Origin of the sequence: Pseudomonas sp. KK18 (assembly GCF_037094675.1) — a bacterium.
Lineage (GTDB): Bacteria > Pseudomonadota > Gammaproteobacteria > Pseudomonadales > Pseudomonadaceae > Aquipseudomonas.
Genome location: NZ_CP146605.1, coordinates 516852 through 574522 on the forward strand (window position 1 = coordinate 516852; position 57671 = coordinate 574522).

The following is a 57671-nucleotide window of genomic DNA, read 5'->3' on the forward strand; positions in this document are numbered from 1 at the left end:
TGTCGCGGTAGGTGATGGCGTAGCTGGTGGCGGTGTAGCGAATGTCGATTTCAGCGTGGAACTGGTTGCGCACATTGATCTCGGCCTGCACCAGTTGCGGGCTCAGGCGCTGCACCACCCATTGGCGTTTGTTCAAGGCCGCGATAATGGTCTGCTTCATTTTTTCTTCGTTGACCTGCGGGTTCGCCGGCAAGTCATGCTGGGTGTTGAGCACCGGTTTGTTGGTGCAGCCAGCGGTGGTGAGCAGGGCCAAAGCGACCAGTGTTGCGCGTAGCAGGGAAGACATTCCATTTCTCCAGTCAGTAAAAAAACTTACACCCAGCGGCGGAAAATCAGCGAAGTGTTGACGCCGCCAAAGGCAAAATTGTTGTTCATCACGTAGTCGCTGTGCAGCTCGCGGAACTCACCTTGCAGGTAGTCCAGCTCGCCGCAGCGCGGGTCGACTTCGTCGAGGTTGAAGGTGTGCACGTATTGGTTGCGGTTCATCATCTCGATGCTGAACCACGACTCCAGCGCGCCGCATGCGCCCAGGGTATGCCCAAGGAAACTCTTCTGAGAACTGATGGGCATGCGGCTGCCGAACAGGCTGCTGGTGGCCAGGGTTTCGGCGATGTCGCCCTGGTCGGTGGCGGTGCCATGGCCGTTCACATAGCCGATGGCGTCGGGCGCAAGCCCTGCATCTTCCAGTGCCAGTTCCATGGCGCGGCGCATGGTGGCCTGTTCCGGGCGGGTGGTGTGCTGGCCGTCGGCGTTGCTGCCGAAGCCGACGATTTCGGCGTGGATATGCGCGCCACGGGCCAGTGCATGTTCCAGCTCTTCGAGTACCAGGATGCCGCCGCCTTCGCCGATCACCAGGCCGTCGCGCCCACTGTCGTAGGGACGTGGGCTGGTTTGTGGTGCATCATTTTTCAGGCTGGTGGCGTACAGCGCATCGAACACCATGGCTTCGGTAGGGCACAGCTCTTCGGCGCCACCTGCCAACATCAGCGGCAGGCGGCCGAACTTGATGGCTTCATAGGCGTAGCCGATGCCCTGGCTGCCGCTGGTGCACGCGCTGGACGTGGGGATCAGCCGGCCGGTGAGGCCGAAGAAAATGCTGATATTCGCCGCCGTGGTGTGGGGCATCATCCGCACGTAGGAGTTGGCGTTCAGCCCCTCGGCCACCGAGTTCAGCAGCATATTGCCGAAGGCCTTGATCTCGTCGGTGCTGCCGGTGGACGAGCCACAGGCCACGCCCATGCGCCCGTCCTTGATCGAATCGTCGCCCAGCAAGCCGGCGTCTTTGAGCGCCTGCTCCGCCGCCCATACCGCCAGCCGGGAAACCCGGCCCATGCTGCGCAGTTGCTTGCGGGTCCAGTGGGCGGGCACCACGAAATCATCGATCGGCCCGGCCAGCCGGGTGTTCAGTTCGGTGAAACGGTCCCACTCGTCCATGCGCCGGATGCCGCTGCGGTTGGCGCGGAAGTTGGCGGCGATGGTTGCCCAATCGCTGCCCAGGGACGTAACGCCGGCCATGCCGGTGACCACCACGCGTTTCATCAGCACAGGCCTCCATTCACGGCCAGCACTTGGCGGGTGATGTAGCCGGCTTCTGCCGACATCAGGAAATTCACCGCCCCGGCGACTTCTTCCGGCGTTCCCATGCGCTGGGCCGGGATCATTTTCATCAGCTCTTCCACCGGTACGTTTTCATCGAGCATCGCGGTGTCGATCAGCCCGGGGGCCACGCAGTTGACGGTGATCTTGCGCTTGCCCAGCTCGATGGCCAGGGCCTTGGCGGCGCCGATCAGGCCGGCCTTGGACGCGCTGTAGTTGACCTGGCCGCGGTTGCCGATCAGCCCGGATACCGAGGTGATGCACACGATCCGCCCGGCGGCGCGACGACGAATCATCGGCATCATCACCGGGTGCAGCACGTTGTAGAAACCGTCGAGGTTGGTGCGCATCACCATGTCCCAATCGTCTTCCGACAGCGCTGGAAACGCGCCGTCGCGCGTCAGGCCCGCATTGAGCACCACGCCGTAATACGCGCCATGGGCTTCCACGTCGGCTTCAAGGATCTCCTTGCAGCTGGCGCGGTCCGCCACATCGAATTGCAACACCCGGGCCTTGCGCCCCAGCGCTTCGATTTCGACCTGCACCGCATCCGCCTCGGCACGCCCGCTGCGGCAGTGCAGCACGATGTCGTGCCCGGCCTGGGCCAGGCGCACAGCGATAGCGCGGCCGATGCCACGGCTGGAGCCGGTCACCAATACGGATTCAGTCATGGCGTGGTGTCCTTCGATTCATCTAAATAGTTGGCCGCCTGGGGCGGTCGAAATACGTTCAAGCGCGCGCTGGCCTGGATGCCGTCGCCGGTGAGGTGGCATTCGAACACACCCATGCCGTTGTCGTCTTCCAGGGAGCGCAGGCCGTGGATGGTCAGCTCGGTGCCTGCGGGAAAGTGCTCGACGTTGCACTCGAACTTGCGCGTGCCCAGCAGGAAGCCCAACTCCACGGCTTCACCTTTCTGGCGCGCACGGCAACCGGCGTAGGCGGCGACGCTTTGCGCCATCAACTCAATGCCGACCCACGCGGGCAGGCTGCCATCGGCGCGGTTGAAAAGACCGCCGGGCTTGACCGTCAGGCGGGTCTGGATCTGTTCTTCGTCAAAGCTCAAGACCTGATCGATCAGGATCATGTCACCGGCGTGGGGCAGCAGTTCGGCGAGCGGCCAATCAGTCATGGGGCGTCTCCGATAATCAGGCTGACGTTGTTGCCGCCGAAGGCAAACGAGTTGCTCATCAGGCAGCGTTTTTCCAGGGCGTCGCCGGGCGACGCCCACTTCAGTACGGGCAGGTCGGGGTCCGCCTGGCCATCCCAGACATGCGGCGGCACTACGCCTTCTGCCAGGCTCAGCCAGCAGAACGCCGCTTCCAGCGCGCCGGCGGCGCCCAGGGTGTGGCCGGTCATGGGTTTGGTCGAGGAGCAGGCTACGCCGTCCGGGAACAGGGCCGCGACCGCCAGGCTTTCCATGGCATCGTTATGTTGGGTAGCGGTGCCGTGCAGGTTCAGGTAACCGATTTGTCCGGGCGCCAGTTGTGCGCTGGCCAGGGCCTTGCGCATCGCTTGCAACGCACCCTTGCCGGTAGGCTCGGGGGCGGAAATATGGTGGGCGTCGCAACTGGCACCACTGCCCAGCAGTGCGACCGGCGCCGGGGTTTTGCTCATCAGGAACAACACGGCGGCTTCGCCGATATTGATGCCGTTGCGGTTCAGCGAAAACGGATTGCAGCGCTCTGCCGAAACCGCCTCCAGCGACGAAAAACCATTGAGGGTCAGCTTGCACAGCGTGTCGACGCCACCGCAGATCACCGCATCGCACACACCCAGGTCCAACAGGCGTTGGGCACTCATCAGCGCCCGTGCGCTGGAGGTGCAGGCGGTGGAAATCACGTAGGCCGGGCCGCTCAGTTGCAGCCAGTCGGCGAGGAAATCGGCCGGGGCGCCAAGCGCCTGTTGCTGATAGTCGTAGTCGGCGGGGAACTGGTTTTCCCGCAGATAGTGGGCGATGCCACGGCTGGCTTCATCGATGCCCGAGGTGCTGGTGCCGAGCACGATGCCAATGCGCGACGCGCCGAACGTCTGGATCGCTTGCCGGATCTCGTCGTCAATCTGCAACGCGGCTTCCAGCAGCAACTGGTTATTGCGGCTGCGATGGGATTCCAGCCCGGGCGGTATCGCCGCCAGTTCACCGTGCACAGCGGCCACCGGCAACACACGCTCCGGCACCCAGCCGCTTTCGGCGCGCATGCCGGAGCAGTCGCCGGCAAACAGGCTGCGGCTGACTTCGCGCTTGTCGCGGCCCAGGGCGCAGATCACGCCGAGGGCATTGAGGTAGGCGCTCATCGGGCAGCCCCTAGCGGCGAGATGTGGTAGGTCAGGTGTTGCCCGATCACGTCCACGCGAAACACCAGGGAGGAGTGATAGGTGATCTTCCAGTGGGACGGCAGGGTGCGGATCAGGTCCATTTCCTGGGTGCCGGGGTACAGCCTGGAAACTTCATCCGCCGAGGTCAGGGCGAACAACAGCGCGGCAAACAGTTCACGCGCCTGGGGATTGGGCGGCAGCAGACCGTCGGCCCGCCAGGCGCCATTGATCAGCATCTGCCGAGCCTGGGGAATGCCCAGCGGGTCCATCATCGACCAGCGGATCCCGCCGCCTTCGCGCTGCATCACCAGCAACCAGTCCTGGCGCTGGCCGCCCTGTTCGCGCTGTATGTGCAGTTGCAGTGGCAGGCTCAGTACCGGGTTTTTCGTCGGCAACGGCGGCTGGCTGGCGCACGCGCCCAGCAGCAACAGGCAGCCGATCAACAGCATTCGGATCATGTTTCAGCGCTCGCCAGAGGTTTGCGGGCGACCACGTTGACCAGGGTTTCTTCGCGCTGGCCGGCCGGTTTTGGCTGGCGCAGGCCCCAGCGCTCAAGCAGGCCGAAGTCGGTGGCGCGGCTCCACCACAGGTACGGGTACGAGACGTTCTGCGGGCCGAACTCAAAGCCCTGCTCGCGAATCATCTCAAGGTACTCCTCGGCGCTTTTCTGCACATGCATCGGGTGACGAAACAGCCAGCGGATTACCCAGGTGTCGATATAGGCCTCGGTGGATTCGGCAAACAGCAGGTAGCCGCCCGGCTTGAGCACCCGATAGAACTCTTTCAGGGCGCGATGCTGTTCCACCAGATGATGGAAGGTCTGGTGACAGAACAGCACGTCGACACTGGCGTCGGCCACGTCGAGGGTCGCGCAGTCGCTGCCGATCAACTCGATGGCGATGCCCTGGCGCGCGGCTTCGGCGCGGCTCAGGTCGAGGCTGTGTGGGTCGGCGTCGAGGCCGATCAGGCGCTCGGGGGCGAACACTTGCTGCAAATACTGGAACGACTTGCCCTGGCCGCAGCCGGCGTCCAGCAGCACCGGAGCAACCGGCGGCGGTTCGCTGAACAGGCTGCGCAGGTCGTTAATGGCCACGCGCAGCACATGGTGCTGCCAGGTGTGGCTGCGCAGGAACCAGAAGCCGAATTTGGTTTCTTCGACGTAGTTCTTGCTGAGGTATTGGCTGCTCATCGTTTCTTCCTTGTCCCGGACGGGGCGGCCCACGGTGCCAGCATGAAGCTGAATGCCAGCCCCAGGCTCACCGATAGCCCAAAATTACTCACCGCCGGCGTGCTGGAAATGGCCAGCAGGCCGAACGATAGCCAAGTAGTCACGGCCGCCAACAGTGTGCCCAACAGGCTCACGGCGGTGCCGCCAATTTGTTCACGCATCAGGATCGCGTAGTCGACGCTGATGGCGGTTACCAACAGCAGGCCGAACAGGCTGAACAACGTCAGCGGCTGCCCCAGCCAACCGAGGCTGGCCAGGCTGCACAGCGCCGCCAGCAGCGGCAGGGCGACGATGCGCAGGGCACCGCCGAAGCCGAACGGCAGGATCAGCAACAGTACGATCAACACGCAGGACATCAATTTCAATTCTGCCGCGCTGATTTGCGTCGCGGCAAACACCTGGTTCAAGTCGCCCAGGCGATCCACCAACTGCACGCCGGGTAAATCCAGGGCCTGTACCCGCAGCAAGGCCGGGTTGTTCAAACCTTGCAGGCTCACCATCGCTGCAACGCCACCGTCGATATTCCCCAGCCACAGCGTGCGCCACGGCTCGGCCAGCGGGCCGACCAGTGCTGCGTCGATGTCTTCGGTGGGCAAGGCCTGCAACTGGGTCAGCTCGGCTTGCAGCGCGCTGGCGGGTACGCCGAGGTCCAGCAATGGCTGCCAGTAGTGCGGCAGCTGTTTCAGGGCCTCGCGCAGTTGCTGTTGCTCCGCCGGCGCGCTGACCAACTGGTTGAGCGCCAGGTAACCCTGGAGCTTGTCCATGTTCACCAACTGATCCAGGCGCTGGCTCAGCGCGGCCTGGCGCTCCAGCAATTGCGGTTGATTGTCCGCCCGTACCAGAAAGAACTGGCTGGTGGGCTGGAACCCGGTAATCCGCGCAACGGCCTGGGCTTCCTGCAGCAACTGCGGCGGCGCACCGATCCACTGGCGGATATCGTTTTTGCTGTTCAGGTGCCACAGCCCACCGGCGCAAAACACCAACACCAGTACCAGCAACACCGGGCTTGGCAGGCGCTTGAGCAGCGACTCGCGCACGCTCAGCAGGAACTCGGCAATGCGCAGGGGCCATTGCGCCGGGCGCAGCTCGACGCCTTTGAGCAAGGCCGGCAACAGGCACACGGCCGACAGGTAAGCGCCCACCAGACCGGCAGCGGAGAACACCGCGATTTGCGTCAGCGCCGGGAACGGCGTCCACGCCAGGGCCAGGTAACCGATGCAACTGGTGGCCAGGCTCAGGCTCAGGCCCGGCAAGGTCAGGCGCAAGGCCGGCCAACTGCGCCAAGGGCTCATGCTCCAGCTCTTGGACAGGTAATGCAGCGGGTAATCCACCGCCACGCCGATCAGGCTCGAGCCCAGCACCAGCGTGATCACATGCATATGCCCGAACAGCGCCACACAGGCCACCGCACCAAACAGCATGCCCACCAGCACCGGCACGAACGCCAGCAACACCCGCCAGCGGCGGAACGCAAGCAGCAGCAATAACAGGATGCCTACCGTCGCGCCGCCGCCGACCCAAGTGATTTCCCGGGTGGCCTGCTGCTGACCATTGGCTGCATACAGCAGGCCGCTGGCGGCGAGCAATTGCGCGCCTTGCTGGTCGGCCTGCTCGCGGCTGGCCTTGAGCAGGTCAGCCACTTGCAGCGGCAGTTTCATGTCGAAGGCATTGCCGGTGGTGCGGGCCCGCAGCAGTACCCAGCTTTTGCCGTCGGCATCGGCGATCAGCGCGCCGCTGCCGATATCCAGCTGCACCGAACCGTGTTGCGGCTGGCTGTTCTGGATGCGCCCGGTGAGGCCCAGCCAATCGTCCTGGCTCGGCACCAGGCTGAAGCCGGTGAACGGGTCGAACAGCGCCTGAACCCGCTGCTGAATAAACGCCTGGGGCTCGTCGATCAGTTGCTCGCGATCCTTGGCCGAGAGCATCGCCAGCCGGCCTTGCAGCAACTGCTGACGCAGGGCCGGCAGGTCGGCTTGGAGGTTCCACTGGACCTTTTCAAACAGGCCGCTGGCTTGCCAGGCTTCGCCCAATTGCGTCGCCATGGCCACGGCTTTTTGTCGATCGGCATGCCCCACCAGCACCAGCATTTCGCGGTTCAGCGGTTCCTGCATGCGCTGTTCGGCGCGCAGCTCCAGCGCATCCGGCGCGGTGCCGGGCACCAGTTCCATCAGGTTCGCCGACAGCGGTGCGCCATGGCGCCATTGCCAGCCCGCCAGGGCCAACACGCCCACCAGCAGGATCAGGAACAGGCGCGGCAACCAGCGTTCACTCGGCAAAGTCGTGTTGCTCCGCGTCGCTCAAGGGCTGGCTGCTGGTGCTGTCCTGCATGCGCAGTACGGTGCTGTCGCCCTGGGTTTCCAGCAGCTCGATCTTCTGCACCAGTTCGCCGCCGTCGATATTGATTTGGGTGAACACCTGCTTGAGCAGCAGCGAGCGCGGGATCAGCGTGAGTTTCCACTGCTGGGCTTCGCCTTGCAGTTGCAGCTCGAAGTCACGCTGCAAGCCGCTGCTGTCGCCCTGTAACACGGCGAGGAACAAACGGTTCTGCTCGGCGCCGGCGCTCTTGTTCGGCAGCAATTGCCAGCCGTTGGCGTCACGCCGGGCGATGCCGTTGGCGCTGATGCGGTAGTCCTGTTGCAGCGGGGTTTTCAGCAGCCACAGCAGGCCGTGATCCTTGGCCAGGACAAACGTGCCCTTGCTGACCAGCGGTTGCGGTAGGGCGCGCAGGTGTTTTTCCTGGGTGAAGTTGCCGTGGATCACCGACGGTTTTGCAAGCTGATCGCTGAGTTGTTGCAGGTCGAAAGCATGGGCCAGGCCTGGAATGCCCAACAACAGAATGAAGGCGATTCCTGTGGGAGCGGCGGTGCGACGATTCGACTTGCTCGCGAAGAACCTGAGGGCGCCACGGGGTGTCAGGCGGCCTGCGTTATCGTTGACGATTTTCGCGAGCAAGCCCGCTCCCACAGGGAATCTCATTTCAAGGCTCTCTCTATGGCGTCAGTGAATATTTTTGGCGACGCCAACTGCATTTCGCGGCTGGCAATCTCCACCGCCACTTGCACGGTGCTGGCGCGGGTCAGACGCTCACCGGTGGCCTTGTCGCTGATCAGGTAATTGACCTTCAAGCGGTTCTCCCACTCCACCAGGCTGGCGCGCACGTTGATGGTCTGGCCGAAGGTCGCGCCGCGCACATAGCGCAGCTGCATGTCGATCACCGGCCAGGCGTAGCCCGCTTGCAGCATCGCTGTGTAGTTGTGGCCGAGCTTGTCCAGCAAGGCGCAGCGGGCGACTTCCAGGTACTTTACGTAGTGCCCGTGCCACACCACGTTCATGGTGTCGATGTCGAAAAACGGCACGAGGATTTCAGTGTCGCAGTGCAACACGCCGGGGCTACGCATGCAGCCTCCAGTGTTGCTCGGCGATGCGTTTCAGGCACAGGCGCAGTTCGCCTTCCAGGGCGCGGTCTTCGATGACCGGCGGGAAGTCCTTGGCCAGCTCGTCGTGCATGGCGGCCAGCGCCGGCGGCAGCGGGCGCGCATCTTCAGCCTGAGCCCGCAGCCATACGCCCTGATTAGCGGCGAGCAAGGTGGCGGCGGCGACTTGTTCGGTCAGTTCCAGCACACGAATCGCATCGCGGGCGGCGATGGTGCCCATGCTCACCTTGTCCTGGTTGTGGCACTCGGTGGAGCGCGAGAACACGCTGGCCGGCATGGTGTTTTTCAGCGCTTCGGCGGTCCAGGCGCTGGTGCCGATCTGCACAGCCTTGAAGCCGTGGTTGATCATCGCCCGCTCGGCTGGCGCACCCGACAAATTGCTCGGCAAGCCGTGGTTGTAACGCACGTCCACCAGCAGCGCGAGCTGGCGGTCCAGCAGATCGGCGACGTTGGCCACCAGGGTCTTGAGGCTGTCCATGGCGAAGGCGATGTGGCCGCCGTAGAAGTGGCCGCCGTGCAGTACGCGTTCTTCTTCGGCGTCGATGATCGGGTTGTCGTTGGCGCTGTTGAGTTCGATCTCGATGAACGAGCGCAACCAGTTCAGGCTGTCGGCCAGCACGCCCAGGACGTGGGGCGCGCAGCGCAGGGAGTAACGGTCTTGCAGGCGATGCAGCGGCGCGGTCGGCGCGTCAATCGCCAGATCCTTGCGCAGCCAGGCGGCGACTTGCATCTGCCCCGGGTGTGGCTTGGCGGCGAACAGGCGCTCGTCGAAATGCTCCGGATTGCCTTGCAGCGCCACCACGTTCAGCGCGGTGATGCGCGTGGCCAGTTGCAGCAGGTAGTCGGCGCGGGCGAAGGCCAGGCAGGCGAGGCCGGTCATCACGGCGGTGCCGTTCATCAGTGCCAGGGCCTCTTTCGGGCGCAGTACCAGCGGGTCCCAGCCCAGCTCGCGGTGCACCTCCGACGCCTGGCGGCGTTCGCCACGGAACATCACTTCGCGCTCACCAGACAAGGTTGCGGCCACGTAGGACAGCGGCGTCAAGTCACCGCTGGCGCCTACCGAGCCTTCTTCCGGAATCAGCGGCAGCACGTCGAATTCCAGGAACGCGTGCAGGCGCTCCAGCAACTCCACGCGCACGCCCGACACGCCATGGCACAGCGACTGCAACCGCGCCGCCAGCACCGCGCGGGTGGCTTGCGCATCCAGCAACTTGCCCAGGCCGCAGCCGTGGAACGTGTAGAGGTGGCGGGGCAACGCTTCGACGTGCTCCAGCGGCACCGCCACCACGCACGAGTCGCCGTAGCCGGTGGTCACGCCGTAGATCACGCCTTCCTTGTCCAGCAACGAATCCAGGAACTGCGCGCCCTTGGCGATGCGCTGGCGGTACTTGGCATCAGCTTGCAGTTGAGTCGGCGCCTGACGGTTGGCCAGGGCCAGCACGTCTTCGATGCGCAGGGGAATTTCGCCGAAGGTTACCGGCTCAAGATGCGTCGTCATCGGTCTTCCAGAAAGGGTAAAAGTTGAACCATTGTTGGGGCGCTTCCAGGCAGAACTGGCCCAGGCGCTCGGCGTAGCGGGCGGTCCATTGTGCGATCACCTGCGGGCGGTCGCTGCGTTTCCATTCGATCAACTGGGCAAACGGCTCGATGATCAGGCGATAACGGCCTTGATGCTTCAAGCACATCAGCAGGTTGACCGGGCATTTTAGCAAACCGGCCAACAGCCACGGGCCTTGGGGGAAGGCGGCGTCATGGCCGAGGAAATCCACGCGCACCGTACGCCCGCCATGCAGCGGTACGCGGTCGCCGGCAATCGCCAGCCACTCGCCGTCGTCGAGGCGCTGGCTGAGCAGCATCATCACTGCCGGATCAAGTTCGCTGACCTGGATCAGGCGCAGATTGGTCGCCCCGGCTTCGCCCAGAATCCGGTTGAAACGTTCAGCGTGCTTGGTGTGCACCAGCACGTTCATGGTGACCTTTTCGCCCAGTTCGGCGAGGGCGCGGCACACCTCAAGATTGCCCAGGTGCGCGCCCACCAGCATCTGCCCGCGTTCGCTGCGCAGCTGGCCGCGCAGTTGGGCCGGGTCGATGATTTCGATCTGCTCCAGGCGCAGCTTGCCGTTCCATACGTCGAGCTTGTCCAGCAGGGCGTCGGCGAACGCCATGAACTGGCCGAAGACGCTTCTGTGGGTAGGGCGCAGGTCGTCGCGCCGGCTCCAGTCGGCCAGGCGCTGCTGGTATTGCCAGGCGCTTTGGCGGGCCGTGCGGCCGAACAGAAAGAAGTAGAAAACGATGCCGTAGAGCAGCGGGCTCAGCAGCCGGCGCCCGAGGACCTTGGCGGCGAAGGCGGTGAATTTCATCAGCCAGAAGCTGCCGCGCTCCTCGCGGTCGGCCCAGTGCTTGGTGTCCTGGCTCATGCCTGCCACCGGCGCCAGAGGATCATCGGCGCGCGCACCAACATGCCGAAGAACAGCCGGGTGTGCATCGAGGAAATCAGCGCGTTGTCATGGAACAGGCGAAAGTGCGACAGGCCGTCGGCGGGGTAGTGCACCTTGGTCGGCAGCCAGCGCATCGGCTGGTTGCGCCAGGCCAGTCGCACCAGGATGTCGGAGTCGAAATCCATGCGTTTGCCGATGTTGGCCGAGTCCATCAAGGCCAGGGTCGGTGGCAGTGGGTACACGCGAAAGCCGCACATGGAATCGCGGATCTGCAGCGACAAGGTGTTGATCCACACCCAAACGTGGGTCAGGTAGCGCGCGTAAAGGCGGCCCTTGGGCACGCTTTCGTCGTATTCCGGGTAGCCGCAGATCACCGCATTCGGGTGGGCGCGGGAGGCGTCGAGGAAGGTACCGACTTCCCGCAGGTCGTGCTGGCCGTCGGCGTCCACTTGCAGGGCGTGGGTGAAGCCCAGGCGTGCGGCTTCGCGAAAGCCGGCCATGACGGCGGCGCCTTTGCCCTGGTTGGCGGGCAGGGTCAGCAGTGACACGTTGTCGAGGGTTGCCAGTTGCGCCAGCACGGCGGCGCAGGCGGCGCTGCTGCCGTCGTCCACCAGCAGGCATGGCAGGCCGCTGGACAGCACGGTGCGCACCACGGCGGGCACGGCGGCCTCGTGGTTGTAGACCGGGATCAAGGCGCAGGGCTTATGCATAACAGGTACCCCATTGGCACAAGCACTTCGTGTGGCGAGGGAGCTTGCTCCCGCTGGGCTGCGAAGCGGCCCCAACACAGGCGACACCGATTTGCCTGATAAACCACAGTGCCTGGGTTGGGAGCGCTGCGCACTCCAGCGGGAGCAAGCTCCCTCGCCACAAAAGCTTAATCACTGACCCTCCCCAGCACGATCCGCCCACTGGAGCAGGCGGCCGCCTCATTGCGGTAGGCGAAGTACAACTTGCCGCGCTCCTGATCGAACCGCAGGTGCAGTTCGATCCGGTCATCCGGGCGTACCAGTTGCTGGAACTTGAGCACTTCCATCCCGGCGAACTTCCCCGGCAGCTTGAGCAGTTGCTGGCCCAGGCTCAGCGCCCAATCCACTTGCACCACACCCGGCAGCACCGGGGTTTGCGGGAAGTGGCCGCTGAAATAGGCGAGGTCCGGCGGGATCGCCAGTTGCAGGGTCCATTCACCGTTGGCTTCGACTTGTTCCAGCACTTCCGGGGCTTTCGGGCGCGGTGCCAGCAGCAGGGCTTCGACGTCGGCCTGGGGCAGCTTGCCTTGGGTGTTCAGCGGCAATTGGCGCAACAGGCGCCAGCGGCGGGGCAGGGCCAGGGCTTCGCAGTGTTGGCTCAAGTGCTGGCGCAGGGTTTGGGTGACGGTGCGCCGGCCCTGGTTACGCAGGGCATGCAAGCCGTCTGCGCTGAGCACCACGAGGGCGCCGAGGGAGGCGCGGTTTTCCTGCACCACGCCCAGGCGCGTTTCAGCGACCCAGGCATGGTCCATCAGCGCCTGTTCCAGCATCGGCAGGGAGATGCGTTTTTCTTCCAGCTTGACGATGCGGTCCAGGCGGCCGAGCAATTCGAAGCGGCCGTCGGCGTGGATGGTGGCGGCGTCGGCGGTCTGTTCGACATGGCCGGCGGGCAGGTATGGCGAGGCGATGCGCAAGGCGCCGTCGGCGTCCTGGCTCAGCTGCACGTCGGCAAACGGCTGCCACGGTTGTTCGCCCTGGCGCCAGGCGATACCACCGGTTTCCGAGCTGCCGAGGATTTCCGTCGGCCATTGCTGCAAACGCTGATGCAGGCTGCCGGCGGCCTCAAGGGGCAAGGCGCCGCCGGAGGAAAACACCCGTTTGACCGGTGTAAGCGCTGGCCAGTCGAGGTTGTCACCCATGCGCTTGAGGAGCGCCGGGCTGGCGACCCAGGCAAATTGCGCATGCTCGCGGCTGGCGCGCTGCAAGTCCTCGGGAAATGCCAACTGTTGGCGCACAAAGGTGCGCCCGGCACACAACGGCCACAGCACCCGGAACAGCAAGCCATAGATATGCTGGGTGGCGACGCTGCCGATGATGCACGCCTCGCCCAGGTCGGCGCCCCACAGGGTTTCCAGCGCCTGGACTTCATTGGCCATCTGCCGCAGGGTTTTGTCGATGCGCTTGGGTTCGCCGCTGGAGCCGGAGGTGCACAGGCTCAGGCAGCAGGCATCCAGGTCCAGGGCTGCGGCGCTTGATGGCGCTTGATACAGCGCGTCCAGGTCGCCGGCCTCGGTCAGCCAGGCGTCGACGGCATCGTCCCAGCGCTGGCGCGTCTGTGGTTGCAGGTCGGCGGGCAACAACACGCTGACGCCTGCGCGCCACGCACCCAGCAGGGCGATCGCCAGCAAGCCGGCATCTTCCAGGTACACCGCCAGGCGCTGGATGCCCCGGGCTTGCAACCCGCCGGCCAGGCTCAGGGACTTCTCCCACAGGTGTGGGTGATCCAGGGCAGGTTCGGTGGTCACCAAACGCTGCTCCACAGGCTCAAGCAGCAAGTGCTCAAGATTCAACCAATTCATACGCGGCCTCGAACCCTTTGTCGTACCAGCCATTCCACGGCAAACAACAGCCCCATCAGCCCGTAGGCGATCATGCCGTTGTACAACGTCCACCAGCTCAGCGGCGCCCACAGGGTGAGCGCGGCGGCGAGCAGGCCGTTACACAGGAAAAATACACTCCACACCACGGTGACCTGGCGGGTATACACAATCGCTTCTTCGGGCAGTTGCGGCTCGCTCATGCGCGCCAGGCGCTCGACCATCGGCGGCCCGTATTTCAGGCTCAGGCCGAACAGTGCCAGCATGAAGGCGCTGACCAGGCTCGGGTACCAGCGCAGCATCTGCGGGTTGTCGAACCAGGCGAGCAGCAGGCAAAAGACAATGATCGCCGCCGCCATCCAGCGGCTGCCCGGGCGCCTGGCGCCGGTCAGGGCGCGCAACAGCCACAGGCTGCCCAGCAGCAGGCCAAATTGCCACGGGGCAAAATGCTCAGTGCCGTAATACACCGCAAAAGGGTACAGCAGCCCCGCCAGCAACAGGCCAAGGCCGATCAGCCGGCTCATGCGGCCGGTTGAACCAGACGGTAGACCGCCTCGACCACGTCATTCACGGTACGCACGGCCTTGAACTCTTCGGCGGCGATTTTCTTGCCGGTCTGGCGCTTGATGTGGTCGATCAGGTCCACCGCATCAATGCTGTCGATTTCCAGGTCCTGGTACAGGTTGGCGTCGAGCGTGACGCGTTCCGGCTCCAGTTCAAACAGTTCCACCAGGGCGTCGCGCAAGGTGTTGAAAATATCGTCACGAGTTTGCATGGTACGGTCTCAAGCTGCCTGTCGGGCCGTGACGAACGCCGCGAGGCTGGCCACGTTGGTGAAGTGATTGCGGGTGTCCTTGGCGTCGGCATCGATCTTGATGCCGTACTTTTTCTGGATCGCCAGGCCCAATTCCAGGGCGTCGACTGAATCCAGGCCAAGGCCTTCGCCGAACAGGGTTTGCTCGTTGCCGATGTCGCTCTCGCTGATGTCTTCCAGGCCCAGGGCCTCGATGATCAGCGTTTTTATGTCGTGCTCAAGGCGGTGTTGGTCGCTCATCTTCGGCGAGCTCCTTAATAAAATACTGGTGCAGGTAATCGTTGAGCTTGCGTGATGCCTGGGGCGCGGGCCCTTGTGCGGCAAACGCCTGTGGTTCTATATCGGCACCCACGCGCAAACTGAAGTGAAAGCGGCGATTCGGGATGCGATACCAGGGTTCGGCCTTGGTCAGGGTGGTGGGGCTGACCTTGATCACTACCGGGGTGATGATGCTCGCACCGCGCAGGGCAATGGCGGCGGCGCCGCGATGAAAGGTCGGCGCCTGGCCCGGTGAGGTGCGGGTGCCTTCCGGGAAAATGATCAGGGTCTGGCCATCCCGTAGGGCATCGGCGGCGGCGTCGAGCATGTCGGCGCTGCCGTCGTTGCTGATGTAGCCGGCGTCGCGCACCGGGCCCCGGGTGAAGGGGTTCTGCCACAGGCTCTGCTTGACCACGCAGTTGGTCTGGCGCATCTGGGCGATCAGGAACACCACATCCACCAGCGATGGGTGGTTGGCGATGATCATCTGGCCCGGGCGGCCGAGCTTTTCCGCGCCTTCGACGCTGTAGGTCAGGATGCCCAGGCGCATCATCATGCGGATAAACAACCAGAACAGGCAGCTGATGGTGTGGCGGGCGCGTCGCTGATGCTGTTTGGCATCACCCGGCAGGCAACTGAGCAGCGGAAACACCAGGACACGCAGGCACAGGCCGCCGAGGCCAAACAGGGCGAAGGCGGTGGCAGTGGCGAACAGGCGCCAGTAGTAGGCCTTCCGAGGCTTTTCGGTCAGGACTTGCGTTGCCAGTTCCATACTCGGTTCTTCCAGGCATGTTGGCAGGCGCCCTCTTCGTTCAGCAGGGTGCGCAGCAGGTTCAGGGCGTGGGGCCACTGGGCTTTGGTGGTGGGTTGGACAGCGGCTGTATTCAGTTCCAGCTGCCACTCGTCGCCCGGTGTCAGCAGCAGGCCGAGGGCGTAGGGGAAGGGCACGTCCTCGATCCAGCGCGCATAGGCTTCGGGGGGCTGTTCCTCGGTAATGATCAGCAATACAGCCGGTGCGCCTTCATTGAGCAGGGCAGCGGCTTCGAGCATGCCGTGCTCCAGGCCATCACCGGCGGCGGCGAGGGCGGTCATTTCACTGGTTTCATTGCGCAGGATCGACCACAGGCCAATCACCGCGTTATGCACCGACAGGCTGAACTGGGTCGGCGACAGGGGCTCGTCGTTGGCCAGGTCGCTGAGAATGTCGAGGGTGCGTGGGGTTTCGCCGTGACGGGAAACAAACACCAATGGCAACTGTTGCAAGCCTTCGGCCAGGGGCCAGCCCACACTGAAGGCCATGCGCGCCAGGCGGCTCAGGCGCCGGCGCTGCATGGCCGGCAGGAAGGACACGTCGGGTGCCGCGTCGCTGCGGGCGAGCAACATCGGCTGCCGGCACCAGGTACGCCAGTCGTCCGCGCTTTCGAGCCCGGGAGCCCAGGCGCGCCATTGGGCGATGTTGAAATTGATCACTGAGAAGTTATCCCGCCCCTGCGGGCTTCCTTGTGCGGCCATTGGCCCCGAATACCGGGACAGGGTGCAATCGCCGAATGGCGCGCATTATCCCGGTGCTGCGGGGTTCTAGCAAACTTTGGTAAAGAATTGTTCACGGATGATTACAAATTCGCTGGAAAGAATTACCGATTGTCCATCATGCAGGTAGGGCAGCAGGTGTCAGGCAATTCCTGCTTTGTCGGACAGACGGGAAATTGTTATGCGAGATAGAGCCTCTGATGCTGTAGTACAGGAACAAACGAGGTAGCTAACGGGCGCTTTTGCCCTCTACACTCGGGTCATTCATTGATACACGGAGGTTTTTCCATGCGGCGCGTGGTGTTCAACCAAAAAGGCGGTGTTGGCAAGTCCAGCATTGCCTGCAACCTGGCGGCGGTCAGCGCCAGCGAAGGCTATCGAACCCTGTTGGTGGACCTCGATGCCCAGGCTAACTCTACCCAGTACCTCACCGGGCTGACCGGAGACGATATCCCCATGGGAATCGCCGACTTCTTCAAGCAAACCCTGTCTTCCGGGCCGTTTTCGAAGAAGAACCAGGTGGATATCTACGAAACCCCGTTCGACAACCTGCACGTCATCACCGCCACCGCGGAACTGGCAGACCTGCAGCCCAAGCTCGAGGCCAAGCACAAGATCAACAAGCTGCGAAAGCTGCTGGATGAATTGAGCGAGGACTACGACCGGATCTACCTGGATACGCCGCCGGCGCTGAACTTTTATGCCGTTTCAGCGCTGATTGCCGCTGATCGCGTGTTGATCCCCTTCGATTGCGACAGCTTCTCCCGCCAGGCGCTGTATGGCCTGTTGGCCGAGATCGAAGAATTGAAGGAAGACCACAACGAAGGGCTGGAAGTGGAAGGCATCGTGGTCAACCAGTTCCAGGCCCGGGCGAGCCTGCCGCAGCAGATGCTGGATGAATTGATTGCCGAAGGGTTGCCGGTACTGCCGGTGTACCTCACCAGCTCGGTGCGCATGCGTGAATCGCACCAGGCGAACATGCCGCTGATCCACCTGGACCCACGGCACAAGCTGACACAGCAGTTTGTGGAATTGCATAACCTGCTGGAAAACGCGTGATTTAGCAGGCAACACATCACCCATGTGGGAGCGGGCTTGCTCGCGAATGCGGTGGATCAGTCGAATTCTCTATTGACTGACTCACCGCATTCGCGAGCAAGCCCGCTCCCACATTTGGTCTTTGTTCCTACAGGGAAATCGTCGTCTTGCGCCGTTGCCTACAGTTACGCCAGAATCCGCCGGCTTGTGCGTCTGGATGGGCGTCTCTAAGGTTGTTCGGTCGCTGAATTCTCAGTGATCGGGTTTAGTAGCCCGAGTGTTTGTCGTTAAGTGCATAAGCTTCATCTTTCAGGCGCTGAGTCTGTGCTTGATGGTAGCTGTGCGTAGGGCGTCTTCGGGCGCGCCGGCTTCGACATTTCCCGGTCTACTAACCTGCGTACAGCTGCCACCCTAATTCGTTTAGTAGCGATCAGATGGCGGCTCCAATCAGGAATGTCGACCATGTTTAAAGCTACTCCAAATCCCCCGTCGTACCTTTTTACAGTCAGCCCCGGCCAAGCCACCGAAACCCTGATCCTCAATACCTACGAAACCTTCTCCTCAGTCACCACCCTCTTGCTCGACCTTTCCGACGACCTCACCGGCAAGCAGCGCGATGTCGCGTTGGCCATTCATCAGTTGAGCGAATTGGGCGTATTGCTGATGGGGCAAGTGATTGGACCGGGGTGTCCCGTTACCTCAAACGCCCTGACTGCGCAGCCAGCTCATCAACTGCGGTAACGGAAACGCACCGCTCTGACGCGCCACTTCCCGGCCATTCTTGAACAGGATCAGGCTGGGAATCGAGCGAATCCCCAACTGAGCGGATAACTGCTGATTGGCCTCGCTATCGAGCTTGGCCAATCGACACTTCCCGGCCAACTGCCCGGCGGCCTGCTCAAACACCGGCGCAAACGACTTGCACGGCCCGCACCATTCGGCCCACACATCCACCAGCAACGGCAGGTCGCCCTTGATCTGGCTGGCGTAATCGCCCTGTTTCAGCTCAAAGGGTTTGCTTAACAGCACCGGTTGCTTGCAACGCCCGCATTTAGGCGCGTCGCCCAGGCGTTCATTGGGGATGCGGTTAAGACCGTTGCAGTGGGGGCAGGGGATTACTAGAGAGTCGGACATGCTGGGCTCCGTGAAAGTGGCCAATGGGTTCTATTTGGAGCCGGGAAGGGTGTTTATCAAGGTTCGACGCTAGTGACGTACGCGTTCACATTTTTGGTGGTGACTTCTATCGCGGCGTATCTAGGCTGTTGAAGGGTGCTTGGAATTGCGCCACTGGTCCGCCAAGGAATATCGCAGATTGCGATATTTTTTCGGCAAGACTAACCTTCATAGCAAGATGCGATAAGGATGTTGCATGCGAGTGATCAGCGAAAAAAGGATATGGGAAGCGAAAGAAAGATGGCCGCATTCAGCCACGGCACTGGATGAGTGGTATCGCAGAATGAAACGCAACAGTCCCGCCGACTTTGCGTCGATGAAAGGAATGTTCCCTGCAACAGACAAAGTCGGGCAGTTCCATGTGTTTGACATCGGGGGCAATAAGCTGAGGTTGATTGCCTTCGTGCATTACCAAGTACAACGAATTTATATCAAGTACCTGTTCGATCACCGTGAATATGAGCAAGGTAAATGGAAGGAGAAAATCAGATGAGCGCACTCATCAGGCAGGCTGCCGAACACTGGCAATTTGTTTCGTCATTGCTGCGCAAGCCAAGAAACGAGGCGGACTACGATACCTTGGTCAGCGCCCTCGACGAATTGCTGGACCTGATAGGCGAAGATGAATCCAGCCCGCTCATGAGCCTGGTGGATATCCTCAGTGACTGGATCGAGGCCTACGATCTCGAGCACCGGCCGATGCCCGTTGCCAGTGGCGTTGAAGTGCTGCGTTCAATGATGCGAGAGCATGGCTTGACCCAAAGTGATCTCCCGGGCGTTGGTGCGCAGTCGGTTGTCTCTGAAGTACTTAGTGGCAAACGCCAGCTCAACCTGCGGCAGATTCGTTGGCTGGCGGAGCGCTTTGGGGTTTCAGTGGAGACCTTTATCTAGGTCGCGCTATGAAGAACAACTAATCTCCAAATGCTTCCCCCAATCCGGCGGCCGCTGGGCGTATTGCTCCATCCCCGGCTGCTCTTCAAACGGTTTGCTCAGCACTTCATGCAGCCGGCGCACTTCGCTGTAATCCCCAAGCTCCGCCGCCTGGATGGCGTTCTGCGCCAGGTAGTTGCGCAGGATATAAAGCGGATTCACCCCATGCATCCGCTCACGTCGCTGTTCTTCTGTGCCGCCGGCGTCGCGTTCCACACGGGCTTTGTACAGGTCCGCCCACTCATCAAATCCCTTGAGGTCGACAAAATCGTCGCGCAACCGCGCCACGGCCAATGCGGCGGATTCATCCCCCAGCCGGCGGAAGAACAGGGTGTAGTCGACGCCGCTGTTCTGCATCAGTTGCAGCAGGCGTTCCACCAGTTTCTGATCGTCATCTTCGGCGGTGGTGAGGCCCAGTCGGCGGCGCATCAGGTCCAGGTAGTGGGCCTGGAACAACGGCAGATACAGCCCCAGCGTTTCCCGCAGCGCCTCGACGCTGATAAACGGCGTCAACGCCTGGGCCAGTGCGCTCAGGTTCCACTGCCCGATCGGCACCTGGTTGCTGAAGGAATAACGCCCTTCATGGTCGGAGTGGTTGCAGACGAACTGCGCGTCGAAATCGTCCAAAAATGCAAACGGCCCGAAGTCGAAGGTGATGCCGAGGATCGACATGTTGTCGGTGTTCATCACTCCATGGCAGAACCCATAGGCCTGCCACTTGGCGATCAACTCGGCATTACGCTCGACGATTTCGCGGAACATCGCCAGGTACGGCTCGGGCTGTTCCATGCATTCCGGGAAGTGCAGGGACAGCACGTGCTCCGCCAATTGCTTCTGCAATTCAGGCTTCTTGGTGTAGTAGAAATATTCGAAATGCCCAAAGCGCACGTGGCTGTGGGCCAGGCGCAGCACCATGGCGGCGCGCTCCTGTTTCTCGCGCCACACCGGCGTGGTGGAACCGATCACACACAGCGCACGACTGCTGGGAATGCCCAGCGCATGCAGTGCTTCCGACGCCAGAAACTCCCGGATCGACGAGCGCAATACCGCACGACCATCGCCCATGCGCGAGTACGGGGTTTGCCCGGCACCCTTGAGGTGCAGGTCCCAATGCTCGCCGGCCTGGTTGTACACCTCGCCCAGCAACAATCCGCGGCCATCCCCCAGTTGCGGGTTGTACGAGCCAAACTGATGCCCGGAATAGATCATCGCCCGCGGCTCGGCCTCGGCCCACAGCTTGTGCCCGCCGAACAGCTCGGCAAATACCGGCGTTTCGGCCACGGCGGGGTCGAGATCCAGCAGCGCCATGGCTGCCTCGCTCGCCACCACTAAACGCGGTTCGTCGATAGGCTCGGGCAGCACATGGGTTGAGAAACCGTCGCCCAGGCGGGCGAAGCGGTTGTCGAAGGTCAGTTCGTCGAGGGCTTTCAACGGCCATCTCCTGAGCAGAATGTCCGACCATTCTGCTGGGGATAGCGCGTTTAGTCGAGTTTGGCGGGCGGCGGCTCGGGCAGGTCCTGGTCCTGGGCGGGCGGCAAGATGGTCCGGTTTTCTTCTTCCACCGGCACCAGCTTGTATTCCTGGCCATGCAGGTTCTTCAGGTAAACCTCCATCTGCCGGAACGAGATGTTGATGTGGTGGTTCTTGAACTCGCGGTTGATGAAGCGGTTGACCTCATCGATCACCGGGTTGCGGTCGCCCAGGTCCCGTACATGCATGCGCAGTTCGTGATCGAGGGTGCTTTCACCGAAGTTGAGGAAGTACACGTGGGGCGCCGGGTCCTTCAACACGCGTGGGTTTTCGGCGGCGGCCTTGAGCAGCAATTCCTTCACCAGGTCCAGGTCCGAGCCGTAGTCCACGCCCAGTTTCAGGGTGACCCGGGTGATGGTGTCGGTCAGCGACCAGTTGATCAGTTGCCCGGTGATGAACGTCTTGTTCGGGACAATGATGTCCTTGCGGTCGAAGTCAGTGATGGTGGTGGCACGGATGCGGATCTTGCTCACCGTGCCCGACAAGTTGCCGATGGTGATGGTGTCGCCGATCCGTACCGGGCGCTCGAACAGGATCATGATGCCGGAGATGAAGTTGGCGAAGATTTCCTGCATCCCGAAACCCAACCCCACCGACAGCGCGGCCACCAGCCATTGCAACTTGTCCCAGCTCACGCCGAGGGTCGACAGGGTGGAGACAAACCCGACGCCGGCAATCACATAGGACAGCAAGGTGGTGGTGGCGTAGGCGCTGCCCTGGGCCAGGTCGAGCTTGGACAGCACCAACACTTCCAGGAGGCCGGGCAGGTTGCGCGCCAGGGCGAAGGTGATGCCGATGATGATCAGGGCGCCGAGCAAGTCGCCGATGCTGATGGGCACCATGCTGATATTGGCGCCGGTGCCGCTGGTGTATTCGTAGAGGGTGACGTTGTCCAGGTAGGAAAACACCGAGATCAAGTCGGACCATACCCAGTACAACGCAGCGATAAAGCCGCCCAGCAGCGCCAGGCGAATCAGGCGCATCGACTGTTCGTTGACCTGTTCGATGTCCAGGGTCGGCTCTTCGATCACTGCTTCACCATCACCGGCTTCCTTGGCGGCCTGGCGTTTGGCCAGGGCCCGCGCATAGGCCAGGCGCCGTGCCGCAACGCCCAGGCCACGTACGAAGGTGGCTTCGATCACCAGCCAGAACATCAGCAGGTACAAGGTGTTGATCAGCCGGTCGCTGAGCTTGAGGGCGGTGTAGTAGTAGCCAAAACATACGGCGATAAACAGCGCCACCGGCAGTGCCGTAAACACCAGGCCCACGGCCTTGCGAAACAGCGAGGCTTTTTCGTGGGTCGGGCTGTTGAGCAGCAGGCGCCCGAGCAGCCACGCCATCAGTGCGTAGCAGGTCAGTACCACACCGATGCCCAGCACATCGTCGGCCAGCGCTGCCGGCTGATGTTCGGCGATGGCCACCACGGCCACCAACGCCAGTACCACGAGCCCGAGCTTGCGTACCCAGCCCTGGAGGAATTCGACCTGGGGTTTTTCCCAGCGGAAGTGCAATTCGGCGACGCCGCCAGGCGCGAGGATCCGATACGCGGTGTAGAACACCAGCCACGCCTGGGCGATCTGCAGCAGGGCGGCGCCGAGGTTGGCGTTTTGCCCGCGGGCGTCGATCTGCAACGCATAGCCGCAGAGTGCCAGGCCCAGGGCCACCGGCATCGCCAGCGCGATATTCACCAGGATCGCCACCGGCGTGTGCCACTGGCTGTCGCGTTTGAAGTGGCCGATGTCCATATGGATTTTTTTCAGCCGGGCATACAGGTAGCTGCGACGCCACAGCAGCGCGCCGATCAACAACAGCAGGGGCAGGAACAGCAGCGGGCGCTGGGTCAGGCCGTCATACAGCTCGCTGACGCTGGAGGCCCACGGCAGGGTATTGACCTGTTTGCTCAGGTGCGCCGGTACGGTTTCCAGCCATTCGGTATCCAGCGGCTTGTTGCTGGGAATCCAGAACATCTGTTCGTCGAGGGTCGCCCGCAAGGTGGTGGCGGTGCTCAGCAGTTGTTTCTGGTTCAGTTGCAGGGTGATGGATTCGTTGAGCAGTGCGCTCAGTTCCCGGCTCAAGCGTTCCAGCAGGTCGCTGCGGGTGATCGCCAGTTCCAGCAGGGTGCGCCGCAGTTGTGGCGTCACCTGGTCGGCCGGCTGGTTGGCCAGCAAGCTGTCGACGTAGGTGCTCGGGGTGCTGATCAGTTCGCGCTGTTGATTGACCTCGAACTGGTACAGGCGAATGTTGGCGATGTCATCCGCCAGGTCGCGGTCCACGGTCAGGCGCGGGAGGGCCTGCTTCTGTTTGTAGAGGATCTTGGACAGTAGCAGGCTGCCCTTGAGCACGTTGATCTGCTCGTCCAGCGCCGAGTCGCTTTGGGTCACGCTGTCCAGTTGCTGCTTGGTTTGCAGGTTTTTCTGGGTCAGCTCGTTGAGCCGGTCAGTGCTTTTGAGCAGGTAGTCGGACAGTTTCAGGTTGGCCGCGCTTTCCGTGGCGAGCAGGCTGCTGCCACCGGCCTTCTGGGCTTCGATGGACTGCTGGGTCACGGTTTCCTGGGACTGGGCCAGGCGTTTCTGGTTGATCAGGGTTTGCAGGTCCTGGATTTCCTGCTCCAGGCGCGCGGTCTTTTCCAGCACCAGGTCGTGCTGGCTGTTGCCCAGGTCTTGCAGTTGGCTGTTGCCGGCCAGTTCCTGGCGGCGCAGGGGAATCAGGGCGTTGAGGGCGGCCAACTCGGCATTCAGCTGGTTGCGCTGGTCGCCGCTGAGGGTCTTGCCGTTGTCCTTGCCTGCCTTGAGAGTCGCGTTGATCTGCTGGATACGTGTCTGGCTGCTGCTGATTTCGGTCTGGGCGCGCTCGGGACGGGTTTGGGCCGCGATGGTCAGGCTGTTGGCGTCGGCCAGTTCCTTTTGCAGGTCGCCTTGCTGGGTGGTGCGCTGCACCAGCAGTTGTTCAAGTTGCGGCACCGGCAAGGTGGCGTAGCGCTGGGCGACCGGAATCACCTTGGTGGCCTTGAGGCGGGTCAGTTCGCGCTGGTTGTCGACGGTCTGGCGCGGCGCGTCTTCGAGCTGGCGCTTGAGGTCCACCAGGCGCTGCTGGTAGTCCTGCTGGTTGCCCAGGAAGGTGAGCGTTTGCTGCAGGATGCTTTGCAGCGCCTTCATGTCGGCGTCGGGCAGTTTGCGGTCCGGCAGCTTGTCCAGGGTTTGCTGGACGGAATCGATGCTGGGCGGGTCGGCCGCGTGTACGGTGCCGACGCAGAGAGTCAGGCCCAGCAGGGCAGTGGCGAGAAAAGTGCGCAGGGTTGTCATAGAGACCGGTCGAGCAAGGTGAAAAATAGGGGGCGTCCCGACATCGACTGGCGCGCCGTCGCCCCGCAGTTTAGAGGAAGAGTCCGGGGCCCGGGCGACTTCCTTCGGGGAATCTGACGCCGACTTTGCCGATCTTGTTCCCGTCCATGACCGCGACGGTCCAAATGGTGTTGTTCCATTCCACCTGGTCGCCGACCACGGGCGCACCGCCGACTTTCTGGGTGATGAAACGACTCAGTGGCATGTCCGGGTCGATGCCCTCGAGCTTGAGCCCGTACAGGGCCGAAACCGCGCCCAGCTGAGCGTCGCCTTCCAGGACGAAGTCACCGAAGAAGCGCAGGTCGAGGCCCCGTTGTGGTGCCTGGCTGAACAGTTTGCCGAGGGCCGGCAAGTTGTGTTCATGGCCGATTACGCATAGCAGATCGTCGACTTCGAGCACCGTACTACCCGACGGATGGAGCAGTTGCTGGCCACGAAACAGCGCGGCGATCCGCGTGCCTTCGGGCATTTTCAGCTCCCGCAGGGCGGCGCCGATGCACCATTTTTCGGCGCCCAGGCGGTAGACGAACAGCTCCCACTCGCTGGTGACGTGCACTTCCAGGGCCGCCCGGGAAATCGGCGCCGGCTCTGGCGGTACCGTCACTTTCAACAGTTTGGCGACCCACGGCAGGCTCGTACCCTGCACCAGCAACGACACCAGCACGATAAAGAACGCCAGGTTGAAGTACAGCTGCGCGTGGGGCAGGCCGGCCATCAGCGGGAACACCGCCAGAATGATCGGTACCGCACCGCGCAGGCCGACCCAGGCGATAAAGGCTTTCTCTCGGCCATGGAAGGCCTTGAACGGCAGCAGGCCGACGATCACCGACAGCGGCCGTGCGAAGAGAATCATCCACAGCGCCAGGCCCAGGGCCGGCAGCGCGATGGGCAGCAAATCATGGGGCGTGACCAGCAGGCCCAGCACCAGAAACATGCCGATCTGTGCCAGCCAGGCCATGCCGTCGAGCATATGCAAAATGCCATGCCGGCTGCGCACCGGGCGGTTGCCGATCACCAGGCCGCACAGGTAAACGGCGAGGAAACCGCTGCCGTGCAAGGCGTTGGTCAGGGCGAACACCACCAGGCCGCCGGAAATCACCAGGATCGGGTAAAGGCCGTTGGCCAGGTTGATCCGGTTGACCATCTGCAGCATCAACCAGCCGCCGCCCAGGCCGATGATGCCGCCGATGCCAAACTCACGGATCAAGTGGCCCAACAGGCTCCAGTGCAGGCCGGTCTGGCCGCTGGCGAGCATGTCGATCAGGGTGACGGTGAGGAACACCGCCATCGGGTCGTTGCTGCCGGATTCGATTTCCAGGCTGGCGGTGACCCGTTCGTTCAGGCCTTTGCCGCCCAGCAGCGAGAACACCGCTGCGGCGTCCGTGGAGCCGACGATGGCGCCGATCAGCAGGCCTTGAATGATGTTGAGGTTGAACAGCCAGGCGGCTGCCATGCCGGTGAGGCCGGTGGTGATCAGCACCCCGACCGTCGCCAGGGACAACGCAGGCCAGAGGGCTACACGGAAACTGGCTACCCGCGTTCGCAGTCCGCCGTCGAGCAGGATCACGGCCAGGGCGAGGTTGCCCACGAGGTAGGCAGTCGGGTAGTTATCGAAGATGATGCCGCCGCCGTCGACGCCGGCGATCATGCCCACGGCCAGGATGATCACCAGGATCGGAATCCCCAGGCGGGACGAAAGCGAACTCACCAGAATGCTCGCACCTACCAGCAACGCGCCGATCAAGAACAGGCTGTTGATGGTCGTCGCATTCAAAGGCAGTACTCCATGAGCAGGAAAGACGAGGCGCAAACTGACCATGCAGTCTGCGTGCCAGCGATTCTAACCTGTTGAATTGCTGTGCTGTCAAAAAGGTTTTGAATGGCTGGCGCATATTCAATGTGGGAGCGGGCTTGCTCGCGAAAGCGGTGTGTCAGTCGCGTTATGCGTAGCTGATCCACCGCATTCGCGAGCAAGCCCGCTCCCACATTTTTAGCCCTGCGGTATCCGTTAAAGCCTGAACCGCCCCACCATCCCGTTCAAATCCACCGCCAACCGCGACAGCTCACTGCTCGCCGCACTGGTCTGGCTGGCGCCGGTCGCCGACTGCACCGACAAGTCACGAATATTCACCAGGTTACGATCCACTTCCCGCGCCACCTGCGCCTGCTCTTCAGCGGCACTGGCGATCACCAGGTTGCGCTCGTTGATTTCAACGATGGCAGTGTTGATGGTGTCCAGCGACATCCCCGCACCCTTGGCGATGTTCAACGTCGATTCCGCCCGCTCGGTGCTGTTGCGCATCGAATCCACTGCATGCTCGGTACCGGCCTGAATGCTGCCGATCATCCGCTCGATTTCGCTGGTGGACTGTTGGGTGCGATGGGCCAGGGCCCGCACCTCATCCGCCACCACCGCAAAACCACGCCCGGCTTCACCGGCACGCGCCGCTTCAATCGCGGCGTTCAGGGCCAGCAGGTTGGTCTGGTCAGCCAAGCCACGAATCACGTCCAGCACCTTGCCGATGTCCCGGGACTCTTCCGCCAGGTTGCCGATCAAGGTGGCAGTGGCTTGCACGTCGCTGCTCATGCGTTCAATGGCGCTGACGGTTTCCTGCACCAAATCACGTCCATCGCCCGCAGACGACGTGGCGTTCTTCGAGGCTTCGGAAGTGCTGACCGCGTTGCGGGCCACTTCTTCAACCGCGCTGGTCATCTCGTTCACCGCCGTGGCGGCCTGTTCGATTTCGTTGTTTTGCTGGGTCAGGCCACGGGCGCTTTCGTCGGTCACGGCATTCAGCTCTTCCGCGGCGGAGGCCAATTGGGTGGCCGAGCCGGAAATGCGCTGCAAGGTGTCCTTCAATTTGTCCTGCATCTTGGCCATTGCCAACAGTAGTCGGCCGGCTTCGTCGTTGCCTTCCACCTTGATCGGGCGCGTCAGGTTGCCTTCGGCGATTTCCTCGGCGGCATCCAGGGCCTGGGCGATCGGCTGGGTAATGCTGCGGGTCAGCAGCCAGGCGAACAGCATGGTCAATGCAGTGGCGAGGATCAGCAGGATCACCACCAGCTCAAACGCCAGGTCGTACTGGTCGGCAGCTTGCTGGTTGGTGGCCAGCGCCATCTTGTTGTTGATGTCCAGCAGGCGGTTCAGTACGGCGTTCACCTGATCCGAGTTGTTCAGCAGCTCGGTATTCAGCAGCGTGCGCAGCTCTTCCACCTGATTGGCCCGTGACAGGCTCTTCATGCGCTCTTCAATCTGATGGTACTGGGCCAGCAGACGCACGTATTCATCGTAGGCAGCACGTTCTTCGCTGCTGTCGATCAACTTCTCGTAGACCGCCTGGGCCGTACGAATCTGCTGATTGCGCACGTCAAAAGACTCAAGGGTCTTTTGCTGGACGTCAGGCTCGCGGTTGGTCAGCAGGCGATACGACAGCACCCGCAGGCGCAGGGTCAGTTGAGTGAACTCGTCCAGGGCGCGAATGCTCGGCACGCTGCTAAGGGTGATGTCTTCCGTCGCCGCACGGATCTTGCTCATCTGGTTAAGGGCGAACACACCGAGAAACAACATCAGCGCGCCAATCAACGCGAAGCCGAGAAAGGCCCGCGGCGCGATATTCATATTACGAAGAGACATGTTGTGATCCTGGGGAGAAGCGCGATCCATGCGGGGTTTGAGCGGGGTGTCCATGACCTATCGGTCATACGACTAAAGTCTTGAGGGGGTGCGCGCTTTTGTCGCAGATCGGGGCGGGCCGACGGGATTCAGGAACCAGATGCCATAAATGCAGTCACTAAGGCTCGAAAGCGTGGCCTGCCCTGTAAAATCAAGGCCCCGCGCCAGGGATAACCCTGGCATCCGAGGTGAATTTTCTTTATCGTCACCGCCCTTTGAAAAAGCCCGAGAAATCAAAATGTTAGAAGCATCCCTCAGCCAATTGGAACAACTGGTCAGCGACCTGGTACAGCAGAACCAGGATCTACTGGGCACCAACGAATCCCTCAAGGCCGAACTGGCTCGCGCCAAGGATGAAAACGACAGCTTGCAGCTGAACCTGATGGAACAGGAAGAAAAGCAGGGCGCCACCGCTGCCCGTATCCAGGCGTTGGTTGAGCGTGTGAGCGCAGGTCCTGTCAGCGCATGAATGAAGGGATAAAGGTCGTTTCGATTCTCGGTGAGGATTACTCGATCAAGGCACCGGAGGGGGAAGACAACACCCTGATGAGCGCCGTGACGATGCTCAAGGCATCCCTGGCCACCACCAAGAAAAAGTACCCGACGTTGATCGGTGACAAGCTATTGGTGCTGGCGGCGCTGAACCTGTGCGCCGAGCAGATCGAAATGCAAAAGCACCATCAGCAGGAACTCGACCGTTACCAAGAGCAAGTCAGCGCCACGGTCGAGGTGATTTCCAAGGCAATCGGAACGCCTTAGAACCACTCATCCTGCATCCCCAGGCACGTGTCATCGCGTGCCTCGAGAATCGCCAGTTCATGATGGCAGCCCGGTATTTCCCACGTCAGGAAGTACCGGGCGGCCTGGAGCTTGCCCTTATAGAAGGCGACATCGGCAGCATTGCCCCTGGCCAGCCCTTCCTCGGCGCGAATTGCCTGTTCCAGCCAGCGCCAGCCAATCACCGTATGCCCGAACACCTTCAGGTACAGCGCCGAATTCGCCAGGCTGCTGTTGACCTTGCCCTGGGCGAGATCCGTCAACAGGCCGAGGGTGACCTCTTGCAGGCGCGCCACCAGTTGTTCCAGCGGTTCCCGCAAGGCGGTCAGTGACGGGTATTCCTGTGCTCGTGCGCCCGTCTCGGCGATCAGGCGGATCAGTTGCTTCAAGCCCGCACCGCCGTTCTGCGCCAGCTTGCGCCCGAGCAAGTCCAGCGACTGAATGCCGTGGGTCCCTTCATGAATCGGGTTCAGGCGGTTGTCGCGGTAGTACTGCTCCACCGGGTATTCGCGGGTATAGCCGTGGCCGCCGAGTATCTGGATCGCCAGTTCGTTGGCCTTCAGGCAAAACTCCGATGGCCAGGATTTGACGATCGGCGTCAGCAGGTCCAGCAGTTCGTGGGCCTGTTTGCGCGCAGCTTCGGTTTCCAGGGTGGTGGTGTCGTCGAACAGGCGCGCGGCGTACAAGCCAAGGTCGAAGGCGCCTTCCACGTAGGCTTTTTGGGTCAACAGCATGCGTTTGATATCGGCGTGCTGGATGATCGACACCGGCGCGGTGTTGGGATCCTTGCTGTCGGGCAGGCGGCCTTGGGGACGTTCGCGGGCATATTCCAGGGAGTACAGGTAGCCGGCGTAACCCAGCATCACCGCGCCCATGCCCACGCCGATCCGCGCTTCGTTCATCATCTGGAACATGCAACTCAGGCCCTGGTGCGGCTGGCCCACCAGGTAGCCGACGCACTCGCCGTTATCGCCGAAATTCAACGCGGTTGAGGTGGTGCCACGCCAGCCCATCTTGTGAAACAGCCCGGCCAGCAGCACATCGTTGCGCTTGCCCAGGCTGCCGTCGTCGTTGACCAGGAACTTGGGCACGATAAACAGCGAAATGCCCTTCACCCCGGCAGGTGCGTCCGGCAGCTTGGCCAGCACCATGTGCACGATGTTCTCCGACAGCGGGTGATCTCCGCCGGAGATGAAGATCTTGTTGCCCTTGAGGCGATAGCTGCCGTCAGCCGCCGGCTCTGCGCGGGTACGAATATCCGACAGCGATGAGCCCGCATGGGGCTCGGTCAGCGCCATGGTGCCAAAGAAGCGGCCTTCGATCATCGGTTGCAGGAAGCGTTGTTTCTGCTCCTCGGTGCCGAAGCTCTCGATCAGGTTGGCGGCGCCCATGGTCAGGAACGGGTAGGACGTGGATGCGGCGTTGGCCGACTGGAAGTGGGCGAAACACGCCTGGGAGAGCAGGGTGGGCAGTTGCATGCCACCGGCTTCGAAGCTGCGGGCGGCGTTGAGAAAACCGGCTTCGAGGAAGGCATCTACCGCCGGTTTCACCTCGGGAATCAGAATCGCCTGACCGTTTTCGTAGCGGGGCTCGTTCTCGTCGCCCTTGCGGTTATGCGGGGCGAAGAACTTCTCGGCAATGCTGCGGGCGGTGCCGATGGCGGCGTCGAAGGTTTCACGGTTGTGTTCGGCAAACCGCTCGCGCTGGGTCAGGCCCTCGGCATCGAGGACTTCGTACAGCTCGAAAGCCAGATTGCGGGAACTGAGCAGCGTCTCGGACATGGCGGCTTACCTGTGTGGGAATGGGCCTGAGTCTAAGTGCGCAAATAGAGGCTGGATAGCAAGATTGATCTGGGTGATGGAGGGGCAAAACGCGGCTCGAAGGTGGAACGCGGTCAATGTGGGAGCGGGCTTGCTCGCGAATGCGGTGGATCAGTCAGAACCTCCGGTGACTGACACTCCGCATTCGCGAGCAAGCCCGCTCCCACAGTTTTACCGCGTTTCTTCAGTTAGCCGATGGTCATCAGGCTGGCGTTACCACCCGCAGCAGCAGTGTTGACGCTCAGCGCCCGCTCGATCACCAGGCGCTCCAGGGCAATCCCGGTTTCGCCCGAAGACAAACCGTGAACCCCGACAATCGCCCCGCCACGCTTGGCCACTTGCTGGCAAACCCCGCGCAGTTGGTCGGAATCGCCGTGATGCAGCACGGCATCAAACACGGTTTCATCCTTGGTCCAGTCAGCCACCCGCGTGATCTTCGCCTGAATATCCTTCGGCAAGCGTGCGAACACGGCCTTGGTCAATTCAGTTTCCGGCCATACCGCCGAGCCGCCGACTGCCAGCACGGCCGCCAGTTGCGTCAGCAGGTCGCCTTCCACTTCCGCCAGGCACAACACGTGCTCGCGGGGCAGGATGGCATAGCTGTTGCGCTCGCCGGTCGGGCCGGCCAGTTGGCGGGTGATACCGCTTTGGGATTGCGCGGCGAACTGCACGCACAGGGCGCTCAAGTCGCTGAGCTTGCTGCTGTCGGCCCAGGCTTTCAGGGCGGTCAGCGGCTTGCTCATGGCATCCCGCAGGCGAACATCCGGTGCGGCCAGTGCATCACCACGGACGAAGGATTGCTCGATGGCGTCCGTAGGACGGGTCGACAGCAGACGGTACAGATACAGCGGGCCGCCAGCTTTCGGGCCAGTGCCCGACAAGCCTTCGCCACCGAACGGCTGCACACCGACCACGGCACCCACGATGTTGCGGTTAACGTAGACGTTACCGGCATGGACGTTGTCGATCACCTTGGCGATGGTCTCGTCGATGCGGGTGTGCACGCCCAGGGTCAGGCCATAGCCGGAGGCATTGATCTGGCCGATAAGCTGGTCGATCTCTTTGCGCTTGTAGCGCACCACGTGCAGCACCGGGCCGAAGATCTCCCGTTGCAGTTCGTCGAAGCTTTCCAGTTCGATCAGGGTTGGCATCACGAAGGTGCCGCGCTTGATCTCTTCGCTATCGGCAATCGCGACCTGGTAAACGTTGCGGCCTTTGTCGCGCATGGCCTGGATATGTTTCTCGATGCCAGCCTTGGCTTCGGCGTCGATCACCGGGCCGATATCCACCGACAGGCGCTCCGGGTTGCCGAGGCGGCATTCAGCCATGGCACCTTTAAGCATTTCGATGACGCGGTCAGCGGAATCTTCCTGCAAGCACAGTACGCGCAGGGCCGAGCAACGTTGGCCGGCACTGTCGAAGGCCGACGACACTACGTCGATCACCACTTGTTCGGTGAGTGCCGAGGAGTCGACGATCATTGCGTTCTGGCCACCGGTTTCGGCGATCAGCGGAATCGGACGACCCTGTGCATCCAGACGGCCGGCGACACTGCGTTGCAGCAAGCGCGCAACCTCGGTGGAACCGGTGAACATCACGCCCTTGACGCGATCATCACCCACCAGGCGCGCACCGACGGTTTCGCCCTGGCCCGGCAGCAGTTGCAGCACGCCTTCCGGAATCCCGGCTTCCAGCAGCAGGCGCACGGCTTGTGCGGCCACCAGCGGTGTTTGCTCGGCAGGCTTGGCCAGTACCGGGTTGCCGGCGGCCAGTGCAGCGGCGACCTGCCCACTGAAGATCGCCAGCGGGAAGTTCCACGGGCTGATGCACACCACCGGACCCAGCGGGCGGTGAGCGTCGTTGGTGAAATCGTTGCGAGCCTGCACCGCGTAGTAACGCAGGAAGTCCACGGCTTCACGCACTTCGGCGATGGCGTTGGCGAAGGTCTTGCCGGCTTCGCGGGCCAGCAGGCCCATCAGCGGCTGGATCTCGCCTTCCATCAGGTCGGCGGCACGTTCCAGGATCGCGGCGCGTTCGGCGGGCGGGGTGGCCTGCCAGATTGGCGCAGCGTTCAGGGCGCACTGGATGGCGTTGTCGACGTCTTCGACAGTTGCTTCCTGTACGTGGCCAACCACGTCACGCAGATCCGACGGGTTCAACACCGGTGCAGCCGCTTCATTGCTGGAAGCGCAACCGAGCATCGGCGCGGCTTTCCAGTTGTTATGCGCGGTAGCCAGCAAGGCGCAGGACAGCGACGCCAGGCGGTGTTCGTTGGCCAGGTCGATACCGGCGGAGTTGGCGCGCTCGGCACCATACAGGTCGCGGGGCAGCGGGATACGCGGGTGCGGCAGGCCGAAGCCGCCTTCCAGCGTCGCCATCTGCTCGATGCTGGCCACTGGATCGGCCACCAGCTCCTGGATCGAGATGGATTGGTCGGCAATACGGTTGACGAATGAGGTGTTGGCGCCGTTTTCCAGCAGGCGACGCACCAGGTAAGCCAGCAGTGTTTCGTGGGTGCCGACGGGTGCGTACACGCGGCACGGACGGTTCAGCTTGCCTTCGGAGACCTTGCCTACAACCTGCTCGTAAAGCGGCTCACCCATGCCGTGCAGGCATTGGAACTCGTACTGGCCGGGGTAATAGTTCTGACCGGCGATGTGGTAGATCGCCGACAGGGTGTGGGCGTTGTGGGTAGCGAACTGCGGGTAGATAACTTCCGGTACCGAAAGCAGTTTGCGTGCGCAGGCAATGTAGGAAACGTCGGTGTACACCTTGCGGGTGTACACCGGATAGCCTTCCAGGCCTTCGACCTGGGCGCGCTTGATTTCGCTGTCCCAGTACGCGCCTTTTACCAGGCGGATCATCAGGCGGTGGCGGCTGCGGCGTGCCAGGTCGATCACGTAGTCGATCACATACGGGCAACGCTTCTGGTAAGCCTGGATCACGAAACCGATGCCGTTCCAGCCGGTCAGTTGCGGCTCGAAGCACAGGCGTTCCAGCAGGTCGAGGGACAGCTCCAGGCGGTCGGCTTCTTCGGCGTCGATGTTCAGGCCGATGTCGTACTGCTTGGCCAGCAGGGTCAGCGACAGCAGGCGCGGGTACAACTCGTCCATCACGCGCTCGTACTGCGCACGGCTGTAACGCGGGTGCAGGGCCGAGAGCTTGATGGAAATGCCCGGGCCTTCATAAATCCCGCGACCGTGGGACGCCTTGCCGATCGAGTGGATGGCTTGTTCGTACGAGGCCAGGTATTTCTGGGCGTCGTGTTCGGTAAGTGCGGCTTCACCGAGCATGTCGTAGGAATAGCGGAAGCCCTTGGCTTCGAACTTGCTCGCATTGGCCAGGGCTTCGGCGATGGTTTCGCCGGTGACGAACTGCTCGCCCATCAGGCGCATGGCCATGTCGACGCCCTTGCGGATCATCGGCTCGCCGCTCTTGCCGATGATGCGGCTCAGGGATGAGGTCAGGCCGGCTTCGTTGTGGGTCGCGACCAGTTTGCCGGTCAGCAACAGGCCCCAGGTGGCGGCGTTGACGAACAGCGACGGGCTGTTGCCCAGGTGCGGGTGCCAGTTGCCGGTGCTGATCTTGTCGCGGATCAGTGCGTCGCGGGTGCCCTTGTCCGGGATGCGCAGCAGCGCTTCGGCGAGGCACATCAGCGCTACGCCTTCCTGGGACGACAGGGAGAATTCCTGCAGCAGGCCCTGGACGATGCCTGCACGGCCGCCGGCGCTTTTCTGATTGCGCAGTTTCTCGGCGATCGAAGAGGCGAGCTTGTTGGTGGCCTCGGCCATTGCCGCGGGCAGGCGAGCCTGCTCGATCAGCATCGGCACCACTTCCGGCTCCGGGCGACGGTAGGCGGCGGTGATCGAGGCGCGCAGTACGGATTGCGGCAGGATGCTTTCGGCAAATTCCAGGAAGCACTGGTGGGCGTGGTCGGTCTGGACCTCGCCGGCTTCTTCCGCGTCCTTGCTGCCCAGGCCGTTGAGCTCGGCCAGGGTTGCACCACCCTCGAGTTTCTCCAGGTAATTGAAAATCGCCTGCTTGATCAGCCAGTGCGGCGTGCGATCAATGGAGGTCGCGGCCGCCTTCAGGCGCTCGCGGGTCGGGTCGTCAAGTTTGACCCCAAGGGTGGTCGTAGCCATCTTCTTATCCTCATGGGTGCCACTACTGCGTGGCATCAGCTGGCGGCAAGATTAGCTTTGCGCCGAGAGAGGTGCAACCGGGTGCAACCCTTTTTATCCATGAAATTTTTGATGCTGATCGGGAAAAATTATCGCCGCAGCCGAATCGGCTGCGCCTTGGTGCATTTGCTTCTGACTTTGGCTGCTCTTGCTCCGAAAAGGAGCAAAAACACGGTGTTTTTCGCAAAATACATCAAGGTGCAACTTATTCTCAAGAAACTGGTTGCACCTTATTTGCTTTGTTGAATAGCATTCGCGCCCAAGGTGCAACCTCTTACTGACGGTTCATCGGCTGATGGCTTTCCTGGGGAAACGTCAGTCATAAATGCGCGGCGCCAGGCTTCGTCTATCCACTAGCAAAGTGGATGGCCGTCCGGACAGACCGCCGCTACATAAAAACAAAGCCAGGGCGTAACTCAATGAGCGTAAGTAATCCTACCCTGATCACATTTGTGATCTATATCGCTGCCATGGTGCTGATCGGCTTTATGGCCTATCGCTCCACCAACAACCTTTCCGACTACATCCTCGGCGGTCGCAGCCTCGGCAGCGTGGTTACCGCGCTTTCGGCCGGTGCCTCGGACATGAGCGGCTGGTTGCTGATGGGCTTGCCCGGCGCGATCTACATGTCTGGCCTGTCGGAAAGCTGGATCGCCATCGGCCTGATCGTCGGTGCCTACCTGAACTGGCTGTTTGTAGCCGGCCGCCTGCGGGTGCAGACCGAGCACAACGGCGACGCCCTGACCCTGCCGGATTACTTCTCCAGCCGTTTCGAAGATAAAAGCGGCCTGCTGCGAATCATCTCTGCGGTGGTGATCCTGGTGTTCTTCACCATCTACTGCGCTTCCGGCATCGTGGCTGGCGCCCGTCTGTTTGAAAGCACCTTCGGCATGTCCTACGAGACCGCGCTGTGGGCCGGTGCTGCCGCGACCATTGCCTACACCTTCGTCGGTGGTTTCCTGGCCGTGAGCTGGACCGACACCGTGCAAGCCACGCTGATGATCTTCGCCTTGTTGCTGACCCCGATCATCGTGCTGCTGGCCACCGGTGGCGTCGACACCACCTTCCTGGCGATCGAAGCGCAGAACCCTGACAACTTCAACATGCTGAAAAACACCACCTTCATCGGTATCATTTCGCTGATGGGCTGGGGCCTGGGTTACTTCGGCCAGCCGCACATCCTCGCGCGTTTCATGGCGGCGGATTCGGTGAAATCGATTGCCAACGCACGTCGCATCTCCATGACCTGGATGATCCTTTGCCTGGGCGGCACCGTGGCGGTGGGCTTCTTCGGTATCGCCTACTTCTCGGCGCACCCGGAAGTCGCCGGTCCCGTGACCGAGAACCACGAGCGTGTGTTCATCGAGCTGGCCAAGCTGCTCTTCAACCCATGGATTGCCGGTGTGCTGCTGTCGGCCATCCTGGCGGCGGTAATGAGCACCCTGAGCTGCCAGTTGCTGGTGTGCTCCAGTGCCCTCACCGAAGACTTCTACAAAACCTTCCTGCGTAAAAACGCCTCCCAGGTCGAGCTGGTATGGGTCGGTCGCGCCATGGTGCTGTTGGTGGCGCTGATTGCCATCGCCATGGCCGCCAACCCGGAAAACCGCGTACTGGGCCTGGTGAGCTACGCCTGGGCTGGTTTCGGTGCTGCGTTCGGTCCCGTGGTACTGATCTCCGTACTGTGGAAAGGCATGACACGCAATGGCGCACTGGCCGGCATCCTGGTGGGCGCGATCACCGTGATCGTGTGGAAGCACTTCAGCCTGTTTGGCCTGTACGAAATCATCCCGGGCTTCATCTTCGCCAGCCTGGCGATCTACTTCGTGAGCAAGCTGGGCGCGCCGACGGCTGGCATGCTTCAGCGGTTTGACGCAGCCGAGGCGGATTACAACCTCAACAAGTAATCGGCGGGGGCTCGAATGCCCGCTGAAGTGAAAACGGCCCGCATCTTTTGGATGACGGGCCGTTTTTTTTGCCTTCCAGATCTCGCAGTGTTGTTTTCACGGGTTCAGATGATCACTGAAGTAAACGGCCAATGTAAGCGCTCGCCTGGTGGCTGTGAGCGTTGAATGTGAGGCGGTTTTTATACTTTGGGAAAAGGGCTACAAACTACCGTCAGCTATCTGACAGTAGTTTGCGAAAGGGCATCCACCGATTTTGAATTCGTGGTTTTTCAGTCGTGGTCAGTGTCCGGCTGGTTGAGAAAAATCAGCACACCCAGGATCGCCATATAGAACTTGAACGCCGCTTCCTGGCCGTTCCACTGATGGGATTGCCACATCAGGAACCACTCGCCGCCGATCACCATAAAGCCGAAGAACCACACCACAAAACCCAGGGTCAGCCCGACGATTGCGCTTTTCTTGGCGCGATTGAAGTCGATACCTGTGGCACGACGAGCCCGCCACAAGGCCAGTGCTCCACGCGCCAGCAGCACGGCCGTCAGGGCTTCACCGGCGATGATCAGCCAATATGCACCGTGCCACAGCCATGGGGTGGTGATGGCGCGATACATCGCGGCGTTGCCGGGGAAGGTGGTGTCCATGCTCAGCACATGTTTGACGAAGGCAAAGTTGGAGCCGTAGTCGGTGATGTTGCTGAAGGCCACGAGTGTGGCGAAGGCTGCCAGGGCAAGGGTCAGGACGATTTTTGCGTAGCGGGTGGCCATGTTTTTTCCATTGTCATGGGGCGATGGGGGACGAATACGCTAGCACGCTGGTGGTAGGGCTTCGATGCCTGATACATGAAGATTAAAGCGCCTGCGATGTAGGGATTTACTGATTTGCCTGCAGCGCACTCAGCTCGGCAAACAGCTGGTGCAGAATCGGCCACCCACTACTCGCAGAGAAACACCGGATGTTCGCTCCTGCCAATCAAAGTGCCTTTAGCCTGACCCTCGACGGTGTGCCAAGTGTTCTCAAGGTACGTGAGTTCACTGGCGATGAATTCATCAGCCTGCCCTATCGTTTTGACCTTGAACTGGTCAGCGAGCAACCCGACCTTGACCTGGAAAGCTTGATGCATCGCCAGGCGTTCCTGGGGTTTGATGCGCATGGCCATGGTATTCATGGCCAAGTTTATCGGGTGGCACAAGGCGACTCGGGCAAGCGCCTGACGCGTTATCAGATCACGCTGGTTCCGCGGTTGGCTTATCTTGAGCACAGCGCTCACCAGCGGATTTTCCAGAGCCGGACGGTGCCGCAGATCATTGCACTGGTGCTGGAAGGGCAGGGTATCCAGGCGGATGCCTTCTCGTTTCAACTGAGCGGGGTGTACCCCGAGCGTGAGTACTGCGTTCAGTTTGGCGAAACCGATCTGGCGTTCATCCAGCGCTTGTGCGCCGAGTCGGGCATTCACTACCACTTCCAGCATCACCCCGAGCGCCACCTTTTGGTGTTCGGCGATGACCAGAGCGTGTTCGCCCAGCCTGAGCAAGCCACTCAATACGCGGCGGGTTCGGGGATGGTTGCCGACACGCCGGTGATCAAGCGTTTTACCCTGCGGTTGAAGACCCGTACAACCGATGTGAATCTGCGGGACTACGACTTCAGAAAGCCACGCCTGAGCTTGGAAAGCACGGTGTCCGGCGGCCAGCGTCCCATGCTGGAGGAACAGTGTTATCCCGGGAATTTTACGGATCGCGCTCATGGTAAATACCTGGCGCAACGTAGGTTGGAGCGCCATCGCGGTGACTTTCGCCAGGCCAGTGGCCATAGCGACCAGCCGTCCCTGGTCAGCGGGCAGTTCCTGAGGATGGGAGGGCATCCTCGCCAGGAATGGAATGATTTGTGGCTGGTCACCCAGGTGACGCATGCAGGGCGCCAGCCTCAGGTGCTGGAGGAGTCGACCATCGACGCCTCAGGTGATGAATCGGCTCAGGGCTACAGCAATCACTTTGTCGTAACGCCATGGGAGGTGCCGTTTCGAACACCGCTGCTGGTATCGCGACCGCCGGTGTCTGGCTATCAAAACGCCGTGGTTACAGGGCCGGCAGGCAGCGAGATCCATTGTGACGAGTATGGCCGGGTCAAGGTGCAGATGGCCTGGGATCGCGCCGGGGAGCACGACGAACATTCCAGTTGCTGGCTGCGGGTGGCCAGTGGCTGGGCCCATGAGCACTACGGCTCGGTGTTGATCCCGCGGGTGGGCATGGAGGTGCTGGTGGGTTTCGTCGACGGCGACGCCGACACGCCGCTGGTGGTCGGTTGCCTGGCCAATGCCGCCACGCCGGTGCCGCTGGACCTGCCAGCCGACAAGACCCGCAGCATCTTCCGTAGCCAGACCAGCCCCGGCGGCGGTGGCTACAACGAGCTGCGCATCGAGGACCGCAAGGGTGCCGAGGAAATCTACCTGCGCGCCCAGCGCAACTGGACCCAGCATGTACTGCACGACCAGCACGTGCAGGTCGACAACCAGCGCGATGTGATCGTCAAAGGCCTTGATCGTCACGAGCTTCAGGGCGAAGAACAGCGCACCACCCACGGCAACCGCCTGACCGAACTCAAGCAGGACGATCACCTGATGGTCGCGGGCTCCCAGCAGGTACGTGCCGGGTTGACCATTCACATCGGTGCCGGGCAAAACGTCGTTATTGATGCGGGTGCCAGCGTGACCCTCCAGGCCGGTGGGCAGTGGATCAACGTTTCGGCGGGCGGGATTTTCAGCAGCACGCAAATCCAGCTTGGCGGCTCCCCGGCACCGGCGGGAGCGCCGCTGACGCCGGGGCTGCAGGAAAAGTTGCTGGCGGTAATACCTGCACCGTTGAGTGCCGTCCAGGTGTTAAGCCTGAAGCGCAGCGCACCCTTTTGCGAAGAGTGCGAGCGCTGCAGGAATGGCGTGTGCAATACGCCCCTGCATCGCAATACATCACTGCCCGCGGGTGCGCCATGATTTCTCCCGGGCAGTGGCTTGAGGCTGCGCCGTTGCAGGCGGGCGAGCAGTTGTTTGTGGTGATGGGCAATGCCAGCGACTGCAAGCCGCTCGATGCGTGGCGGCGTACCGACGGACGTGCACTTAGCCCCATCTGGGCGGGCAGCGAGTATGCAGCGTGGGAGGAGGTCATGCCCTACGTCGCGGTGGTCGCCGTCGACAGCGCTTTTTTGAAATGGGCCGCTGAATGTGAAGGTATCGACTGGGGTTGGCTGGCGGTGTCGTCCTGTTCCTTGCACACCGTCGTCGAGCATCTGCGCAGCCTGACCAAGGTACTGTTGCCGGAAGGGCCGGCGGTGTTCTTTCGCTTCTGGGACGGTGCTTATGTCCTGCCTGTGTTGCAGGCGCTGGGGCCACAGGCAAAGGAGTTGCTCCCGGTGTTCAGTCGCTACTGGATCAATGGTCGCCAGCATGAGGTAGCGGTTACGGCAGCGGGAGCGGCAAAGCCCGGCCCATGGTGGCAAGTGCCGCCGCATGTTCTCCAGCGCCTGGGTGAGCAATCGAGCGTTACGCAGGTGGACAACCTGTTGCAATGGCTGGAAGAACAGCGCCCGGACCTGTACAGCGCCTTTGTGCAGGCGACCTTGAAGCACAAGGTCGCCTGCTTCGTGCGCCGGCCGGATGTCAGCCATCAGGCGCTGGCCGCCTGGCTGGGCTCAGAGCTGGGTTGAGGCCAGCGACTGCTGCAGGTCCTCGATCAGGTCTTCAATGGCCTCGATGCCCACCGACAGGCGAATCATCTCCGGCTTCACCCCGGCCTTCGCCTGCTCCTGTTCATTCATCTGGCGATGGGTGGTGGACGCCGGGTGGCAGGCCAGGGACTTGGCATCGCCAATGTTCACCAGGCGCTTGAAGATCTGCAGCGAATCGTAGAAACGCACGCCCGCCTCATAACCACCCTTCAGGCCGAAGGACAGAATCGCCGACGGTTTGCCCTGCATGTATTTCTGCGCCAGGTGATGGTGGGGGTGATCCGGCAGGCCGGCGTAGCTGACCCACTCCACCAGTGCGTGGTCTTGCAGGAAGTGGGCAATCTTCAAGGCGTTTTCGGTGTGGCGCTCCATGCGCAGGGCCAGGGTTTCCAGGCCTTGCAGCAGCAGGAATGCATTCATCGGCGCCAGGGCCGCGCCGGTGTTGCGCAGCGGCACGGTACGGGCGCGGGCAATGAACGCCGCCGGGCCGAATTTTTCGGTGTAGACCACACCGTGATAGGCCGGCTCCGGCTGGTTGAGGCCGGGGAATTTCTCCGGGTACTGGGTCCAGGGAAAGGTGCCGCTGTCGACGATCACGCCACCCAGCGAGTTGCCGTGGCCGCCCACGTATTTGGTCACCGAATGCACGACGATGTCCGCGCCGAACTGGATCGGCTTGCACAGGATTGGCGTGGCCACGGTGTTGTCCACCATCAGCGGCACGCCACGGGCGTGGGCGACGTTGGCCAGGGCTTCGATATCGATGATATTGCCTGCCGGGTTGCCGATGCTCTCGCAGTACACCAGTTTGGTGTTGTCATCGATCAGCTCGGCGATGGCTTCGGCGGAGTCGTCACGGGCGAAGCGCACGTCAACGCCGAAGCTCGGCAGCAAGTGGGCGAACAGGGTGTAGGTGCCACCGTACAGCTGCGGGGTGGTGACGATGTTGTCACCGGCACGGGTCAGGGTCTGGATCGCGTAGTGGATCGCCGCGCTGCCGGCCGACACCGCCAGGGCCGCGATGCCGCCTTCCAGCGCCGCGATGCGTTGCTCCAGCACGTCGTTGGTGGGGTTCATGATGCGCGTGTAGATATTGCCGGGCACGTCGAGGTTGAACAGGTCGGCGCCGTGCTGGGCGTTATCGAATTCGAAAGCGACGTTCTGGTAGATCGGCACGGCGACGGCCTTGGTAGTCGGGTCCGACTTGAAGCCATGGTGCAAAGCGATGGTGGCGTCTTTCATGAGTTGTTATGACCTCCATGGATAATTGCTCGCCACAATAAATCCGCTTTCGCACCGCCAATTAGACTATTTTCGGCAGCGCCCCTGTGTTTGCGGCATAAGCGCCACCTGACGCGCAGCCCTGCACCTTTGCCTGCGTAAAAGGTAAACTTCGCCCCCTGCGCAGGAGCAACCATGAATTATCGTCACGCCTATCACGCCGGCAACCACGCCGATGTCTTCAAACACCTGACCTTGACCCGCCTCATCGCCCTGATGTCGCGCAAGGAGCAGCCGTTTGCCTATCTCGACACCCACGCCGGCATTGGTCTGTACGACCTGCAGGGCGACCAGGCGAACCGTACCGGTGAATACCTGGAAGGCATCGCCCGCCTGTGGGGCCAGGCCGACCTGCCGCCGCTGACCGCCGATTACATGCGTGTGCTGCACGAGATGAACCCGGATGGCGAATTGCGCTACTACCCGGGTTCGCCGGAGCTGGCGCGACGCCTGACTCGTCCTCAGGACCGCGTGCTGCTCAACGAAAAGCACCCGGAAGACGGCCTGCTGCTCAAGGACAACATGAAGGGTGATCGTCGGGTGAAAGTCCACCTTGGCGAAGGTTGGCACGTGCCGCGGGCATTGCTGCCGGTGCCGGAAAAGCGTGCGTTGATGTTGATAGACCCGCCGTTCGAGAAGCTCGACGAGATGCAGCGCTGCGCCGCGTCCCTCAAGGAAGCCGTGAACCGGATGCGCCAGACAGTGGCTGCGATCTGGTACCCGGTGAAGGACCAGCGCATGCTGCGCCGCTTCTACCAGGACCTGGCCGGTACCGGTGCGCCGAAGTTGCTGCGGGTGGAATTGCTGGTGCATCCGCTGGACACGCCCAACACCCTGACCGGTTCGGGTCTGGCGATTGCCAATCCGCCGTGGGGGCTGGAGGAGGAGTTGCGTGAGCTGCTGCCGTGGTTGTCCAAGCAGCTTGGGCAAACCCAGGGTGGCTGGCAGATGGATTGGCTTATCGCCGAGTAACTGATCGTTCCCACGCTCTGCGTGGGAACGCATCCTGTGACGCTCTGCGTCACGAATTTCAGAGCGGACGCGGAGCGCCCAGAGCGGCATTCCCACGCAGAGCGTGGGAACGATCTGGTGCAATCAGATCGGGCAGGTCACGCCGGTGCCGCCGATTCCGCAGTAACCCTGCGGATTCTTCGCCAGGTACTGCTGGTGGTACGCCTCGGCGAAATACACCGTCGGCGCTTCTTCGATTTCGGTGGTGATGGTGCCCAGGCCCGCCTTGGTCAATTCCGCCTGATAAGCCTCTGCGCTGGCCTTCGCCGCCTCCAGGTGCTCCGGCTTGACCGCGTAGATCACCGAACGATACTGGCTGCCGATGTCATTGCCCTGGCGCATGCCCTGGGTCGGGTTGTGCAGTTCCCAGAACATTTTCAGCAGCTCTTCGTAGCTGATCTTGTCCTGGTCAAACACCACCAACACCACTTCGCTGTGGCCGGTCAGGCCCGAGCAGACTTCTTCATACGTCGGGTTCGGCGTGTAGCCGCCGGCATAACCCACTACCGTGCTGACCACACCGTCACGCTGCCAGAAACGACGCTCTGCACCCCAGAAGCAACCCAGGCCGAAGATCGCAAACTCTACGTTGTCGACAAAGGGGCCCAGCAGGGGGTTGCCGTTGACGAAGTGCGTCTCGGGCAGCGACATCGGGGTTTCACGGCCAGGCAAAGCTTGTTCTTGAGTGGGAAGCACGTTTTTATTCACCAGGATTTCCGAGCGCAAGACCATGATCAGTCCTCTCAGTCAGATTGAGTTACAAGTAAGAGTTCAGACTGCCAGTGTGCCCGAGTGTTACCGCGCTGTCAGGCGATTGGCCCGCGAGGGTAGCGTTTAAGCATCGTCATCAGCTCGGCCCCCGGGATTGGCCGGTCGAACAGGTAGCCCTGGCCGACGTCGCAACGGTGGCGGCGCAGGAACGCCAGCTGCTCGGCAGTCTCGATGCCTTCGGCCACCACCTTGAGCTTGAGGTTGTGGGCCATGGCGATCACCGCCGAGGTGATTTCCATGTCGTCCTGGTTGTCCGGGATTTCATGGATGAAGCTGCGATCAATCTTGATGATGTCGATCGGGAATTTTTTCAGGTAGCTCAGCGACGAGTAACCGGTACCGAAGTCATCCATCGCCAGGGTCAAGCCGAAACTCTTCAGTTGGTCCAGTTGCAGGCGCGTGTCTTCGGTGGCTTCCAGCAGCAGGCCTTCGGTCAACTCCAGTTCCAGCAGGTTGGCCGGCAACTGTTCTTCCTTGAGGATCGTGGCAATCGAGGCCACCAGGTCCGGGTCGGAAAACTGCTTGGGCGACAGGTTGATCGCCACTTGCAGGTTGCCCATGCCGGCGGCTGTCAGCTGTCGGCTCATGCGGCAGGCCTGGCGGGCGATCCATTTGCCGATGGGGATGATCAGCCCAGTCTCTTCAGCCACGCTGATGAATTGATCGGGGCGGATCATGCCCTTTTCCGGATGGTTCCAGCGTAACAACGCTTCCATCCCCAGCAGACGACCGCTGCGCAGGCACAGCTTGGGCTGGTAGAACACGTCCAATTCGTTCTGGGTCAGGGCGCGGCGCAGGTTGTTTTCCACGAACAGTTTGTAGCTGGCTTCGGCATTCAGCGCTTCGGTAAATACCTGCACCTGGTGCTTGCCGTTGGCCTTGGCCTTGTGCAGCGCCAGGCCGGCGTTGCGCATCAGGGTCTGCGGGTCGCGGCCATGCAGCGGCGCGCAGGCGAGGCCCACGGAGCCGGTGACGCTGATCAGCTGGTTGTCGACGAACATCGGCTTGTCGAGGGTCGCCAGCAACTGGCTGGCGACCTGCTGGCCGGTTTCAAGGTCGGTATCGTCCAGCAGCACGGCAAATTCGTTACTGGCAAATCGCGCCAGGCTGCCACTGGCGGTCAGGCTGTTGCGCAGGCGCCGGGCCAGGCTGATCAGCAGCTTGTCGCCGGTCTGGTGGCCGAGGCTGTCGTTGATCCGCTTGAAGTTGTCGATGTCCACCAGCAGCAGGCTGATGGGGCTGTCGCTGTCCCGGGCAAAGCGTTCGTCCAGGTTGCGGATGAACGCCGGGCGGTTGCCCAGGTTGGTCAGGTTGTCGGTGTAGGCCAGCCGCTCGATGCGCTGCTGGGCCAGCTTGGTCTGGGTGATGTCTTCGTAGATGCCGATGTAATGGGTCAACTCACGGTTGTCGCCATAAACCTTGGAGATCGACAACTGGCCCCAGTAGGGTTCGAGGTTCTTGCGCCGGCTCTTGAACTCGCCTTGCCAACTGTTGCTCTTGGCCAGGCTTGAAGGCGCGTCGAACAGCAGCTCGCTGAGGTTCTCCAGTGCCGGCAGTTCCGACAGCTGGTGGCCGTGGACTTCTTCGGTGCTGTACTGGGTGATCGCGGTAAAGCTGGGGTTGACGTATTCCACCACGCCGTCGCAATTGACCAGCAGGAACGCATTGGCGCTTTGCTCCACGGCTCGCTGGAACAAGTGCAGGGCACTGGTGGCGGTGCGGCGGTTGTGGTTGTTGATCACCTGGGCGAACTGGTCGGCCAGCTCGCCGGCAAAGGCGATCTCGTCGGACTGCCAGACGCGGGTGCTGCCACTTTGCTCCAGGCACAACACGCCGACCACGTTGCCATCGACGCGGATGCTGGCGTCGAGCATGGCGTGGATGTCCCGCGGGCGCAGGCTCTCGGCCATTTCACGCGTGCGTGGGTCGCGCATGGCGTTGGTGGCGTCGATCGCACGGCTGGTTTGCAGGGCTTCCAGGTAATCCGGGAAGCCACTGGCATCGATAGACTCTGGCAGGTGGTGCTGCTGATCGGCGCGGTGATAAGCGGAAATCGGCACCAGATGCTGGTTTTCGAGGTTCCAGATGCTCGCGCAGTCGATCTGGTAGATATCGCAGGCACTGCGGGTGATCAGCTCGGCGGCTTCCTGCAGCGAGTTGTTGGTGCTGTAGCGCTGGCGGGCCAGCAGCAGGATCAATTCCTGCTGGGCGCGTACCCGCTCAAGGTGTTGCAGTTGTTCCTGTTGGGCGCGCTGGTTGAGTTCCAGGGCAATCTGCAAGCGGCTGTTCTGGCTCTCCAGGTCTGCCGCAGGGGCCGGTGGGAGATCACTGAACAGGCCGTCGACCACCATCAGGTAGCCGCGCAGCAGGTGACGATTGTGTTGTTTGTAGGCTTCACCCAGTTCCAGCAGGCTCAACGGGCCGTCGTTGGTGTGCAGGGTGTAGCGCACCAGGTAATGCGGGCTGATGGTCAGCTGTTCCTGGATCGCATCATGCAGCTGATAGCGCGCCTGGGGCTCCATCAGGCTGGCGTAGGGCGAGCCGATCAGGGCGCACAGTTCCATCGCGGGCAGGCCGAACTGGCGTTCGCAATTGGGGTCGAGGTACAGCAGGGCCCAGCTAGCCTCATTAAGCCGCTCGAAACGCAGCATACCGAGGCGCGAAGGCACCGGTAATTGCGTCACTACCTCGGCCGCCGTACGGGCGACATCGGGTTGGCTTTTCATGGGGAAACTCGCTTGGAAAAATGCGCATCGCGCCGGGCTCACGCCCTCTTTACTGTTGCCTGCGGCAAGGTTGCATCATGCAGCACAGGCTGACAAGAGAGGATGAAGGCTAAGTGCTATAAGTGGGTTATCGGCCAGCGAGCGGTTTTCTGCAACCGGGGTGATGGGCGGTGTACAACCTCGATTTCCGTGTCCAGGTTTTCCCTGGAAAGCAGGCAAAAAAAGCCCCGCCAATTGGCGGGGTTGAGGTACGAGCGTGGCGCTCGGAAATCGTTGAAGCCAGGTCTTCTGCATGGGCAGAAGACCTGTTGTGGCTTAAAGCAGGATGGTGCGGATGTCGTTCAGCAACTGGCTCAGGCGCTGGGTGAAGCGTGCGGCAGCCGCGCCGTTGATCACACGGTGATCGTAGGACAGCGACAGTGGCAGCATCAGCTTCGGCTGGAACGCTTTACCGTCCCACACAGGCTGGATAGTGGCCTTGGAAACACCCAGGATCGCCACTTCCGGCGCGTTGACGATTGGCGTGAAGCCAGTGCCGCCAATGTGCCCGAGGCTGGAGATGGTGAAGCACGCGCCCTGCATGTCGTCCGGGGTGAGCTTCTTGTCGCGGGCCTTGGCAGCCAGTGCAGCAGCCTCAGCGGCAAGCTGCAGCAGGCTCTTCTGGTCGACGTTCTTGATGACCGGTACCAGCAGGCCATCCGGAGTGTCGACGGCAAAGCCGATGTGCACGTACTTCTTGCGAATGATCGCCTTGCCGCTTGGCGCCAGCGAACTGTTGAAGTCCGGCAGCTCCTTGAGCAAATGTGCGCAAGCCTTGAGCAGCAGGGGCAGCACGGTCAGCTTCACGCCGGCCTTCTCGGCCACGGCTTTCTGCGCAACGCGGAATGCTTCCAGGTCGGTGATGTCGGCCTGGTCGAACTGGGTCACGTGCGGGATGTTCAGCCAGCTGGCGTGCAGGCCGGCCGCGCCGATTTGCATCAGGCGGGTCATCGGCACTTCTTCGATTTCGCCGAAGCGGCTGAAGTCGACGGTGCGGATCGGCGGAATGCCCGAGCCACCGGTAGCAGCGCCGGCAGCCGGAGCTTCCTTGGCCTTCTGCATCATGGATTTGACGTAAACCTGCACGTCTTCCTTGAGCACGCGACCGTGAGGACCGCTGGCGGCTACCGCGCTCAACTCGACGCCGAATTCACGGGCCAGTTGGCGCACGGCAGGGCCGGCATGAACCTTGGCACCGCTTGGCGCAGGTGCAGCCGCCGGAGCCGGTGCGGCCTCGGCTTTTGCAGCAGGCGCAGGTGCAGGCGCGGCGGCAGCCGGTGCGGCTTCAGCCTTGGCGGCCGGAGCAGCGGCGGCCGGAGCGGCAGCAGCAGGAGCCGAAGCGCCCGCTACTTTCAGCTTGAGGATGAAGTCACCAGTGCCGACTTCGTCTTCCAGCTTCACGGCAATGCTTTCCACCACGCCGGCTGCCGGCGAAGGGATTTCCATGGAGGCCTTGTCGGACTCCAGGGTGATCAGCGATTGATCAGCTTCGACGGTGTCGCCGACTTTAACCAGCAGTTCGATGATCTTGGCCTTGCCCGACGAACCGATGTCCGGAACATGAATGTCCTGAACTGTTTCGGCGGCAGGTGCAGCCGCCGGAGCCGCAGGGGCCTCGGCAGCAGCGGCAGGCTTCTCGGCGGCAGGAGCCGGGGCAGCAGCAGGAGCGGCCGCCGCAGGGGCCGCATCAGCGGCACCTTCGATTTCCAGCTCAAGCAGTTCGTCGCCTTCTTTCAGGCGGTCGCCCAGCTTCACTTTCAGGCTTTTGACCACGCCGGCCTTGGGAGCAGGGATTTCCATGCTCGCCTTGTCCGATTCCAGGGTCAGGATGCTCTGGTCGGCTTCGACGGTGTCGCCGACCTTCACAAACAGTTCAATTACTTCACCTTCACCGCTGCCGATGTCAGGTACGCGAATGAGTTCGCTCACAGAAAGTCTCCTCAGCAGTCCAGTGGGTTGCGTTTTTCCGGGTTGATCCCGAACTTGACGATAGCGTCTGCTACCACCTTGGGTTCGATTTCACCACGGTCAGCCAAGGCTTCCAGGGCTGCCAACACCACGAAGTGACGGTCGACTTCGAAGAAGTGACGCAGCTTCTTGCGGCTGTCACTACGGCCGAAACCGTCGGTGCCCAGGACTTTGAATTCCTTGGACGGTACCCACTGACGAATTTGTTCAGCAAACAGCTTCATGTAGTCGGTAGAGGCGATAACCGGACCCTTACGGCCAGCCAGGCACTCTTCGACGTAGGTGCGCGCAGGCTTCTGGCCCGGGTGCAGGCGGTTGCTGCGCTCTACGGCCAGGCCGTCGCGACGCAGTTCGTTGAAGCTGGTAACGCTCCATACGTCAGCACCGACGTTGAACTCTTCACGCAGGATTTTTGCAGCTTCACGCACTTCGCGCAGGATGGTGCCGGAGCCCATCAGTTGCACGTGGTGAGCGGCTTCCTTGGTGTCTTCTTCGAGCAGGTACATGCCCTTGATGATGCCTTCCTCGACACCGGCCGGCATGGCTGGCTGCTGGTAGGACTCGTTCATCACGGTGATGTAGTAGAAAACGTCCTGCTGCTCTTCGGTCATCTTCTTCATGCCGTCCTGGATGATCACCGCCAGCTCATAGCCGTAGGTTGGATCAAAGGTGCGGCAGTTCGGGATGGTGCCCGCCAGGATGTGGCTGTGACCGTCTTCGTGTTGCAGGCCTTCGCCGTTCAGCGTGGTCCGCCCGGCAGTACCGCCGATCAGGAAGCCACGGGTACGGCTGTCGCCTGCTGCCCAAGCCAGGTCGCCAATACGCTGGAAACCGAACATCGAGTAGAAGATGTAGAACGGCAGCATCGGCTGGTTGTGGCTGGAGTACGAAGTACCGGCAGCGATGAAGGAGCTCATGGCGCCCGCTTCGTTGATGCCTTCTTCGAGGATCTGGCCCTTCTTGTCTTCCTTGTAGAACATCACCTGGTCTTTATCGACTGGCTCGTAGAGCTGGCCGACGGAGGAGTAGATGCCCAACTGACGGAACATGCCTTCCATACCGAAGGTACGGGCTTCGTCCGGGATGATCGGCACGATACGCGAGCCGATTTCCTTGTCCTTGACCAGCTGCGCGAGGATCCGCACGAAGGCCATGGTGGTGGAGATTTCACGGTCGCCCGAGCCGTCCAGGATTGCCTTGAGGGTATCCAGTGGCGGAGTCGGGATGTTGAAGCTCTTGGCGCGGCGCTGAGGCACGAAACCGCCCAGTGCAGTGCGACGCTCGCTGAGGTAGCGGGCTTCGGCGCTGTTTGGCTCCGGCTTGAAGAACGGCAGGTTCTCCAGCTCTTCGTCCTTGACCGGGATGTCGAAGCGGTCGCGGAACAACTTCAGGCTGTCGACATCGACTTTCTTGGTGTTGTGCGCAGTGTTCTTCGCTTCGCCGGCACCGGTGCCATAACCCTTGATGGTCTTGGCCAGGATGACGGTCGGTTGTTCTTTGTGGTTGACCGCTTCGTGGTACGCCGCGTAGACCTTGTACGGGTCGTGGCCGCCACGGTTGAGTTTCCAGATCTCGTCGTCGGACAGGTCTGCAACCATTGCCTTGAGTTCAGGCGTGTTGAAGAAGTGTTCACGTACGAACGCGCCGTCTTTGGCTTTGTAGTTCTGGTACTCGCCGTCGATGACTTCGTCCATGCGGCGTTGCAGGATGCCGTCGACGTCCTTGGCCAGCAGTGGGTCCCAGAAACGGCCCCAGATGACTTTGGTCACGTTCCACTGAGCACCACGGAACACGCCTTCGAGTTCCTGGATGATCTTGCCGTTGCCGCGAACCGGGCCGTCGAGGCGCTGCAGGTTGCAGTTGATGACGAAGATCAGGTTGTCCAGCTTCTCGCGACCGGCCAGGGAGATGGCGCCCAGGGATTCCGGCTCGTCACACTCGCCGTCGCCCAGGAAGCACCAGACTTTCTGCTTGCCTTCAGGGATGAAGCCACGGGCTTCCAGGTACTTCATGAAGCGTGCCTGGTAGATCGCCTGGATCGGGCCCAGGCCCATGGATACCGTCGGGAACTGCCAGAAATCAGGCATCAGCCAAGGGTGCGGATAGGACGAGAGGCCCTGGCCGTCGACTTCCTGGCGGAAGTTGTTCATTTGTTCTTCGGTGATGCGGCCTTCCATGAACGCACGGGCGTAGACGCCTGGCGAGGTGTGGCCCTGGAAGTAGATCAGGTCGCCACCATGTTCTTCGGTCGGGGCCTGGAAGAAGTAGTTGAAGCCGATGTCATACAGGGTTGCGCTGGAAGCGAAGCTGGAGATGTGACCGCCCAGGTCAGAATCTTTCAAGTTCGTGCGCATTACCATCGCCATGGCGTTCCAGCGTACCAGCGAGCGAATGCGGCGTTCCATGAACAGGTCGCCAGGCATGCGTGCTTCGTGGGTTACCGGGATGGTGTTGCGATACGGCGTGGTGATGGCGTAGGGCAGTTGCGAGCCGCTGCGGGTCGCGAGTTCGCCCATACGGGTCATCAGGTAGTGAGCACGGTCTTCGCCTTCTTTGTCGAGAACCGATTCCAGGGCGTCCAGCCATTCCTGGGTTTCGACGGGATCGAGGTCTTGCATGGCTTGCTCCAGGGCGGAAAGGCTACCAGAATCGGTTGCCTGAAGTTTGCGACTGGCCTTGTGGGCAGACGACATAAATTCTTGGATGGCCGAAGGTTGCTTCGGCGTCCTGTAGTTTTACTACAAATCGTCGGCCATTTCAGCCTTTCGAATGTATATACGAGTAGTAAAACTACACAAGACTGAGCGGATTGCTCGGTCTAGCTGGCGAGCATAATCGTTATTGTTGATCTTTTGCGAACAAGAAAGGGTAGAGATTTGATGTTGACTGCCAAAAAAGAAAAATTTTCAGCTATTTCTAACCTTTGTTCGACAGTCCTTCACCGAGCGTGGTTCTTGCGTTCACAGCTACAAGCCCTTTACGCGCCGATCAAGGATAGACCATGAGCCTTCCAATGCAGGCCGAACTCCCGGCCATCCTGCTTCCATTTGCCAAGCGGGCCGAGCAGTCATTTCGTGACGCCGTGGCCGGATTGGACGGCGATAATGGCCTTTCTGAGTGGACGCCGCAACGTTGGGCTGACTTCGCCCGTGTGTGCGCCGCCAGTGATTTCGTCATTGAACAGAGTGTTCGTGACCCTTTGATGTTGCTCGAGCTGGTGGCCTGGGGCGAACTGGACCGCAGCTTTGCCCCCGGCGAGCTGTGCGGACAGATTGCGACGGCCGTGCAACAAGCCGAGACAGAAGACGAACTGGGCCGGGTTCTGCGCCGCCAGCGCACCCGCCAGCAGGTGCGGATCATCTGGCGCGACCTGACCCGACAGGCGGACCTGGTGCAAACCTGCCGTGATCTATCGGACATGGCCGACGCCAGCATCGACCAGGCCTATCAGTGGTTGTACCAGCGCCACTGCGTGTTGTTCGGCACACCCACGGGCCGTCGCAGCGGCGAACCGCAGCACATGGTCATCCTCGGCATGGGCAAGCTCGGCGCAGTGGAGCTGAACCTGTCGTCCGACATCGACCTGATCTTCGCCTACCCCGAAGGCGGCGACACGGTTGGCGTGAAGCGCTCGCTGGACAACCAGGAGTTCTTCATCCGCCTTGGTCAAAAACTGATCAAGGCCCTGGACCCGATGACCGTCGACGGCTTTGTGTTCCGGGTCGACATGCGCCTGCGACCTTACGGCTCGGCCGGGGCGCTGGTGCTCAGTTTCAACGCGCTGGAGCAGTACTACCAGGACCAGGGCCGCGACTGGGAACGCTACGCCATGATCAAGGCGCGGGTGGTGGCCGGTGACCAGGTGGCCGGTGCGCAACTGCTCGACATGCTGCGACCGTTTGTCTACCGGCGTTACCTGGACTTTTCCGCCATCGAAGCGCTGCGCACCATGAAGCAGCTGATCCAGCAGGAAGTGCGGCGCAAGGGCATGGCCGAGAACATCAAGCTGGGCTCGGGCGGCATCCGTGAAGTCGAATTTATCGCCCAGGCGTTCCAGCTGATCCACGGTGGCCGTGACCTGAGCCTGCAGCAGCGCCCACTGTTAAAAGTGCTGGGTACCCTGGAAGGCCAGGGTTACCTGCCGCCGGCGGTGGTCGCCGAGCTGCGCGATGGCTATGAATTCCTGCGCTACACCGAGCACGCGATCCAGGCGATCGCCGATCGCCAGACGCAGATGCTCCCGGATGGCACCGAAGACCAGGCGCGGATTGCCTTCATGCTGGGCTTTCCGGACTGGACCGCGTTTCATGAGCGCCTGATGTACTGGCGTGGCCGGGTGGACTGGCATTTCCGCCAGGTGATTGCCGATCCGGATGAAGAAGAGGGCGAAGAGAGCGAGTTGATGGTGGGCGGTGAGTGGTTGCCGTTGTGGGAAGAGTCCCAGGACGAGGAAGCCGCCTGCCGTCAGTTGCAGGAAGGCGGTTTTACCGACGCGCCCAAAGCCTTGAAAACCCTGGCCGGCCTGCGCAGCAGTCCGCAATTGCGTGCCATGCAGCGCCTGGGTCGCGAGCGTCTGGATGCATTTATCCCGCGCTTGCTGGCCCAGGCCGTCGAACATGCCAACCCGGACCTGGTACTGGAGCGCGTCCTGCCCTTGGTCGAAGCCGTCGCCCGACGTTCCGCTTATCTGGTGTTGCTGACGGAAAACCCCGACGCCCTGCGTCGCCTTCTGACCCTGTGCGCCGCCAGCCCTTGGATTGCCGAGCAGATCACCCGCTTCCCACTGCTGCTGGACGAACTGCTCAACGAAGGCCGCCTGTTCAAGCCGCCGCTGGCGCCGGAACTGGCCGCCGAATTGCGCGAGCGCCTGACGCGCATCCCCGAAGATGACCTTGAGCAGCAGATGGAGGCCCTACGGCACTTCAAGCTGGCCCACCGCCTGCGGGTCGCCGCCTCGGAAATCGCCGGCAGCCTGCCACTGATGAAAGTCAGCGACTACCTGACCTGGCTCGCCGAAGCCATCCTTGAACAAGTGCTGGCCCTGGCCTGGCGCCAGACCGTCGCCCGTCACGGTTCGCCGCAACGGGTGGACGGCACCTTGTGCGATCCTGGCTTCATCATTGTCGGTTATGGGAAAGTCGGCGGCATTGAATTGGGGCATGGTTCGGACCTGGACCTGGTGTTTATCCATGACGGTGATCCCCAAGCCGAAACCGACGGCGCCAAGCCGATTGACGGCGCGCAGTTCTTTACCCGGCTGGGCCAGCGGATCATTCACCTGCTGACCACCCAGACCAACTCCGGGCAGTTGTATGAGGTGGACATGCGCCTGCGGCCTTCGGGCGCATCCGGTTTGCTGGTGAGTTCCCTGGGCGCATTTGCGCGTTATCAGGAAAACGAAGCCTGGACCTGGGAGCACCAGGCGCTGGTGCGTGCGCGAGTGCTGGTAGGCAGTCAGGATGTGGGCCGTGCTTTCGAGCAGGTACGGGCGCAAGTGCTGGGCCGCGCGCAGGACCTGGACAAGCTGCGCCAGGAGGTCAGCGAGATGCGCGCCAAGATGCGCGACAACCTCGGCACCAAGTCCACGGCGGCGGGAACGGCGGCGAATGCCTTCGAACCCACGGCGTCGTTCGACCTCAAGCAGGACGCCGGAGGTATCGTCGATATTGAATTTATGGTGCAATACGCGGCTCTGGCGTGGTCTGCGCAACATCCATCGTTGCTGCGCTACACCGACAATATCCGCATTCTGGAAGGCCTGGAGCAGGTCGGGCTGATGCCCGCCGCCGATGCCCATTTGCTGCGCGAGGTGTATAAAGCCTACCGTTCCGCCGCTCACCGCCAGGCCCTGCAGAACGAGGCCGGTACGGTGGCCGGGGACCAGTTCGCTGACGAACGGCGCCAGGTGCAGCGAATCTGGCATGAACTGGGGTTAAGCTGAAACACTATATAAGGCGGGGAGGCATGAGCCTCCCCGTATCGTTTGTGGAAACTACATGAATATTCTGATCGTTGGGCCCAGTTGGGTCGGTGACATGGTGATGGCGCAGACACTGTTCCAGTGCCTCAAGCAACGTCATCCCGACTGCCAAATCGACGTGCTCGCCCCCGAGTGGAGCCGGCCGATCCTTGAGCGCATGCCCGAGGTGCGTCAGGCCTTGAGCTTCCCGCTCGGCCACGGCGCGCTGGAGCTGGCGACCCGTCGACGCATCGGCAAGTCCCTGGCCGGCCAGTACGATCAGGCGATCCTGTTGCCCAACTCGATGAAGTCGGCACTGGTGCCGTTCTTCGCCGGTATTGCCAAACGCACCGGCTGGCGTGGCGAGTTTCGCTATGGCCTGCTCAACGATGTGCGCAAGCTCGACAAGGCCCGTTACCCGCTGATGATCGAGCGCTTCATGGCCCTGGCCTACGCGTCGGGAGCCGAGTTGCCGACGCCTTATCCGCGCCCGAGCCTGCAAATCGACCCGGTCACCCGAGACGCCGCCCTGGCCAAGTTCGGCCTGGAGCTGGACCGTCCGGTGCTGGCGCTGTGCCCTGGCGCCGAGTTTGGCGAGTCCAAGCGCTGGCCTTCGGAGCATTACGCCAAGGTTGCGGAGATGAAGATTCGCGAGGGCTGGCAGGTCTGGTTGTTCGGCTCGAAAAACGATCATTCGGTGGGCGAGGATATTCGCCAGCGCTTGATCCCGGGGCTGCGCGAAGAGGCGGTCAACTTGAGCGGCGACACGTCCCTGGCCGAGGCCATCGACCTGCTGTCCTGTGCCGACTCGGTGGTGTCCAACGACTCCGGCCTGATGCACGTGGCCGCGGCGCTGAACCGCCCGCTGGTGGCAGTGTATGGCTCGACGTCTCCCGGCTTTACCCCACCGCTGGCCGACAAGGTCGAAGTGGTGCGCCTGGGCCTGGATTGCAGCCCGTGTTTTGATCGCACCTGCCGCTTCGGCCACTACAACTGCCTGCGCCAGTTGCTGCCGCAACTTGTCAGCGACGCGTTGCAGCGGTTGCAGGGCACTGTGGTCGAGGTTCGTTAAGTTGCGGGTTCTGGTAATCAAGACCTCATCCCTGGGCGATGTGATTCATGCCTTGCCGGCGTTGACCGACGCGGCGCGGGCGATCCCGGGCATCCGGTTTGACTGGGTGGTGGAAGAAGGCTTCGCCGAGATTCCCACCTGGCACCCGGCGGTGGACAAGGTGATCCCGGTGGCGATCCGCCGCTGGCGCAAGAACCTCTGGCAGACCTTCAAGAGTGGCGAATGGCGGCGCTTCAAGAAGAGCGTGCAGTCGACCAAATACGACCTGGTGATCGACGCCCAGGGCCTGCTGAAAAGTGCCTGGCTGACCCGCTACGTACGTGCCCCGGTGGTCGGTTTCGACAAACAGTCGGCTCGCGAGCCATTGGCGGCGCACTTCTATTCCCGACGCCTGGCCGTGGCCCGTGGGCAGCACGCGGTGGAGCGCTTGCGCCAGCTGTTTGCCGTCGCCCTCGGTTATGACCTGCCAAAAGGCCTGGGCGACTACGGCCTCAGTGTCGACAAGCTGCTGGGCCTGCCACCGAAAAAACCGTTTGTACTGCTGCTGCACGGCACCACCTGGGACACCAAGCACTGGCCGGAAGCCTACTGGCGCGACCTGGCCGAACGCATGGACCGCTTTGGCGTGGACGTGAAGCTGCCGTGGGGCAATGCCGCCGAAAAAGCCCGGGCTGAACGCCTGGCCCAGGGCCTGAAAAACGCCGAAGTGCTGCCCAGGCTGAACCTCGCGGGCGTGGCCCGGGTGCTGGCGGGTGCGAAGGCGTGTGTCGCGGTCGACACCGGCCTTGGCCACTTGGCCGCAGCGCTGGATGTGCCAACGATTTCCCTGTTCGGCCCTACCAATCCTGGCCTGACCGGGGCTTATGGCAAGGCGCAGATTCACCTGGCCAGCGACTTCCCGTGTGCGCCTTGCCTGCAAAAGAAATGCACTTATCAACCGACTGCCGAAGACCAGCGTCGGTTCGATCTCAAGCGCGAGTGGCCCCTGTGCTTCACTCGCCTGAACCCTGAGCGTGTCGCAACTCGTTTAAGCACGTTGTTACTGGCTGAGGAACACTGATGCAACTGGCTTTTGTCCTCTACAAATACTTCCCCTTTGGTGGCCTGCAGCGCGACTTCATGCGTATTGCCCTGGAGTGCCAGCAGCGCGGGCATCAGATTCGCGTCTATACGCTGATCTGGGAGGGTGACGTGCCGCCGGGCTTTGAAGTACTGGTGGCGCCGGTCAAGGCGCTGGTCAACCATCGGCGCAATGAAAAGCTCTACGCCTGGATCCAGGCCGACCTGGCCAAGCGCCCGGTCGACCGCGTGGTGGGCTTCAACAAGATGCCGGGGCTGGACCTGTACTTCGCCGCCGACGGCGTGTTCGAAGACAAGGCGCAGAACCTGCGCAACCCGATGTATCGCTGGTTCGGCCGGTACAAGCACTTTGCCGAATACGAGCGTGCAGTGTTCGACAAAGACGCCAAGACGCAGATCATGGTGCTGTCCGAACACCAGCAGCAGCTGTTCACCCAGTATTACGGGACCCAGGCCGAGCGTTTTCATTTGTTGCCGCCGGGCATCGCCCGCGACCGCCGCGCGCCGCCCAATGCTGCCGAGATCCGCGCCGAGTTTCGTCGCGAATTCGGCCTGGCCGACGATGATTTGCTGCTGGTGCAGATTGGCTCGGGCTTCAAGACCAAGGGCGTCGATCGCAGCCTCAAGGCCGTGGCCGCGCTGCCGTCGAGCCTGAAGAAACGCACCCGGCTATTTGTAATCGGCCAGGACGACCCCAAAGTATTCCAATTGCAGAGTGCTGCGCTGGGCCTGGGCGACCAGGTGCAGTTCTTCAAGGGCCGCAGCGATATCCCGCGCTTTCTGCTGGGCGCTGACCTGTTGATCCACCCCGCGTACAACGAGGCGGCCGGCATGGTGCTGATCGAAGCGGTGGTCGCCGGCCTCCCGGTGCTGGTGAGCAAGGTCTGCGGCTACGCGTTTTACATCGACAAGGCCCAGAGTGGGCGGGTGTTGGACGAACCGTTCGAGCAGGCCCAGCTCAACCAGTACCTGGTGGATATGCTCGACGATCCACAAGCGCGCGCGGCCTGGAGCCGCAATGGTCTGGCCTTCGCAGAGACGGCCGACCTCTATAGCATGCCGCAGTACGCTGCGGACCTGATTCTGGCGGAGCCAAACCGATGAAGTTGATTCTTGCCGAACCGTTCAAGACCCTGTGGGCCGGACGCGATGCGTTCGCCGAAGTCGAGAAGCTGGACGGCCAGGTGTTTCGTGAGCTGGCCGCGCGCCGTACCCTGCGTACGGAAGTGGAAGGCCGCCATTATTTTGTAAAGATCCACCGGGGAATTGGCTGGGGTGAAATCCTCAAGAACCTGATCACGGCCAAGTTGCCTGTCTTGGGCGCGGGCCAGGAGTGGGACGCGATCCAGCGTCTGCAGGAACTCGGCGTGCCCACCATGACCGGCGTGGCCTTTGGTGAAAAGGGCAGCAACCCGGCCGACCAGCACTCGTTCATCGTCACTGAAGAGCTGGCGCCTATCGTCAGCCTTGAAGACCTGACTATGGACTGGGTCAAACAGCCGC

The 57671-nt window shown here is 62.0% G+C and carries 48 protein-coding genes (2 of these 48 cut by a window edge); 16 read left to right on the plus strand and 32 right to left on the minus strand.

The window, feature by feature from the left end; genetic code table 11:
* The 19 genes from V6607_RS02285 to V6607_RS02375 all read right to left on the minus strand — a co-directional run.
* A protein-coding gene (locus tag V6607_RS02285) for a hypothetical protein (protein ID WP_003209360.1) crosses the window boundary here: on the minus strand, positions 1 to 286 show its 5' portion. The gene continues 155 nt to the left of window position 1, outside the view; the window shows 286 of its 441 coding nt (coding positions 1-286); its start codon is at positions 284 to 286; its stop codon lies off the left edge, out of view.
* A gap of 26 nt (positions 287 to 312) precedes the next feature.
* The gene (locus V6607_RS02290) at positions 313 to 1539 is read right to left on the minus strand and encodes a beta-ketoacyl-ACP synthase (protein WP_134325611.1); all 1227 of its coding nucleotides are present in this window, start codon (positions 1537 to 1539) and stop codon (positions 313 to 315) included.
* Positions 1539 to 2267, minus strand: coding sequence for a 3-oxoacyl-ACP reductase FabG (gene fabG, locus V6607_RS02295; protein WP_134325612.1), 729 nt, complete (start codon positions 2265 to 2267; stop codon positions 1539 to 1541). The genes V6607_RS02290 and fabG overlap by 1 nt, the downstream gene beginning before the upstream one ends.
* Entirely contained in the window at positions 2264 to 2725 is a 462-nt protein-coding gene (locus V6607_RS02300) for a hotdog family protein (protein ID WP_087692520.1), read from the minus strand. Before V6607_RS02300 ends, fabG begins: the two co-directional genes overlap by 4 nt.
* Positions 2722 to 3888, minus strand: a complete 1167-nt coding sequence (locus V6607_RS02305) for a beta-ketoacyl-[acyl-carrier-protein] synthase family protein (RefSeq protein ID WP_134325613.1) — start codon at positions 3886 to 3888, stop codon at positions 2722 to 2724. Before V6607_RS02305 ends, V6607_RS02300 begins: the two co-directional genes overlap by 4 nt.
* On the minus strand, positions 3885 to 4367 hold the full coding sequence (locus V6607_RS02310) for a hypothetical protein (protein WP_166742139.1): 483 nt from the start codon (positions 4365 to 4367) through the stop codon (positions 3885 to 3887). The genes V6607_RS02305 and V6607_RS02310 overlap by 4 nt, the downstream gene beginning before the upstream one ends.
* Entirely contained in the window at positions 4364 to 5098 is a 735-nt protein-coding gene (locus tag V6607_RS02315) for a class I SAM-dependent methyltransferase (RefSeq protein ID WP_087692517.1), read from the minus strand. Before V6607_RS02315 ends, V6607_RS02310 begins: the two co-directional genes overlap by 4 nt.
* Positions 5095 to 7413 (minus strand): MMPL family transporter, encoded by a 2319-nt coding sequence (locus V6607_RS02320; RefSeq protein ID WP_134325614.1) that lies wholly within the window; start codon positions 7411 to 7413, stop codon positions 5095 to 5097. Before V6607_RS02320 ends, V6607_RS02315 begins: the two co-directional genes overlap by 4 nt.
* Positions 7403 to 8113, minus strand: a complete 711-nt coding sequence (locus tag V6607_RS02325; RefSeq protein WP_134325615.1) for an outer membrane lipoprotein carrier protein LolA — start codon at positions 8111 to 8113, stop codon at positions 7403 to 7405. Before V6607_RS02325 ends, V6607_RS02320 begins: the two co-directional genes overlap by 11 nt.
* Positions 8110 to 8535, minus strand: coding sequence for an acyl-CoA thioesterase (locus tag V6607_RS02330; RefSeq protein ID WP_134325616.1), 426 nt, complete (start codon positions 8533 to 8535; stop codon positions 8110 to 8112). Before V6607_RS02330 ends, V6607_RS02325 begins: the two co-directional genes overlap by 4 nt.
* Complete coding sequence (locus tag V6607_RS02335; RefSeq protein ID WP_003209379.1) at positions 8528 to 10069, minus strand: aromatic amino acid ammonia-lyase; 1542 nt, start codon at positions 10067 to 10069, stop codon at positions 8528 to 8530. Before V6607_RS02335 ends, V6607_RS02330 begins: the two co-directional genes overlap by 8 nt.
* Positions 10053 to 10988 carry a glycosyl transferase gene (locus V6607_RS02340; RefSeq protein WP_134325617.1) on the minus strand — a complete coding sequence of 312 codons (936 nt, stop codon included), beginning with the start codon at positions 10986 to 10988 and terminating at the stop codon, positions 10053 to 10055. The genes V6607_RS02335 and V6607_RS02340 overlap by 17 nt, the downstream gene beginning before the upstream one ends.
* The gene (locus V6607_RS02345; RefSeq protein ID WP_134325618.1) at positions 10985 to 11719 is read right to left on the minus strand and encodes a glycosyltransferase family 2 protein; all 735 of its coding nucleotides are present in this window, start codon (positions 11717 to 11719) and stop codon (positions 10985 to 10987) included. Before V6607_RS02345 ends, V6607_RS02340 begins: the two co-directional genes overlap by 4 nt.
* 167 nt (positions 11720 to 11886) lie before the next feature.
* Entirely contained in the window at positions 11887 to 13557 is a 1671-nt protein-coding gene (locus tag V6607_RS02350; RefSeq protein WP_134325619.1) for an acyl-CoA synthetase family protein, read from the minus strand.
* Positions 13554 to 14099 carry a membrane protein gene (locus V6607_RS02355; RefSeq protein ID WP_008439202.1) on the minus strand — a complete coding sequence of 182 codons (546 nt, stop codon included), beginning with the start codon at positions 14097 to 14099 and terminating at the stop codon, positions 13554 to 13556. Before V6607_RS02355 ends, V6607_RS02350 begins: the two co-directional genes overlap by 4 nt.
* Positions 14096 to 14350, minus strand: coding sequence for an acyl carrier protein (locus V6607_RS02360; protein WP_003209389.1), 255 nt, complete (start codon positions 14348 to 14350; stop codon positions 14096 to 14098). Before V6607_RS02360 ends, V6607_RS02355 begins: the two co-directional genes overlap by 4 nt.
* A 9-nt stretch (positions 14351 to 14359) precedes the next feature.
* The gene (locus tag V6607_RS02365) at positions 14360 to 14629 is read right to left on the minus strand and encodes a phosphopantetheine-binding protein (RefSeq protein ID WP_008439197.1); all 270 of its coding nucleotides are present in this window, start codon (positions 14627 to 14629) and stop codon (positions 14360 to 14362) included.
* Complete coding sequence (locus V6607_RS02370) at positions 14607 to 15419, minus strand: lysophospholipid acyltransferase family protein (protein ID WP_008439194.1); 813 nt, start codon at positions 15417 to 15419, stop codon at positions 14607 to 14609. Before V6607_RS02370 ends, V6607_RS02365 begins: the two co-directional genes overlap by 23 nt.
* Complete coding sequence (locus V6607_RS02375; protein ID WP_008439188.1) at positions 15395 to 16117, minus strand: beta-ketoacyl synthase chain length factor; 723 nt, start codon at positions 16115 to 16117, stop codon at positions 15395 to 15397. The genes V6607_RS02370 and V6607_RS02375 overlap by 25 nt, the downstream gene beginning before the upstream one ends.
* A gap of 348 nt (positions 16118 to 16465) precedes the next feature.
* Here V6607_RS02375 and V6607_RS02380 point away from each other — a divergent pair, with 348 nt between their 5' ends.
* On the plus strand, positions 16466 to 17236 hold the full coding sequence (locus tag V6607_RS02380) for a ParA family protein (protein ID WP_003209397.1): 771 nt from the start codon (positions 16466 to 16468) through the stop codon (positions 17234 to 17236).
* Between the two features lie 441 nt (positions 17237 to 17677).
* Positions 17678 to 17956, plus strand: a complete 279-nt coding sequence (locus V6607_RS02385; RefSeq protein WP_256662386.1) for a DUF6124 family protein — start codon at positions 17678 to 17680, stop codon at positions 17954 to 17956.
* Here the strand turns inward: V6607_RS02385 and trxC are convergent.
* On the minus strand, positions 17915 to 18349 hold the full coding sequence (gene trxC / locus V6607_RS02390; RefSeq protein ID WP_003209402.1) for a thioredoxin TrxC: 435 nt from the start codon (positions 18347 to 18349) through the stop codon (positions 17915 to 17917). The two genes, V6607_RS02385 and trxC, sit on opposite strands and share 42 nt — an antisense overlap.
* Positions 18350 to 18584: 235 nt before the next feature.
* On the opposite strand from trxC, the gene V6607_RS02395 reads away from it, so the two are divergent.
* Both V6607_RS02395 and V6607_RS02400 read left to right on the plus strand, forming a co-directional pair.
* Positions 18585 to 18881, plus strand: a complete 297-nt coding sequence (locus tag V6607_RS02395) for a type II toxin-antitoxin system HigB family toxin (RefSeq protein ID WP_093202502.1) — start codon at positions 18585 to 18587, stop codon at positions 18879 to 18881.
* A complete protein-coding gene (locus V6607_RS02400) occupies positions 18878 to 19279 on the plus strand; it encodes a transcriptional regulator (RefSeq protein WP_134325620.1) in 402 nt (133 codons plus the stop codon). The genes V6607_RS02395 and V6607_RS02400 overlap by 4 nt, the downstream gene beginning before the upstream one ends.
* A 6-nt stretch (positions 19280 to 19285) precedes the next feature.
* Here V6607_RS02400 and V6607_RS02405 read toward each other — a convergent pair whose 3' ends face one another.
* The 4 genes from V6607_RS02405 to V6607_RS02420 form a co-directional block, all read right to left on the minus strand.
* Entirely contained in the window at positions 19286 to 20749 is a 1464-nt protein-coding gene (locus V6607_RS02405) for a YdiU family protein (protein ID WP_134325621.1), read from the minus strand.
* A 50-nt stretch (positions 20750 to 20799) separates the two neighbouring features.
* Positions 20800 to 24150, minus strand: coding sequence for a mechanosensitive channel MscK (mscK, locus tag V6607_RS02410; RefSeq protein WP_102604294.1), 3351 nt, complete (start codon positions 24148 to 24150; stop codon positions 20800 to 20802).
* A 70-nt stretch (positions 24151 to 24220) separates the two neighbouring features.
* Positions 24221 to 25963 carry a potassium/proton antiporter gene (locus V6607_RS02415; RefSeq protein ID WP_008439183.1) on the minus strand — a complete coding sequence of 581 codons (1743 nt, stop codon included), beginning with the start codon at positions 25961 to 25963 and terminating at the stop codon, positions 24221 to 24223.
* Positions 25964 to 26197: 234 nt separating this feature from the next.
* Positions 26198 to 27823 carry a methyl-accepting chemotaxis protein gene (locus V6607_RS02420; RefSeq protein WP_010169254.1) on the minus strand — a complete coding sequence of 542 codons (1626 nt, stop codon included), beginning with the start codon at positions 27821 to 27823 and terminating at the stop codon, positions 26198 to 26200.
* Between the two features lie 277 nt (positions 27824 to 28100).
* Between V6607_RS02420 and V6607_RS02425 the strand changes: the two genes are divergently transcribed.
* Both V6607_RS02425 and V6607_RS02430 read left to right on the plus strand, forming a co-directional pair.
* Positions 28101 to 28331 (plus strand): hypothetical protein, encoded by a 231-nt coding sequence (locus V6607_RS02425; protein WP_003209413.1) that lies wholly within the window; start codon positions 28101 to 28103, stop codon positions 28329 to 28331.
* Positions 28328 to 28621 (plus strand): cell division protein ZapA, encoded by a 294-nt coding sequence (locus tag V6607_RS02430; protein ID WP_003209415.1) that lies wholly within the window; start codon positions 28328 to 28330, stop codon positions 28619 to 28621. The genes V6607_RS02425 and V6607_RS02430 overlap by 4 nt, the downstream gene beginning before the upstream one ends.
* Here V6607_RS02430 and V6607_RS02435 read toward each other — a convergent pair.
* On the minus strand, positions 28618 to 30420 hold the full coding sequence (locus V6607_RS02435) for an acyl-CoA dehydrogenase (protein ID WP_134325622.1): 1803 nt from the start codon (positions 30418 to 30420) through the stop codon (positions 28618 to 28620). The two genes, V6607_RS02430 and V6607_RS02435, sit on opposite strands and share 4 nt — an antisense overlap.
* Before the next feature lie 227 nt (positions 30421 to 30647).
* Positions 30648 to 34601 carry a trifunctional transcriptional regulator/proline dehydrogenase/L-glutamate gamma-semialdehyde dehydrogenase gene (gene putA / locus V6607_RS02440; RefSeq protein WP_134325624.1) on the minus strand — a complete coding sequence of 1318 codons (3954 nt, stop codon included), beginning with the start codon at positions 34599 to 34601 and terminating at the stop codon, positions 30648 to 30650.
* 29 nt (positions 34602 to 34630) lie between these two features.
* On the opposite strand from putA, the gene V6607_RS02445 reads away from it, so the two are divergent.
* Both V6607_RS02445 and putP read left to right on the plus strand, forming a co-directional pair.
* The gene (locus tag V6607_RS02445; RefSeq protein ID WP_158213528.1) at positions 34631 to 34921 is read left to right on the plus strand and encodes a hypothetical protein; all 291 of its coding nucleotides are present in this window, start codon (positions 34631 to 34633) and stop codon (positions 34919 to 34921) included.
* Between the two features lie 138 nt (positions 34922 to 35059).
* Complete coding sequence (gene putP / locus V6607_RS02450; protein ID WP_003209422.1) at positions 35060 to 36544, plus strand: sodium/proline symporter PutP; 1485 nt, start codon at positions 35060 to 35062, stop codon at positions 36542 to 36544.
* 269 nt (positions 36545 to 36813) lie between these two features.
* Here the strand turns inward: putP and V6607_RS02455 are convergent, their stop codons facing one another.
* Positions 36814 to 37308 carry a DUF2165 domain-containing protein gene (locus tag V6607_RS02455; protein ID WP_008439179.1) on the minus strand — a complete coding sequence of 165 codons (495 nt, stop codon included), beginning with the start codon at positions 37306 to 37308 and terminating at the stop codon, positions 36814 to 36816.
* Positions 37309 to 37496: 188 nt separating this feature from the next.
* Between V6607_RS02455 and V6607_RS02460 the strand changes: the two genes are divergently transcribed.
* Positions 37497 to 39530 carry a type VI secretion system tip protein VgrG gene (locus V6607_RS02460; RefSeq protein ID WP_134325625.1) on the plus strand — a complete coding sequence of 678 codons (2034 nt, stop codon included), beginning with the start codon at positions 37497 to 37499 and terminating at the stop codon, positions 39528 to 39530.
* Positions 39527 to 40240 carry a DUF4123 domain-containing protein gene (locus V6607_RS02465; protein WP_134327622.1) on the plus strand — a complete coding sequence of 238 codons (714 nt, stop codon included), beginning with the start codon at positions 39527 to 39529 and terminating at the stop codon, positions 40238 to 40240. Before V6607_RS02460 ends, V6607_RS02465 begins: the two co-directional genes overlap by 4 nt.
* Here the strand turns inward: V6607_RS02465 and V6607_RS02470 are convergent.
* Complete coding sequence (locus V6607_RS02470; protein WP_102604288.1) at positions 40226 to 41503, minus strand: O-acetylhomoserine aminocarboxypropyltransferase/cysteine synthase family protein; 1278 nt, start codon at positions 41501 to 41503, stop codon at positions 40226 to 40228. The genes V6607_RS02465 and V6607_RS02470 overlap by 15 nt on opposite strands.
* A 174-nt stretch (positions 41504 to 41677) precedes the next feature.
* Here V6607_RS02470 and rlmJ point away from each other — a divergent pair, with 174 nt between their 5' ends.
* Positions 41678 to 42514 carry a 23S rRNA (adenine(2030)-N(6))-methyltransferase RlmJ gene (rlmJ, locus tag V6607_RS02475; protein ID WP_134325626.1) on the plus strand — a complete coding sequence of 279 codons (837 nt, stop codon included), beginning with the start codon at positions 41678 to 41680 and terminating at the stop codon, positions 42512 to 42514.
* Positions 42515 to 42637: 123 nt separating this feature from the next.
* Here rlmJ and msrA read toward each other — a convergent pair whose 3' ends face one another.
* From msrA to aceE, 4 genes are all read right to left on the minus strand, one after another.
* Positions 42638 to 43285, minus strand: a complete 648-nt coding sequence (msrA, locus tag V6607_RS02480; protein WP_003209436.1) for a peptide-methionine (S)-S-oxide reductase MsrA — start codon at positions 43283 to 43285, stop codon at positions 42638 to 42640.
* A gap of 74 nt (positions 43286 to 43359) precedes the next feature.
* Entirely contained in the window at positions 43360 to 46050 is a 2691-nt protein-coding gene (locus V6607_RS02485; protein ID WP_003209437.1) for an EAL domain-containing protein, read from the minus strand.
* A 315-nt stretch (positions 46051 to 46365) separates the two neighbouring features.
* Entirely contained in the window at positions 46366 to 48018 is a 1653-nt protein-coding gene (aceF, locus tag V6607_RS02490; protein WP_134325627.1) for a dihydrolipoyllysine-residue acetyltransferase, read from the minus strand.
* Between the two features lie 11 nt (positions 48019 to 48029).
* Positions 48030 to 50675 (minus strand): pyruvate dehydrogenase (acetyl-transferring), homodimeric type, encoded by a 2646-nt coding sequence (gene aceE, locus V6607_RS02495; RefSeq protein WP_003209439.1) that lies wholly within the window; start codon positions 50673 to 50675, stop codon positions 48030 to 48032.
* Between the two features lie 383 nt (positions 50676 to 51058).
* Between aceE and glnE the strand changes: the two genes are divergently transcribed.
* The 5 genes in view from glnE to rfaP are tightly spaced (at most 55 nt apart) and all read left to right on the plus strand, a layout consistent with a single transcriptional unit that may run on beyond the window.
* Entirely contained in the window at positions 51059 to 53998 is a 2940-nt protein-coding gene (gene glnE, locus V6607_RS02500) for a bifunctional [glutamate--ammonia ligase]-adenylyl-L-tyrosine phosphorylase/[glutamate--ammonia-ligase] adenylyltransferase (protein WP_134325628.1), read from the plus strand.
* Between the two features lie 55 nt (positions 53999 to 54053).
* Positions 54054 to 55088, plus strand: a complete 1035-nt coding sequence (waaF, locus tag V6607_RS02505; RefSeq protein ID WP_008439161.1) for a lipopolysaccharide heptosyltransferase II — start codon at positions 54054 to 54056, stop codon at positions 55086 to 55088.
* Between the two features lies 1 nt (position 55089).
* Complete coding sequence (gene waaC, locus V6607_RS02510) at positions 55090 to 56148, plus strand: lipopolysaccharide heptosyltransferase I (protein WP_008439160.1); 1059 nt, start codon at positions 55090 to 55092, stop codon at positions 56146 to 56148.
* On the plus strand, positions 56148 to 57272 hold the full coding sequence (locus V6607_RS02515; protein WP_003209448.1) for a glycosyltransferase family 4 protein: 1125 nt from the start codon (positions 56148 to 56150) through the stop codon (positions 57270 to 57272). The genes waaC and V6607_RS02515 overlap by 1 nt, the downstream gene beginning before the upstream one ends.
* Positions 57269 to 57671, plus strand: the beginning of a protein-coding gene (rfaP, locus tag V6607_RS02520) for a lipopolysaccharide core heptose(I) kinase RfaP (RefSeq protein ID WP_134325629.1). The gene runs 404 nt beyond the window's last position; 403 of the gene's 807 nt are visible here — the first part of the coding sequence; its start codon is at positions 57269 to 57271; the stop codon falls past the right edge of the window. Before V6607_RS02515 ends, rfaP begins: the two co-directional genes overlap by 4 nt.

Coding starts and splice junctions, on each gene's coding strand:
- V6607_RS02290 (WP_134325611.1), bottom strand. CDS start 1,539: ATGAAACGCGTGGTGGTCACCGGCATGGCCGGCGTTACGTCCCTGGGC.
- fabG (WP_134325612.1), bottom strand. CDS start 2,267: ATGACTGAATCCGTATTGGTGACCGGCTCCAGCCGTGGCATCGGCCGC.
- V6607_RS02300 (WP_087692520.1), bottom strand. CDS start 2,725: ATGACTGATTGGCCGCTCGCCGAACTGCTGCCCCACGCCGGTGACATG.
- V6607_RS02305 (WP_134325613.1), bottom strand. CDS start 3,888: ATGAGCGCCTACCTCAATGCCCTCGGCGTGATCTGCGCCCTGGGCCGC.
- V6607_RS02310 (WP_166742139.1), bottom strand. CDS start 4,367: ATGATCCGAATGCTGTTGATCGGCTGCCTGTTGCTGCTGGGCGCGTGC.
- V6607_RS02315 (WP_087692517.1), bottom strand. CDS start 5,098: ATGAGCAGCCAATACCTCAGCAAGAACTACGTCGAAGAAACCAAATTC.
- V6607_RS02325 (WP_134325615.1), bottom strand. CDS start 8,113: ATGAGATTCCCTGTGGGAGCGGGCTTGCTCGCGAAAATCGTCAACGAT.
- V6607_RS02330 (WP_134325616.1), bottom strand. CDS start 8,535: ATGCGTAGCCCCGGCGTGTTGCACTGCGACACTGAAATCCTCGTGCCG.
- V6607_RS02335 (WP_003209379.1), bottom strand. CDS start 10,069: ATGACGACGCATCTTGAGCCGGTAACCTTCGGCGAAATTCCCCTGCGC.
- V6607_RS02340 (WP_134325617.1), bottom strand. CDS start 10,988: ATGAGCCAGGACACCAAGCACTGGGCCGACCGCGAGGAGCGCGGCAGC.
- V6607_RS02345 (WP_134325618.1), bottom strand. CDS start 11,719: ATGCATAAGCCCTGCGCCTTGATCCCGGTCTACAACCACGAGGCCGCC.
- V6607_RS02350 (WP_134325619.1), bottom strand. CDS start 13,557: ATGAATTGGTTGAATCTTGAGCACTTGCTGCTTGAGCCTGTGGAGCAG.
- V6607_RS02355 (WP_008439202.1), bottom strand. CDS start 14,099: ATGAGCCGGCTGATCGGCCTTGGCCTGTTGCTGGCGGGGCTGCTGTAC.
- V6607_RS02360 (WP_003209389.1), bottom strand. CDS start 14,350: ATGCAAACTCGTGACGATATTTTCAACACCTTGCGCGACGCCCTGGTG.
- V6607_RS02365 (WP_008439197.1), bottom strand. CDS start 14,629: ATGAGCGACCAACACCGCCTTGAGCACGACATAAAAACGCTGATCATC.
- V6607_RS02370 (WP_008439194.1), bottom strand. CDS start 15,419: ATGGAACTGGCAACGCAAGTCCTGACCGAAAAGCCTCGGAAGGCCTAC.
- V6607_RS02380 (WP_003209397.1), top strand. CDS start 16,466: ATGCGGCGCGTGGTGTTCAACCAAAAAGGCGGTGTTGGCAAGTCCAGC.
- V6607_RS02385 (WP_256662386.1), top strand. CDS start 17,678: ATGTTTAAAGCTACTCCAAATCCCCCGTCGTACCTTTTTACAGTCAGC.
- trxC (WP_003209402.1), bottom strand. CDS start 18,349: ATGTCCGACTCTCTAGTAATCCCCTGCCCCCACTGCAACGGTCTTAAC.
- V6607_RS02395 (WP_093202502.1), top strand. CDS start 18,585: ATGCGAGTGATCAGCGAAAAAAGGATATGGGAAGCGAAAGAAAGATGG.
- V6607_RS02400 (WP_134325620.1), top strand. CDS start 18,878: ATGAGCGCACTCATCAGGCAGGCTGCCGAACACTGGCAATTTGTTTCG.
- mscK (WP_102604294.1), bottom strand. CDS start 24,150: ATGACAACCCTGCGCACTTTTCTCGCCACTGCCCTGCTGGGCCTGACT.
- V6607_RS02420 (WP_010169254.1), bottom strand. CDS start 27,823: ATGTCTCTTCGTAATATGAATATCGCGCCGCGGGCCTTTCTCGGCTTC.
- V6607_RS02425 (WP_003209413.1), top strand. CDS start 28,101: ATGTTAGAAGCATCCCTCAGCCAATTGGAACAACTGGTCAGCGACCTG.
- V6607_RS02430 (WP_003209415.1), top strand. CDS start 28,328: ATGAATGAAGGGATAAAGGTCGTTTCGATTCTCGGTGAGGATTACTCG.
- V6607_RS02435 (WP_134325622.1), bottom strand. CDS start 30,420: ATGTCCGAGACGCTGCTCAGTTCCCGCAATCTGGCTTTCGAGCTGTAC.
- putA (WP_134325624.1), bottom strand. CDS start 34,601: ATGGCTACGACCACCCTTGGGGTCAAACTTGACGACCCGACCCGCGAG.
- putP (WP_003209422.1), top strand. CDS start 35,060: ATGAGCGTAAGTAATCCTACCCTGATCACATTTGTGATCTATATCGCT.
- V6607_RS02455 (WP_008439179.1), bottom strand. CDS start 37,308: ATGGCCACCCGCTACGCAAAAATCGTCCTGACCCTTGCCCTGGCAGCC.
- V6607_RS02460 (WP_134325625.1), top strand. CDS start 37,497: ATGTTCGCTCCTGCCAATCAAAGTGCCTTTAGCCTGACCCTCGACGGT.
- V6607_RS02465 (WP_134327622.1), top strand. CDS start 39,527: ATGATTTCTCCCGGGCAGTGGCTTGAGGCTGCGCCGTTGCAGGCGGGC.
- V6607_RS02470 (WP_102604288.1), bottom strand. CDS start 41,503: ATGAAAGACGCCACCATCGCTTTGCACCATGGCTTCAAGTCGGACCCG.
- rlmJ (WP_134325626.1), top strand. CDS start 41,678: ATGAATTATCGTCACGCCTATCACGCCGGCAACCACGCCGATGTCTTC.
- msrA (WP_003209436.1), bottom strand. CDS start 43,285: ATGGTCTTGCGCTCGGAAATCCTGGTGAATAAAAACGTGCTTCCCACT.
- V6607_RS02485 (WP_003209437.1), bottom strand. CDS start 46,050: ATGAAAAGCCAACCCGATGTCGCCCGTACGGCGGCCGAGGTAGTGACG.
- aceE (WP_003209439.1), bottom strand. CDS start 50,675: ATGCAAGACCTCGATCCCGTCGAAACCCAGGAATGGCTGGACGCCCTG.
- glnE (WP_134325628.1), top strand. CDS start 51,059: ATGAGCCTTCCAATGCAGGCCGAACTCCCGGCCATCCTGCTTCCATTT.
- waaF (WP_008439161.1), top strand. CDS start 54,054: ATGAATATTCTGATCGTTGGGCCCAGTTGGGTCGGTGACATGGTGATG.
- V6607_RS02515 (WP_003209448.1), top strand. CDS start 56,148: ATGCAACTGGCTTTTGTCCTCTACAAATACTTCCCCTTTGGTGGCCTG.